The 55,848-nt window shown below is 66.6% G+C and carries 57 protein-coding genes (2 of these 57 only partly in view); 32 read left to right on the top strand and 25 right to left on the bottom strand.

Translation table 11 applies throughout. The features are described from left to right. The 7 genes in view from L0U84_RS32360 to L0U84_RS32335 are tightly spaced (at most 45 nt apart) and all read left to right on the top strand, a layout consistent with a single transcriptional unit that may run on beyond the window. Positions 1 to 917 carry the 3' portion of a DUF3141 domain-containing protein gene (locus tag L0U84_RS32360; protein WP_233856124.1) on the top strand. The gene continues 1,420 nt to the left of window position 1, outside the view, so the window shows 917 of its 2,337 coding nt (coding positions 1,421-2,337); the start codon falls outside the window, past its left edge; it ends in the stop codon at positions 915 to 917. 45 nt (positions 918 to 962) lie between these two features. Then, complete coding sequence (locus tag L0U84_RS44275; protein ID WP_442794066.1) at positions 963 to 1,097, top strand: pentapeptide repeat-containing protein; 135 nt, start codon at positions 963 to 965, stop codon at positions 1,095 to 1,097. 14 nt (positions 1,098 to 1,111) lie between these two features. Next, positions 1,112 to 2,089 (top strand): phosphate acetyltransferase, encoded by a 978-nt coding sequence (locus L0U84_RS32355; protein WP_326491213.1) that lies wholly within the window; start codon positions 1,112 to 1,114, stop codon positions 2,087 to 2,089. 4 nt (positions 2,090 to 2,093) lie between these two features. Then, positions 2,094 to 3,269 (top strand): acetate/propionate family kinase, encoded by a 1,176-nt coding sequence (locus L0U84_RS32350; protein WP_233856122.1) that lies wholly within the window; start codon positions 2,094 to 2,096, stop codon positions 3,267 to 3,269. Positions 3,270 to 3,281: 12 nt separating this feature from the next. Then, complete coding sequence (gene fabI, locus L0U84_RS32345) at positions 3,282 to 4,064, top strand: enoyl-ACP reductase FabI (RefSeq protein WP_233856121.1); 783 nt, start codon at positions 3,282 to 3,284, stop codon at positions 4,062 to 4,064. Positions 4,065 to 4,075: 11 nt separating this feature from the next. After that, positions 4,076 to 4,333, top strand: a complete 258-nt coding sequence (locus L0U84_RS32340) for an RNA-binding protein (protein WP_233856120.1) — start codon at positions 4,076 to 4,078, stop codon at positions 4,331 to 4,333. Positions 4,334 to 4,352: 19 nt separating this feature from the next. After that, on the top strand, positions 4,353 to 5,375 hold the full coding sequence (locus tag L0U84_RS32335) for a hypothetical protein (RefSeq protein ID WP_233856119.1): 1,023 nt from the start codon (positions 4,353 to 4,355) through the stop codon (positions 5,373 to 5,375). 15 nt (positions 5,376 to 5,390) lie between these two features. Here L0U84_RS32335 and L0U84_RS32330 read toward each other — a convergent pair whose 3' ends face one another. Next, positions 5,391 to 5,978, bottom strand: coding sequence for a hypothetical protein (locus L0U84_RS32330; RefSeq protein WP_233856118.1), 588 nt, complete (start codon positions 5,976 to 5,978; stop codon positions 5,391 to 5,393). An 18-nt stretch (positions 5,979 to 5,996) separates the two neighbouring features. Next, on the bottom strand, positions 5,997 to 6,470 hold the full coding sequence (locus L0U84_RS32325) for a glycine zipper family protein (protein WP_233856117.1): 474 nt from the start codon (positions 6,468 to 6,470) through the stop codon (positions 5,997 to 5,999). 347 nt (positions 6,471 to 6,817) lie between these two features. Between L0U84_RS32325 and L0U84_RS32320 the strand changes: the two genes are divergently transcribed. The 5 genes from L0U84_RS32320 to L0U84_RS32300 all read left to right on the top strand — a co-directional run bounded on the left by L0U84_RS32320 (position 6,818) and on the right by L0U84_RS32300 (position 12,578). After that, the gene (locus tag L0U84_RS32320) at positions 6,818 to 8,314 is read left to right on the top strand and encodes a DUF3300 domain-containing protein (protein ID WP_233856116.1); all 1,497 of its coding nucleotides are present in this window, start codon (positions 6,818 to 6,820) and stop codon (positions 8,312 to 8,314) included. A 9-nt stretch (positions 8,315 to 8,323) separates the two neighbouring features. Beyond that, on the top strand, positions 8,324 to 9,283 hold the full coding sequence (locus L0U84_RS32315; RefSeq protein WP_233856115.1) for a DUF2950 domain-containing protein: 960 nt from the start codon (positions 8,324 to 8,326) through the stop codon (positions 9,281 to 9,283). An 82-nt stretch (positions 9,284 to 9,365) separates the two neighbouring features. Next, positions 9,366 to 11,117, top strand: a complete 1,752-nt coding sequence (locus L0U84_RS32310; RefSeq protein WP_233856114.1) for a SulP family inorganic anion transporter — start codon at positions 9,366 to 9,368, stop codon at positions 11,115 to 11,117. Positions 11,118 to 11,133: 16 nt separating this feature from the next. Continuing rightward, positions 11,134 to 11,562, top strand: coding sequence for an RT0821/Lpp0805 family surface protein (locus tag L0U84_RS32305; protein WP_233856113.1), 429 nt, complete (start codon positions 11,134 to 11,136; stop codon positions 11,560 to 11,562). A gap of 143 nt (positions 11,563 to 11,705) precedes the next feature. Beyond that, positions 11,706 to 12,578 carry a glyoxalase/bleomycin resistance/dioxygenase family protein gene (locus L0U84_RS32300; RefSeq protein ID WP_233856112.1) on the top strand — a complete coding sequence of 291 codons (873 nt, stop codon included), beginning with the start codon at positions 11,706 to 11,708 and terminating at the stop codon, positions 12,576 to 12,578. Between the two features lie 34 nt (positions 12,579 to 12,612). Here L0U84_RS32300 and L0U84_RS32295 read toward each other — a convergent pair whose 3' ends face one another. Next, on the bottom strand, positions 12,613 to 13,530 hold the full coding sequence (locus L0U84_RS32295) for a LysR family transcriptional regulator (protein ID WP_233856111.1): 918 nt from the start codon (positions 13,528 to 13,530) through the stop codon (positions 12,613 to 12,615). A 171-nt stretch (positions 13,531 to 13,701) separates the two neighbouring features. Between L0U84_RS32295 and L0U84_RS32290 the strand changes: the two genes are divergently transcribed. The 7 genes from L0U84_RS32290 to L0U84_RS32260 all read left to right on the top strand — a co-directional run bounded on the left by L0U84_RS32290 (position 13,702) and on the right by L0U84_RS32260 (position 20,893). Further along, on the top strand, positions 13,702 to 15,060 hold the full coding sequence (locus tag L0U84_RS32290) for an MFS transporter (protein ID WP_233856110.1): 1,359 nt from the start codon (positions 13,702 to 13,704) through the stop codon (positions 15,058 to 15,060). A gap of 37 nt (positions 15,061 to 15,097) precedes the next feature. Next, positions 15,098 to 15,838: an SDR family NAD(P)-dependent oxidoreductase gene (locus L0U84_RS32285; RefSeq protein WP_233856109.1), complete on the top strand. Its 741-nt coding sequence runs from the start codon at positions 15,098 to 15,100 to the stop codon at positions 15,836 to 15,838. Continuing rightward, the gene (locus tag L0U84_RS32280) at positions 15,835 to 16,680 is read left to right on the top strand and encodes a sugar phosphate isomerase/epimerase family protein (protein WP_233856108.1); all 846 of its coding nucleotides are present in this window, start codon (positions 15,835 to 15,837) and stop codon (positions 16,678 to 16,680) included. The genes L0U84_RS32285 and L0U84_RS32280 overlap by 4 nt, the downstream gene beginning before the upstream one ends. A 12-nt stretch (positions 16,681 to 16,692) precedes the next feature. Beyond that, positions 16,693 to 17,523 (top strand): amidohydrolase family protein, encoded by an 831-nt coding sequence (locus tag L0U84_RS32275; RefSeq protein WP_233856107.1) that lies wholly within the window; start codon positions 16,693 to 16,695, stop codon positions 17,521 to 17,523. A gap of 341 nt (positions 17,524 to 17,864) precedes the next feature. Then, the gene (locus L0U84_RS32270; protein WP_233856106.1) at positions 17,865 to 19,598 is read left to right on the top strand and encodes a pyrroloquinoline quinone-dependent dehydrogenase; all 1,734 of its coding nucleotides are present in this window, start codon (positions 17,865 to 17,867) and stop codon (positions 19,596 to 19,598) included. Beyond that, a complete protein-coding gene (locus tag L0U84_RS32265) occupies positions 19,595 to 20,215 on the top strand; it encodes a c-type cytochrome (RefSeq protein ID WP_233856105.1) in 621 nt (206 codons plus the stop codon). Before L0U84_RS32270 ends, L0U84_RS32265 begins: the two co-directional genes overlap by 4 nt. Positions 20,216 to 20,230: 15 nt before the next feature. Next, positions 20,231 to 20,893: an ankyrin repeat domain-containing protein gene (locus L0U84_RS32260; protein WP_233856104.1), complete on the top strand. Its 663-nt coding sequence runs from the start codon at positions 20,231 to 20,233 to the stop codon at positions 20,891 to 20,893. Between the two features lie 22 nt (positions 20,894 to 20,915). On the opposite strand, the gene gph is transcribed toward L0U84_RS32260, so the two are convergent. The 5 genes from gph to L0U84_RS32235 form a co-directional block, all read right to left on the bottom strand. Then, positions 20,916 to 21,635: a phosphoglycolate phosphatase gene (gph, locus tag L0U84_RS32255; protein WP_442794065.1), complete on the bottom strand. Its 720-nt coding sequence runs from the start codon at positions 21,633 to 21,635 to the stop codon at positions 20,916 to 20,918. After that, entirely contained in the window at positions 21,626 to 22,453 is an 828-nt protein-coding gene (locus L0U84_RS32250; RefSeq protein WP_233856103.1) for an HAD-IA family hydrolase, read from the bottom strand. Before L0U84_RS32250 ends, gph begins: the two co-directional genes overlap by 10 nt. 134 nt (positions 22,454 to 22,587) lie before the next feature. After that, complete coding sequence (locus tag L0U84_RS32245; protein ID WP_129960047.1) at positions 22,588 to 23,010, bottom strand: ExbD/TolR family protein; 423 nt, start codon at positions 23,008 to 23,010, stop codon at positions 22,588 to 22,590. Next, positions 23,001 to 23,780 (bottom strand): MotA/TolQ/ExbB proton channel family protein, encoded by a 780-nt coding sequence (locus L0U84_RS32240; RefSeq protein ID WP_129960046.1) that lies wholly within the window; start codon positions 23,778 to 23,780, stop codon positions 23,001 to 23,003. Before L0U84_RS32240 ends, L0U84_RS32245 begins: the two co-directional genes overlap by 10 nt. A 45-nt stretch (positions 23,781 to 23,825) precedes the next feature. Beyond that, the gene (locus tag L0U84_RS32235; RefSeq protein ID WP_233856102.1) at positions 23,826 to 24,590 is read right to left on the bottom strand and encodes an energy transducer TonB; all 765 of its coding nucleotides are present in this window, start codon (positions 24,588 to 24,590) and stop codon (positions 23,826 to 23,828) included. Between the two features lie 179 nt (positions 24,591 to 24,769). Between L0U84_RS32235 and L0U84_RS32230 the strand changes: the two genes are divergently transcribed. Next, a complete protein-coding gene (locus tag L0U84_RS32230) occupies positions 24,770 to 25,909 on the top strand; it encodes a YVTN family beta-propeller repeat protein (RefSeq protein WP_233856101.1) in 1,140 nt (379 codons plus the stop codon). 76 nt (positions 25,910 to 25,985) lie between these two features. On the opposite strand, the gene L0U84_RS32225 is transcribed toward L0U84_RS32230, so the two are convergent. Further along, on the bottom strand, positions 25,986 to 28,361 hold the full coding sequence (locus tag L0U84_RS32225; RefSeq protein ID WP_233856100.1) for a TonB-dependent receptor: 2,376 nt from the start codon (positions 28,359 to 28,361) through the stop codon (positions 25,986 to 25,988). Positions 28,362 to 28,542: 181 nt separating this feature from the next. Between L0U84_RS32225 and L0U84_RS32220 the strand changes: the two genes are divergently transcribed. Then, positions 28,543 to 29,544 (top strand): histidine kinase, encoded by a 1,002-nt coding sequence (locus L0U84_RS32220; protein WP_233856099.1) that lies wholly within the window; start codon positions 28,543 to 28,545, stop codon positions 29,542 to 29,544. Here L0U84_RS32220 and L0U84_RS32215 read toward each other — a convergent pair. The 12 genes from L0U84_RS32215 to L0U84_RS32160 form a co-directional block, all read right to left on the bottom strand. Then, the gene (locus L0U84_RS32215) at positions 29,514 to 30,176 is read right to left on the bottom strand and encodes a response regulator (protein ID WP_129960041.1); all 663 of its coding nucleotides are present in this window, start codon (positions 30,174 to 30,176) and stop codon (positions 29,514 to 29,516) included. The two genes, L0U84_RS32220 and L0U84_RS32215, sit on opposite strands and share 31 nt — an antisense overlap. Next, positions 30,173 to 31,411 (bottom strand): pyrroloquinoline quinone biosynthesis protein PqqE, encoded by a 1,239-nt coding sequence (gene pqqE / locus L0U84_RS32210; RefSeq protein WP_233856098.1) that lies wholly within the window; start codon positions 31,409 to 31,411, stop codon positions 30,173 to 30,175. Before pqqE ends, L0U84_RS32215 begins: the two co-directional genes overlap by 4 nt. Before the next feature lie 4 nt (positions 31,412 to 31,415). Beyond that, entirely contained in the window at positions 31,416 to 31,694 is a 279-nt protein-coding gene (pqqD, locus tag L0U84_RS32205; RefSeq protein ID WP_233856097.1) for a pyrroloquinoline quinone biosynthesis peptide chaperone PqqD, read from the bottom strand. Beyond that, the gene (gene pqqC, locus L0U84_RS32200) at positions 31,691 to 32,449 is read right to left on the bottom strand and encodes a pyrroloquinoline-quinone synthase PqqC (RefSeq protein ID WP_233856096.1); all 759 of its coding nucleotides are present in this window, start codon (positions 32,447 to 32,449) and stop codon (positions 31,691 to 31,693) included. The genes pqqD and pqqC overlap by 4 nt, the downstream gene beginning before the upstream one ends. Positions 32,450 to 32,521: 72 nt before the next feature. Continuing rightward, positions 32,522 to 33,436: a pyrroloquinoline quinone biosynthesis protein PqqB gene (gene pqqB, locus L0U84_RS32195; RefSeq protein ID WP_233856095.1), complete on the bottom strand. Its 915-nt coding sequence runs from the start codon at positions 33,434 to 33,436 to the stop codon at positions 32,522 to 32,524. Next, the gene (locus L0U84_RS32190; RefSeq protein WP_233856094.1) at positions 33,433 to 34,473 is read right to left on the bottom strand and encodes an alpha/beta fold hydrolase; all 1,041 of its coding nucleotides are present in this window, start codon (positions 34,471 to 34,473) and stop codon (positions 33,433 to 33,435) included. The genes pqqB and L0U84_RS32190 overlap by 4 nt, the downstream gene beginning before the upstream one ends. Continuing rightward, positions 34,470 to 35,054, bottom strand: coding sequence for a cytochrome b (locus L0U84_RS32185; protein ID WP_442794064.1), 585 nt, complete (start codon positions 35,052 to 35,054; stop codon positions 34,470 to 34,472). Before L0U84_RS32185 ends, L0U84_RS32190 begins: the two co-directional genes overlap by 4 nt. Positions 35,055 to 35,133: 79 nt before the next feature. Continuing rightward, entirely contained in the window at positions 35,134 to 35,970 is an 837-nt protein-coding gene (locus tag L0U84_RS32180) for a formylmethanofuran dehydrogenase subunit C (protein WP_233856092.1), read from the bottom strand. Next, complete coding sequence (gene fhcD, locus L0U84_RS32175; protein ID WP_233856091.1) at positions 35,967 to 36,938, bottom strand: formylmethanofuran--tetrahydromethanopterin N-formyltransferase; 972 nt, start codon at positions 36,936 to 36,938, stop codon at positions 35,967 to 35,969. The genes L0U84_RS32180 and fhcD overlap by 4 nt, the downstream gene beginning before the upstream one ends. A 10-nt stretch (positions 36,939 to 36,948) precedes the next feature. After that, positions 36,949 to 38,658 (bottom strand): formylmethanofuran dehydrogenase subunit A, encoded by a 1,710-nt coding sequence (locus tag L0U84_RS32170; protein WP_233856090.1) that lies wholly within the window; start codon positions 38,656 to 38,658, stop codon positions 36,949 to 36,951. Then, positions 38,655 to 40,034, bottom strand: coding sequence for a formylmethanofuran dehydrogenase (locus L0U84_RS32165; protein ID WP_233856089.1), 1,380 nt, complete (start codon positions 40,032 to 40,034; stop codon positions 38,655 to 38,657). Before L0U84_RS32165 ends, L0U84_RS32170 begins: the two co-directional genes overlap by 4 nt. A gap of 295 nt (positions 40,035 to 40,329) precedes the next feature. Next, on the bottom strand, positions 40,330 to 41,079 hold the full coding sequence (locus L0U84_RS32160; protein WP_233856088.1) for a HisA/HisF-related TIM barrel protein: 750 nt from the start codon (positions 41,077 to 41,079) through the stop codon (positions 40,330 to 40,332). A gap of 14 nt (positions 41,080 to 41,093) precedes the next feature. On the opposite strand from L0U84_RS32160, the gene L0U84_RS32155 reads away from it, so the two are divergent. The 3 genes from L0U84_RS32155 to L0U84_RS32145 all read left to right on the top strand — a co-directional run bounded on the left by L0U84_RS32155 (position 41,094) and on the right by L0U84_RS32145 (position 44,020). Then, positions 41,094 to 42,161 (top strand): ATP-grasp domain-containing protein, encoded by a 1,068-nt coding sequence (locus L0U84_RS32155; RefSeq protein ID WP_233856087.1) that lies wholly within the window; start codon positions 41,094 to 41,096, stop codon positions 42,159 to 42,161. Further along, positions 42,158 to 43,267 carry a hydantoinase/oxoprolinase family protein gene (locus tag L0U84_RS32150; RefSeq protein WP_233856086.1) on the top strand — a complete coding sequence of 370 codons (1,110 nt, stop codon included), beginning with the start codon at positions 42,158 to 42,160 and terminating at the stop codon, positions 43,265 to 43,267. The genes L0U84_RS32155 and L0U84_RS32150 overlap by 4 nt, the downstream gene beginning before the upstream one ends. A 162-nt stretch (positions 43,268 to 43,429) precedes the next feature. After that, a complete protein-coding gene (locus L0U84_RS32145) occupies positions 43,430 to 44,020 on the top strand; it encodes an amino acid kinase family protein (protein ID WP_233856085.1) in 591 nt (196 codons plus the stop codon). A 7-nt stretch (positions 44,021 to 44,027) separates the two neighbouring features. On the opposite strand, the gene L0U84_RS32140 is transcribed toward L0U84_RS32145, so the two are convergent. The 3 genes from L0U84_RS32140 to pqqA all read right to left on the bottom strand — a co-directional run bounded on the left by L0U84_RS32140 (position 44,028) and on the right by pqqA (position 45,575). Beyond that, positions 44,028 to 44,771, bottom strand: a complete 744-nt coding sequence (locus tag L0U84_RS32140) for a (5-formylfuran-3-yl)methyl phosphate synthase (protein WP_233856084.1) — start codon at positions 44,769 to 44,771, stop codon at positions 44,028 to 44,030. 24 nt (positions 44,772 to 44,795) lie between these two features. Continuing rightward, positions 44,796 to 45,395, bottom strand: a complete 600-nt coding sequence (locus L0U84_RS32135; protein WP_233856083.1) for a DUF447 domain-containing protein — start codon at positions 45,393 to 45,395, stop codon at positions 44,796 to 44,798. Positions 45,396 to 45,500: 105 nt separating this feature from the next. Continuing rightward, on the bottom strand, positions 45,501 to 45,575 hold the full coding sequence (gene pqqA, locus L0U84_RS32130) for a pyrroloquinoline quinone precursor peptide PqqA (protein ID WP_113062024.1): 75 nt from the start codon (positions 45,573 to 45,575) through the stop codon (positions 45,501 to 45,503). 502 nt (positions 45,576 to 46,077) lie between these two features. Here pqqA and L0U84_RS32125 point away from each other — a divergent pair. The 8 genes from L0U84_RS32125 to rpe all read left to right on the top strand — a co-directional run bounded on the left by L0U84_RS32125 (position 46,078) and on the right by rpe (position 55,202). After that, positions 46,078 to 47,577 (top strand): form I ribulose bisphosphate carboxylase large subunit, encoded by a 1,500-nt coding sequence (locus L0U84_RS32125; protein ID WP_233856082.1) that lies wholly within the window; start codon positions 46,078 to 46,080, stop codon positions 47,575 to 47,577. Between the two features lie 124 nt (positions 47,578 to 47,701). Continuing rightward, positions 47,702 to 48,130 carry a ribulose bisphosphate carboxylase small subunit gene (locus tag L0U84_RS32120; RefSeq protein WP_233856081.1) on the top strand — a complete coding sequence of 143 codons (429 nt, stop codon included), beginning with the start codon at positions 47,702 to 47,704 and terminating at the stop codon, positions 48,128 to 48,130. A 50-nt stretch (positions 48,131 to 48,180) separates the two neighbouring features. Continuing rightward, positions 48,181 to 49,173, top strand: a complete 993-nt coding sequence (gene cbbX / locus L0U84_RS32115) for a CbbX protein (protein WP_233856080.1) — start codon at positions 48,181 to 48,183, stop codon at positions 49,171 to 49,173. A 27-nt stretch (positions 49,174 to 49,200) separates the two neighbouring features. Further along, complete coding sequence (locus L0U84_RS32110) at positions 49,201 to 50,304, top strand: class 1 fructose-bisphosphatase (RefSeq protein ID WP_233856079.1); 1,104 nt, start codon at positions 49,201 to 49,203, stop codon at positions 50,302 to 50,304. A gap of 97 nt (positions 50,305 to 50,401) precedes the next feature. Continuing rightward, positions 50,402 to 51,274, top strand: a complete 873-nt coding sequence (locus L0U84_RS32105; RefSeq protein ID WP_233856078.1) for a phosphoribulokinase — start codon at positions 50,402 to 50,404, stop codon at positions 51,272 to 51,274. Positions 51,275 to 51,331: 57 nt separating this feature from the next. Next, entirely contained in the window at positions 51,332 to 53,383 is a 2,052-nt protein-coding gene (tkt, locus tag L0U84_RS32100) for a transketolase (RefSeq protein ID WP_233856077.1), read from the top strand. A 51-nt stretch (positions 53,384 to 53,434) separates the two neighbouring features. After that, positions 53,435 to 54,472, top strand: a complete 1,038-nt coding sequence (fba, locus tag L0U84_RS32095; RefSeq protein WP_233856076.1) for a class II fructose-bisphosphate aldolase — start codon at positions 53,435 to 53,437, stop codon at positions 54,470 to 54,472. Between the two features lie 22 nt (positions 54,473 to 54,494). Then, on the top strand, positions 54,495 to 55,202 hold the full coding sequence (rpe, locus tag L0U84_RS32090; protein ID WP_233856075.1) for a ribulose-phosphate 3-epimerase: 708 nt from the start codon (positions 54,495 to 54,497) through the stop codon (positions 55,200 to 55,202). Positions 55,203 to 55,215: 13 nt separating this feature from the next. Here rpe and L0U84_RS32085 read toward each other — a convergent pair whose 3' ends face one another. Next, positions 55,216 to 55,848 carry the 3' end of a DUF6513 domain-containing protein gene (locus L0U84_RS32085; protein ID WP_233856074.1) on the bottom strand. 750 nt of this gene lie beyond the right edge of the window, so only the last 633 of its 1,383 coding nucleotides appear in the window; the start codon falls outside the window, past its right edge; the stop codon is at positions 55,216 to 55,218.

Here is a 55,848-nt window from a genome sequence, read left to right as displayed (position 1 = left end):
GGCTCGAAGAGATTTCCGCGCACTTCAACCGCTTCGCCCGCATCGACGAAAAGCCGTTTGAAGCGGTCGCGGCGTTGTCCAACGTGAATCAGCGCATGTATGAACTGCTCGCGCAGCCGTTCGTGCAGGCGATGTCGAACGAAACGAGCGCCCGCCTGCTGCGGCAGTTTCACCCGCTGCGCTGGCAGCGCTGGGCCGTGTCCGGGATGAACCCGTGGCTTGGCTGGTTGCCGGCGGCCGCGCAGTCGGTTCGCGAGAATCGCCAGCGGGCCGGCGCGGATAACCCGTGGAGCAAGCTCGAACACAATGGCTCGCAAATGATCAGCGCGTCGCTCGACTATTACCGCGCGATGCGCGACGCGGCGACCGAGGCCAGTTTCTTCAGCGTGTACGCGAATCTGTATGCGACCTATCTGAGCAAGCCCGCCGCCGACGGCGCGCCCGCGCAAGCCGGCGCGATCGATCCGCGCGAGCTGCCGTTCGTGCGCACGGCGTTACAGGCGATCGGCGACGGCGGCTACACGGAGGCGCTGGCTCGCGCGGCTTTTCTGTTGTCGCAAAGAGGTACTTCGTTGCCGCTCGCGCGCTACGAGCTGCGCAAGGAGATCGCCGAAAGCTACGCGGAGTATCTGCCCGACATCAGCACCGATCACTGGCGGCGCATCCGGGGCGAACAGGAAATCATCGTCAGCTTCGAACCGGACGAGGCGATTGCCACGCTGCCGAAGCTGCTTTCCCACAGCGAGGACCGCGAGCGCTTTCTGCAACTGCTCGACAAGCTGATGGTCGACGAGCGCGTGTTGAACTCGGCGCCCGACGCCGCGCAGAAGGAGGCGTTCGCACGCATTCGCGAGGTGCTGGGTGCGCGCACTGGCCGCAAGCGCAACGCGCGTTTGCCTGACCCCACTCGCACGTGAGCGACCGGCGCGAGGCGCGGCCGGGCGCAAGCGTGACGCAACCGGTTGCACGGCGCCCGTATGCACGGCGCCCGTATGCACGGCGCCCGTATGCACGGCGCCCGTATGCACGGCGCCCGCATGCACGGCGCCCGTATGCACGGCGCCCGCATGCACGGCGTCGATAAGCACCGTAAGTAAGCACGGCGCGCCACGTGTCACGAACCCAACGCGTCGTACACACGAGGAATATGCCCATGGAAAAGCACGCGAAGTATCAGCGTCTGATCGAATACTGTCAGACGCTGCCGGCGATGCCGACAGCGGTCGCGCACCCGTGCGACCAGAGTTCGCTCAAGGGCGCGGTCGAAGCAGCCGGGATGGGACTGATCGCGCCGGTGCTGGTCGGGCCGCGCGAGCGCATCGAAGCGATTGCCGCGGAACACGGCATCGATATCTCGGACTTCACGATCGTCGATGCACCGCATAGCCATGCCGCCGCCGCGGCAGCCGTGCAACTGGTGCGCGAAGGCAAGGCGGAAGCGGTGATGAAAGGCAGCTTGCACACGGACGAGCTGATGGCCGAGGTGATTCGCCGTGACACCGGCCTGCGCACCGAGCGGCGCATCAGCCATTGCTTCGTGATGGACGTGCCCGCGTACGAGAACGCGCTGATCATCACCGACGCCGCGATCAACATCGCGCCGACGCTCGAAGAGAAGGTCGACATTCTGCAGAACGCGATCAATCTCGGGCACGCGCTGAAATTCGACGAAGTCCGCGTGGCGATCCTGTCCGCGACCGAGAGCGTCAATCCGAAGATTCCATCGACGGTGGAAGCGGCGGCGCTATGCAAGATGGTGGATCGCGGGCAGATCACCGGCGCGCTCGTCGACGGTCCGCTTGCACTCGACAACGCGATCAGCATCGAAGCCATGCGCATCAAACAGATCGAGTCGCGGGTCGCCGGCCGCGCCAACGTATTGATGGTGCCGGACCTCGAAGCGGGCAACATGCTCGCGAAAAGCCTGTCGTTTCTGGCCGGCGCGGACGCGGCGGGCATCGTGCTCGGCGCGCGCGTGCCGATCATTCTCACGAGCCGCGCGGATTCGCTGTCGTCGCGTCTCGCGTCGTGCGCGGTCGCCGCGCTGGTGGCAAAGGCGCGGCGTGAGGCCGGCAAGGTGAGCGGGTGACGTCATGGCGGATGTGATCCTCGTATTGAACGCAGGTTCGTCGAGCCTCAAGTTCAGAGCCTTCGACGCGCAACACGCGCAACTCGAGCTCGTTCTGCGCGGCCAGATCGAAGCGCTTTACACGAATCCGCGTTTTCGGGCGACAGATCGCGACGGCAATGTCAGCTCGCACGAATGGGGCGACGGCCATCGCCTCGGCCATCAGGGCGCAATCGAATATCTGGGCGGTTTTTTGCGTGACCACGGCAGCGGCAATCAACTGAAGGCGGTCGGGCATCGCGTCGTGCACGGCGGGCAGCGCTTTACCGGCCCCGTGCTTGTTAACTCCGAGGTGCTCGATCAGCTGGACAGCCTGAGCCCGCTCGCGCCGCTGCATCAGCCGCATAACCTGGCCCCGATCCGGATCCTCGCGCAGCTGCGTCCCGATCTGCCGCAGGTCGCGTGCTTCGACACCACCTTTCATCGTACGCAGACCGAGACCGCGCAGGCCTATGCGCTGCCCGCGTCGATTACCGACCACGGCGTGCGGCGCTACGGTTTTCACGGGCTCTCGTACGAGTACATCGCGAGCGTGCTGCCGGAGATCGCGCCGGCCGCGGCGGCGGGACGCACCGTGGTCGCGCATCTGGGCAACGGCGCGAGCATGTGCGCGATGGTCGCGGGCAAGAGCGTGGCCAGCACGATGGGCTTCACGGCGGTGGAAGGTCTGCCGATGGGCACGCGTTGCGGCAGCCTCGACCCCGGCGTGATTCTCTATCTGCTCGACGAGTTGAAGATGGACACGCAGTCGATCGCGGACCTCGTCTACAAGGGCTCGGGGCTGCTCGGCATGTCGGGCATCTCGGGCGACATGCGCGTGCTGCTCGACAGCGACGACCCGCGCGCCCGCTTTGCCATCGACGTCTACACCTACCGCATCGGGCGCGAACTCGGCAGTCTCGCCGCGGCGATGCAAGGGATCGACGCGCTGGTGCTGACGGCCGGCATCGGCGAGCACGCCGTCGAGATCCGCGAGCGCATCGTGCGCGACGCGGCCTGGCTCGGGGCCGAACTCGACGAGGCGGCCAATCGGGCGGATGGCCCGCTGATCACCCGCGCTTCGAGCAAGCTGCCGGTCTGGGTCGTGCCCACCGACGAGGAACTGATGATCGCCCGCCATACGCGCGCTGTCGCGCCATAGAGGAGTTTCACCATGACGATCGAGCCACCGCGTTTGATTCTGGAAGGAGCGAAGGCCCTCGTGACCGGCGTCGCCAACGAGCATTCGATTGCCTACGGATGCGCGAAGGCGTTTCACGAACTCGGCGCGAGCGTCGCGCTCACCTATGCGAACGACAACGCGATGCCTTACGTGGAACCGCTCGCCAAAGCGCTCGACGCCGAGATCTTCATGCCGCTCGACGTAACGGGCGAGGACGAGATGGAGGCCGTGTTCGATCGGATCGAGAAGACGTGGGGGCGCCTCGATATTCTCGTTCACGCCGTTGCATGGGCGCCGAAAGCGGATCTGCAGGGCGGCTTGCTGCGATCGTCGCGCGAAGGTTTCCTGAGCGCGATGGACATCTCCTGCCATTCATTCGTGCGGATGGCGCGCCTTGCCGCGCCGCTGATGAAAGACGGCGGCACCATGCTGACGATGAGCTACTACGGCGCGAACAAGGTCGTGCCGAACTACAACCTGATGGGTCCCGTCAAGGCGGCGCTCGAAGCCTGCGCGCGCTATCTGGCGTTCGAGCTGGGACCGCAGGGCATTCGCGTGCACGCGATTTCGCCCGGGCCGCTGAAAACCCGCGCCGCTTCGGGCCTGAAGGATTTCGAGCTGTTGCTCAACGAGGCCGTGCAGCGCGCGCCGCTCGGCGAACTCGTCGACATCATGGACGTCGGCTATACCTGTGCGTTTCTGGCCACGCCGTATGCACGGCGGGTGTCCGGTTCCACCTTGTATATCGACGGCGGATTGAACATCGTGGGATAGGAGTAAGCATCATGGCTGAACTATTTCTTGGAAACGTCGAGGAAAGCGTCTCCGACGAAGAGATCGGCGAGTTCCTGATTCGCTACGGGTTTCCGCGCTACAGCTCGATCCAGCGCGTGCATGGCACGGGCTCGCGGCCCGGCGCGGTGGTCGCTTTCGACGACGTCAGCCCGGACGGATTGCGCGTACTGCAAAACCGCGTCCATAACCTGTTCTGGAAGAACCACACGATCGTCGCGCAGTTGCTGCCGGAGCGCGACGAAACGTGACGGGCGACAGGAGCCGGAGATGGGTCTGCTGTCGCGCTGGCTGACCAGGCGCACCGCTGCCGAAGAGAGCGACGATCAGCAGACGAAGGAAATCGTCGAGCGCATCGCCGGACTCTGTCCGTCGTTGCGGCTCGCGCGCGACTATGAGTCGCGCCTGCGGCCCGCCGTGCAACACACGACCGCCTATCTGGACCGGCTCGCCGATGAAGTGCCGCCCGCGCGCGAAGCGAGCGCGGCCGTATGGGCGACCGACCCGTATATTCATGCCTTCTTCGCCACCGCTGATGACGTGTGCGGGCCCTTTAACCGCTCGCAGGCGCTGAACGCTTTCTTCGGTGACCATGCGCTGGCCGATGAAGTGTTCGCGGTGCTCGGTATGGCCATCGACGAGCGGCATGTGTTCGGCGTCGGGCAACAGGGCGAGACGACGCATACCGACCTCGCGCAGACGACCATCAACTTCAGCGATCACCAGGTGCGCGTATGCGGCGAATCGGAAGCCGCGTTGCGGCGCGAAATCGCGTTGCGGATCGTCGATCAGCTGGTGCTCGAAGGCCTCGGCAAGATCGAGGCCGACACCTCGCGGCAGGACGAGCTGCAACGCGAAAAGGCGCTGCTGAAAACGCGCCTGACGATTCTCGAACGGCAAGGGGCGGGGGTGCGCTCGCTGCTCGGTAGCGACGCATCGTCGAATTACGCGGAAGTGGCGAAGCTGCAGGCGCAGATCGAAGAGAACGATCAGGCTCTGGCGAAGCTGGGTTTGAGGACCGAGGCGCTGGAGCGCCATCTCGACGTGATGTGCGGGGTCCTGCAGGCGCCGGAGGCGCATTTCTACGTGCGCAGAAACACGTACCGGCTCGACCGGATGAACGTCGTCGTGGAACCGGGAGAGACGCGGCCCGCGCACGAAATCGAGTTTCGCCTTGCGCATCTGCCGGCGAGTCCCAATGCGATGCTGCGGGTCTTCTCGACGGTGCGGTTTCGACGCGCGGACTTTAGGCCTGCGCTCAGCGACCTCGCGCAAGCGCATCGCCTGATCTGACGCGAGCCATGCCCGCTACTTGGCGGCGACCGGCTCCACGGAGATGGCCACGGCCTCGGTATAGACCGCTTGTATCTGGTCGCCTTTTTTGATCCGCTTCAGCTGTTCGGGGTCCTGCACGACCAGATCCACCGTATTGCCTTGCGGGCCTTTCAGCGTGACCACGCCGCTCTGGTGATTGACCGCGATGACGTTAGCCATGATCGTGACCTGGCGCGAGGCCGAGCCGCCGGGTTTCGCACCCTCCGGCGCGCGTTCGAGCGTCTGCGTTTCGTTGGCGGTCAGCGGAGCGTTGGTTTTTTTCAGCATCATGGTCAGAGCCTGCGAATACTCGACATTGACCACGTCGCCGACCTTGAGTTGATCGAAGTTGCGCGCCTCCTCGCCGACCACGAGCTCAACGACCTTGCCCTTCGAATCCTTGAGCATGACGGTGCGCGTTGCGGGCTCGATGCTGACGATCGTCGCGGTCTTTTTGACGGTGCTCGATGCGGTGACTTTGCCGGGCTCACTCTTGACCGTGACCGGTGCGTCCGTCTGGGCGAATCCCGTATTCGCGAGACACACGAGCGCCGCCGCGATGATCAGTTTGCGGTTAGTCATGCTGCTCTCCTTGTGCGATCAATTGACCGTGTAGCCGCGGCCTGACATGCAGGCGGCGAAAGCGCGATTGAACGTGTCCATCGCGCCCTGGGTTTGCGCCTGCGAATTTGCCGCGGCCGCGCGCCGGTTCTGCCGCGCGCGCGATCCGCCGACCATCGTGCCGGTCGCGGCGCCGATCGCCGCGCCCTTGCCCGCGTCGCCCGCGATCGCGCCGATGACCGCGCCGCCGGCCGCGCCGCGCGCGGCGCCCTGCACGCGCTCGCCGCCTCCCACCGCGGGTCCGGAAGGCGGGGGCGGGGCATTGGCGACCTGGGTCGGATCGATGCCGGTATTGTTCTTCGCCCACGCATAGCAGGCGCCTTCGTCCTGCTGCTGTTGCTGCGGGCTTTGCCCTTTGGCCGGATAGGCGATCGGCCGCGATTGCGCCATGCCTTCCAGCGATAGCGACATGGTCAACGCGGCGATAACGGCATATTTCGTCGACTTATTCACGACAGCTCCTTGCGTGACTACACGCGGGTGAGAGTCGCCGGCTGCCTGTTCGCTCAGGCGGAATGGCGCAACCGGCACCCGTGAATGGAAATTCTGGTGGGACCGGTTGCCGCGCGGTGATCGCGCAGCAATGGCAGGTTCGCTTTCATCATGGTGTCGCGGACCTGTCGCGCGCAATGGGACCAAGGTCGTATTTGCAATCTCGTCCGCGATTTCCAAAATTGTATTCATGCACCAGGTGTAGCTCGTTTCCATTGCTTCGGATCACTGTCTGTCAAAGATAGGGCTCTCGAGCGCTGCGTCGCCACGCAGCCCGGGGTCGCTGACGAAGCGCAAGGGGACCATCGATGGACCGCGAATCGCGTGCTCGGGCACGCATCATCCCGTTTGCAACGGCGGTCGACAGGCGCAAGCACACGCTCACGTTCTGCGACCAACCGAGGCGCGCGCGACGCGTCAGCCATGTGCTGGGCGCCGCCCTTCTGGCGTGCTGCGGCGCGTTTTCCACTGCGGTAACGCTGGCGCAGGCGCCGGCCGCGAACGCCCCGGCGAACGCCGCTGCGAGCGGCGCCCCGATCCCTGCAGCGACGCTCGACCAGCTCGTCGGACCGATCGCGCTGTATCCGGACGACCTGATCGCGATCATCCTTCCTTCCGCAACCTATCCCGTGGAGATCGTGCAGGCCGACCGTTTTCTCGATCAGTACAAGAACGACAAGTCGCTGAAGCTCAACGACTCCTGGCACGACCCGGTGAAGGCGCTGCTGAATTACCCCGTGATCGTCAAGAAGATGAGTACCGATCTCGACTGGACGATCGCTCTCGGCGAAGCCGTTGTGACCGATCAGGGCGCGGTGCTCGAAGCGATTCAGCGCTTCAGGCGGCAAACCCAGTCGGCGGGACATCTGAAATCCGATGACAAGCAGGTCGTGGTCGTCGAGAAAGAAGTGATCAAGATCCAGCCGGCCGACCCGCAGGTGATCTATGTCCCGCAGTACAACCCGCAGACCGTCGTCGTGGCCAGTGCGCCCGTGACCTATGCCTACGCGCCCGCGCCGTATCCGGCCTACTACTATCCGTACGCGCCCGGCGCCGCGCTCGCGACGGGGCTGATCTGGGGCGCGGCGATTACCGCTGCCTGGAGCGGCGGGCACTATGTCGCGCATTACGGGGGCGGCGGCAACAACAATATCAACATCAACCGCGAAAGAAACGTCGAGCGCGGCGATAGAACCGTTAACCGGGGCGATAGAAACGTCGAGCGCGGCAACATCAACACCGGCGACATCAACCGCGGCGGCGGCCGCGGGCAGGGCGGAGGCACGTCCGCGTGGACCCCGGACAAGAAGCCGGGCCAGGTCAGCGGCGTCGCGGACCGCTCGGCGCGCACGCAACGGGTCGGCGATCCGCCGTCGCGAGGCGGCGGTGCGGGTGCCGGCGGTGGCGCAGGCGCTGGCGGCGGCAACTTCGGAGGTCGAGGCGGGGGCGGCGCGGGCGGTGGCGGCGCAAACTTCGCCGGTGGTGGCGCGGGAGGCGGTGGCGGCGCCAACTTCGGCGGTGGCGGCGGTGGCGCGCAAGGGCGGCCGCAGCCGTCCCAGCGTCCGACGGCGTCGGCAGGCACCCGCGACGTCAACCAGCGCGCGGCGCCTTCGCGCGGCGGCGATGCGTTCAGCGGCTACGGCTCGGCGCGCACCACGCAAGCCAACAGCGCGCGCGGTGCGGCGAGCCGCCAATCGGCGGGTAGCAGTGGGTTCTCCGGCGGCGGCGGGCGTGGCGGCGGTGGTGGTGGTGGATTCTCGCCGCGGGCCGGCGGCGGTGGCGGCCGCGGCGGCGGACGGCGATAAGGAGCAGCCATGAGCGGGCAGAGCATCCCCGGAAAGCGCGCACGCGACGATTCGCGGCGACGTGTGGCCACAGCGCGCCGGCTTTGCGCGTTGGTGTTCGCGCTGTCGGTTCCGTTGGCCGCGCTCGCCGATGCGCAGCGCACCTTCGCCACCCCGGAAGACGCGGTCGCCGCGCTGTCCAGCGCACTGAAGACCGACGACGAAGCGTCGCTCGTCGCCATCTTCGGCGAAAAACACAAGAGCCTCGTGGTATCGCCGGACCAGGCGGAGAACGAGGCGAACTGGGCCAAGGCGAGCAGCGAGCTCGAGGCCTATCACGTGCTCGACGACAGGGGACCGAACCGGCGGATTCTGCTGGTCGGCGACGAGGCGTGGCCAATGCCGATACCGATCGTGAAAGAGGGCGGCAGCTGGCGATTCGCCACCGAAGAGGGCGAAGAAGAACTGATCAATCGACGGATCGGCTCCAACGAACTCGAAGCGATCAAGGTGCTGAGTGCTTACATCGACGCGCAGCGCGAATACGCGTCGCGCGACCGCAACCACGACGGCCTGCACGAGTACGCGCAGAAGCTGGCCAGCACGCCGGGCAAGCAGGACGGCCTCTATTGGCACACCGACGAAGACAGCGGCGAAGAAGAAAGTCCGTTCGGCCCGCTCGTCGCCGCCAGCTCCGAATATCTGAAAGGCCACGCGGTGGGTGATCCCTACCGGGGCTACCAGTTCCACATTCTGACGCGGCAGGGCAAGAGCGCGCCGGGCGGCGCGTTCAGCTACGTGATCAACGGCCACATGATCGCGGGCTTCGCGATGGTCGCTTACCCGGCGCAGTACGGCAAGAGCGGCGTGATGACGTTCGTGGTCAGCAACAACGGCGTGATCTATCAGAAGGACCGTGGCCCGCATGCGCCGCTTGTGACCGAGTTCGATCCGGATCGCACGTGGCAGCGCGTCAAGGATTCGCCCTAAGCCGCTCCGGGTTGGCTGAGGCCATCGCCGCACGGCACGCCCGCGCTTCCGTCAGGTCCGCTTTCGTACTCGAGGCGCTACGTTGAACAATCCACCCAGCGTCACCGGCCTCGAGTCGTCCGCGGCGCCCGCGCGCGGGTGGCGCGCCGCGTTTCCTCCCGCGCAGTGGCTGCGAAGCTATCAGCCCCGATGGCTCGCGAAGGACGCGGTCGCCGGCGTGACGCTGGCGGCCTATGGCATTCCGGTATCGCTCGCGTATGCGTCGCTCGCCGGCTTGCCGCCGCAATACGGCATCTACGGCTATCTGGTCGGCGGGCTCTGTTACGCGTTGTTCGGCTCGTCGCGCCAGCTCGCGATCGGCCCGACCTCGGCGATCTCGATGCTGGTCGGCGTCACGGTCGCGACGATGGCCGGCGGCGACCCGGCGCGCTGGGCTTCGATCGCGGCGCTCACGTCCGTGCTGATCGCCTGCATGTGTGTGATCGGCTGGCTGCTGCGCCTGAGTTCGCTCGTCAGCTTCATCAGCGAGACGATCCTGCTCGGCTTCAAGGCGGGCGCCGCGCTGACGATCGCGATGACGCAGTTGCCGAAGCTGTTCGGCGTGAAAGGCGGCGGCGAATTTTTCTTCGAACGGATCGCCGTGCTGTGGGGGCAGCTTCCGCTCACCAACGTCAGCGTGCTCGCTTTCGGCCTCGTTTGCATCGCGTTGCTGCTGCTCGGCGAAAAGTTTCTGCCGGGGCGTCCGGTGGCGCTCGGCGTCGTCGCTGCGTCGATCGTCGTGTTGTCCGTCACGCCGCTGGCGAGCCGCGGCTTCACGCTGGTGGGCGCGCTGCCTCAGGGCTTGCCTGAATTGCGTCTGCCGGGGCTGCGGCTGCGCGATGTCGACGGCATCGTTCCGCTCGCGTTCGCGTGCCTGTTGCTGGCCTATGTCGAGAGCGTGTCGGCCGCGCGCGCGCTCGCGCAGGCGCATGGCTACGAGATCGACGCCCGCCAGGAATTGCTGGGCCTCGGCGCGGCCAATCTGGCTGCCGGATTGTTCCAGGCCTTTCCGGTCGCGGGCGGGCTGTCGCAATCGTCGGTGAACGACAAGGCCGGCGCGAAAAGCGCGCTTGCGCTGGTATTCGCGTCGCTCGCGATCGGCTTCTGCCTGCTGTTCCTCACCGGACTACTGGCGAATCTGCCCAACGTCGTGCTGGCGGCGATCGTGCTCGTGGCCGTGAAGGGCCTCGTCGATGTCGGCGAATTGCGTCATGTGTGGCGCGTGAGCCGCTTCGAATTCGCGATTTCGATGGTGGCGTTCGCGGCGGTGCTGTTGTTGGGCATCCTGAAGGGCGTCATCGTCGCCGTGCTGGTGTCGATGCTGCTGATCATCCGCCGCGCCGCGCATCCGCATGTCGCGATGCTCGGGCGAATTCCCGGCACGCGCAATTTCTCCGATCTCGAACGTCATGCCGAGAACGAGACGATTGCGCATGTGCTGGCGGTACGTGTCGAGGCATCGCTGCTCTACTTCAACGTCGAGCACGTGCGCGAGACGATCTGGCGCATGATCCACGCGGCACCCGAGCCGGTCCAACTGGTGATCTGCGATCTGTCCGCGTCGCCGCTCGTCGATCTGGCGGGGGCGCGCATGCTCGAAGCGATGCACGGCGCGCTCGAGGCCGCGGGCACCGCGATGAAGGTCGTCGGCGCGCACGCGGACGTGCGTGACATGCTGCGCGCCGAGGGGCTCGAAACGCGTGTCGGCCACATCGGCCGGCGCGGCTCGGTGGCCGACGTCGTCGACGCATTCCAGCAAAACCGCGATCTCACGGACGACGCGGACCGCGGATGATATCGAGGAGAAACTCATGCCACGTCAACCTCGTCCCGACGCGTGCGCGCTCACACCCGACGCCGCGCATACGCTCGCGATCACGCAGTGGTTTGCAGCGGTGGCGCTGCTCGCCAGCCCCGTTTTATGCCATGCAACGAACCTGAACTTTGTGAAAGACACGCCCGTCAAGTACATGCACGACGCCGACCGTCAAGCGCTCAACGACGCGGCGCAAAAGGCGCTCGATACAAAAGGGGATGGCGAATCGTACGAGTGGAGCAACGCGGGTACCGGCAATTCTGTTTCGATCAGAGGCACGGTGACGCCGCAGGATACGACGAAGGACGGCGATCGCACCTGCCGGACCGCGACGCTGACCGCGGTCGCCAAAGGACGGACCCAAACCTGGACGCCGATCGTCTGCAAAACCGGCGATGGGCCGTGGGAGGTTCTCGAGACGTGAGCACGTGCGCGACGCTTGATACGCCTCTCGACATCGAGACGCCGCGACACCGCGACACCGCCCAAGTTGCACGAGTACGTACCATTTGCCCTGTTGATGCATAATTTGCCGAGCGTTTCGCGGCTCATGCACAAGGCAAACACATGGAACATTCATACGCTAACGACGACACCGGCAATCTGATCCTGCTCGAACACGTCAACCTGAAAATCCCCAACCAGATTCTCGCGACCGCTTTCTACGTCACCGGCCTTGGGCTCACGCGCGATCCGTTCGTGATGACCGGTGTCGAGAATATGTGGATCAACATCGGCCGCTCGCAGATTCACTTGCCGCATGGTGCGGCGCAACGTCTACGCGGCAGTGTCGGTCTCGTGGTGGGCCAGCGCGAAGCGCTCGTCAAGCGTCTGCGCTCGGTCGAGCCGTTGCTCGCCGGCACCGCGTTCGGCTGGACGGAGCGCGAAGGCAGTGTCGAAGTGACGTGTCCTTGGGGCAACCGCTACGAGTGTCTCGATCCGCCCGGTCGATCCGCGTCGGCTCCGTGGTCGGAAATCGATCTGGGCATCGCGTTCGTGAAAATGGATGTGCCGGTCGGCAGCGCGTTGCCTATCGCGCGCTTTTACCGCGACATGTTCGACGCGACCGTCGACATCGAAGAGAAGCATGGACTGCACCGCGCGATCATCGACATCGGCACGCATCAGCAACTGCTCTACGCGGAAACGACCGAGCCCATTCCTGAATACGACGGACACCACATCGCCATTTACACCGCCGCTTTTTCGGGGCCGTTCGCGCGGCTCTCGGAAAAAGGCCTCGTATATGGCGAGGAGCCGCACCAGTACCGGTTTGCGGACCTGGTCGATCTGTCGTCCGGAGAGCGTTGCTTCAGGCTCGAACACGAAGTGCGCAGCCTGCATCATCCGCTGTACGCGCGAGCGCTGGTGAACCGGAATCCGGAACAGACCAACCGGAACTATCTGCAGGGTGCCGATTCGCGCGGCGGCCGGTTCTGATCGGCTCGATGAGCGGCCGCAACCCGAAGCGAGCTCACGCGATGTCGCCCGGCACACTGCCGATCTGCCGTTCCAACTGTTCGGCGCGCCGGTAGACGGCCCGCATCAGCAGCATCGCGTTGCGCGTCGGCGGCGAGAACTTCGAGTAGACGAAAGTCGACGTCATCTCGAGGTTCTCCGCCAGCGGACGCATGACGCAATCTTCCCCGGCCGCTGCGAATTCATCGACGATCGCGAGTCCGAGTCCACCGCGTACTAGCGCAAGCGCCTGATCGGCGCGCGTCACGTCGACGACCGAAGTCAGTTCGACGTCGGCTTGCTGGCAGGCGCGCACGACCATCGTGCCGAACGGAATGTCGCGCCTGAAAAGAATCATCGGCTCGGCGGTCAGATCGGCGAGCGCAATGCTCGTGCGTTCGGCGAGCGGGTGATCGGGCGGCAGGACGCAGACCATCCGTCCGCGCATGAACGGCACCACTTCGAGATGCTCGTGCTCGATCGGCATCGAGGTGATCGCGACGTCCACCGTTTTGCTCAGAACTTCCAACGGCATTTCGGCCATCAGCGTCGTATGCCAGTCGACCCGCAGCCCCGGCAGCTTGCGCTTCAGCTCGACGATGGCCGGCGCGACGATCGCCGTCGCGAGCGACGGACTGCACGCGACGCGCAAAAGGCTCGCCGGGCCGAGCGCGAGCGCGCGTGCGAATTCATCGACCCGCAACGCCGATTGATAGACCTGCTCGACCTCGCGAAACAGCGCCTGCGCTTCGGCCGTCGGAATCAGGCGGCCTTTGGCGCGCTCGAACAGCCGCAAACCCAAGGTGGTTTCCGTGTGCGACACGAGCTTGCTGACGGCCGGCTGCGACACGTACAGCATTCTGGCGGCCGCGTTGATCGAGCCCGTCAGCATCACCGCGCGAAAAACTTCCATTTGCCGCAGCTTGAAACGCATCCTTGCCTCCGACTCCTGATCGCACCGAGTGATTAACCAAAAGTTATAGGATAGCTCAACCTCGGCATACGACAGCGGGACGGTTACTCCCTAGTATTTCCATCGAAGACCGCACGCCGGCCGCCAAGCCCGAAGGCCGGCGGCGCGGACGAAATCAACGATGGAGACGCGATGAACTCAACCCAGACCCCGCGGACCTTTTCCGCGCAAGCCGGCGCGCCCGCCAACGCCGCCGCGCCCGCCGCCGCACGCACACGGGCGCGCTTCGGCATCCTCGCGCTGCTCGCGATCGGCACGATGATCAACTATCTCGATCGCAGCGTGGCGGGCATTGCCGCGCCGGGCATGAGCCACGATCTGGGCCTGACGCCGGCACTGATGGGCGTGATCTTTTCCGCTTTTTCTTGGACCTACACCGCTTCGCAGATTCCGGGCGGCGTGCTGCTCGATCGCGTCGGCACCCGCTGGACTTATTTCTTCGCGTTGACGCTGTGGTCGATGTTCACGGGGCTGCAAGGACTCGCGACCGGCTTCGTGTCGCTACTGATCATGCGGCTTCTGATCGGCGCGGCCGAAGCGCCGTGTTTTCCGACCAACAGCCGCGTCGTCGCGGTGTGGTTCCCGCAAAGCGAGCGGGCTCGGGCGACCGGCATCTACACGTTCGCCGAGTACGTGGGCCTCGCTTTCCTGAGCCCGCTGCTGTTCTGGCTCGAACAGCGCTACGGTTGGCGCGCGCTGTTCGGCATGGTCGGCGCGGTGGGCGTCGCGTTCGGCGCGGTCTGGCTGCTGCGCTTTCGCGAGCCGCATGAATCGAAAGCGGCGAACCCCGCTGAGCTCGATTACATCGCGAGCGGCGGCGGGGTGGTCGATGGCAAGCGGGATTCGACGCGCTTTCGTTGGGCCGATATCGGCGCGCTGCTGCGTCGCCGCAGCATGCTCGGCATCTGCATCGGCCAGTTCGCCTGCAATTCGACCAATGTGTTTTTCCTTACGTGGTTTCCCACCTATCTCGTCACCGAGCGGCACATGCCGTGGCTGAAGGTCGGCATGGTCGCGGTGCTGCCGTTCATTGCCGCCTCGGTCGGCACGCTGAGCGGCGGCTGGATTTCCGATGCGATGCTCCGCCGCGGCATCTCGCTGAACTGGTCGCGCAAGCTGCCGGTGATCAGCGGCCTGCTCGCCGCCTCGAGCATCGCGCTCGCGAACTACGTCGATTCGACCGCGGCCGTGATCGCGATCCTGTGTGTCGCGTACTTCGCGCAGGGCATGTCGGCACTGGCGTGGATGATCGTGTCCGATATCGCGCCGAAGGGTCTGCTTGGGCTTAGCGGCGGCATCTTCAATCTGTTCGCGAACGCGGCCGGCATCGTCACGCCGCTCGTGATCGGGTTGATCGTCGGCGCGACCGGTTCATTCGTCTATGCGCTCGCGTTCATTTCGGCGGTCACGCTGGTCGGTGCGCTGTCCTATGTGTTCGTGGTCGGCGACATCAAGCGGATCGTGCTGACCAACGCCGAATCGTCCCTCTGAACTTCTCTGTCTGAAACCTCACAAGGAAATGTTTGCCATGAGTCACTCTTTCGACGGCCAGGTCGCGATCGTCACCGGCGCGGCGCGCGGCATCGGGCTCGCCATCGCCCGTCAACTGAAGGCGGACGGCGCCCGCGTCGCGCTGTGGGACCTCGATGTCGGCGGCTGCGATGCGAAGCGTCTGGGCTTCGAGCCGGATCATCTGCAGTCGGTCGATGTTTCGTCATACGAGGCGGTCGAGCGCGCATTCGGAGCGACCGTCGCGGCGCTCGGGCAGGTCGATATTCTCGTCAACAACGCGGGCATCAACGGGCCGGTGGTGCCGAGCTGGGAGTATCCGGTGGAGGCTTGGCAGCGTGTGCTCGAAGTCGATCTGAACAGCGTGTTCTACAGCTGCCGCGTCGCGGTTCCGCACATGCGCGCGCGTGGCGGCGGCCGGATTCTGAATGTCGCGTCGATTGCGGGCAAGGAAGGCGTGCAGTTCATTTCCGCGTACTCGGCGGCGAAAGCAGGCGTCATTGCTTTCACCAAATCGGCCGCGAAGGAACTCGCGCGCGACAACGTGCTGATCAACTGCGTGGCGCCCGCGATGGTGGAGACGGAGTTGTTCCGCGAAATGTCGTCCGAGCATATCGAGGCGAGCAAGGCGAAGATTCCGCTCGGCCGCTTCCTGCAGGTCGAGGAAGTCGGCAGGATGGCGAGCTGGATCGTCAGTCCCGCATGCAGCTTCACGACGGGCTTCACGTTCGACCTGACGGGCGGGAGGGCCACGTATTGAAACCCGCTCAACAGATGCCGCGCCCGCTTGCCGTCGCGCACCTGACTGCGCTCGACATCGCGCCGGTGCAGTGGGTGCGGCTCGCCGCGCGCGCAGGCTTCAACGGCGTCGGCTTGCGCATGCATCCGGCCACGCCCGGCGGTGTAGCCTATCCGTTGATGGCGGGCAGCGCGGCGCACCGCGAACTGCGCGATGCGATGGCGGGCGAGGGCATTGCCGTGTGCGACGTCGAGTTCATCCCGGTCGTGCCGACGCTCGATGCCGCATCGTTCGTGCCGTTGTTCGAGGCAGCGGCCGCGCTCGGCGCGCGCTGCGTGAGCGTGTCCGGCGACGACCCCGACGCAGTGCGTCTGGCCACCAACCTCGCCGCGCTCGCCGAGCTGGCGGAACCGTTCGGATTGCGCATCGATCTGGAATTCATGCGCTGGCGTCATGTGGGCACGCTCGCGCAGGCGCGAGCCGCGCTCGAACGCGCCGCGCATCCTAATCTCGCGCTGCTGGTCGATGCGCTGCATCTGTCGCGCGCGGGCGGCACGCCGAAAGAGGTAGCCGCGCTGCCGTCCGAATCGATCGGCTTCGTTCAGCTGTGCGACGCGCTAGCCACGCTGCCCACGGACGACGATGAAGCGATCCTCGAAGCGCGCACCGCGCGGCTCGCGCCCGGCGACGGCGTATTGCCGCTCGAAGCACTGCTGCGCGCCGTGGCGCCCGAGGTCGTGCTCAGCGTCGAAATGCCGATGCCGTCGCTGCCTGCACAGGCGCGGCTCGAGCTGGCTTATCAGGGCGCGCGGCGCGTCGTCGATCGTGCGGCTGTCGCGGGCAGTGCAGCGCCCGTCTATTAAGTGGAAAAACTCATGAGCGTATTCGACGAAGACAAGATCGACTGCCATTGCCACGTGTTCGATCCGGTCCGCTTTCCGTATCGCGACGACACCGCTTATCGGCCGGCGCAGCAGGAGATCGGCACCGCCGCGCAGTTCGTGCGCGTGATGGATGCGTATGGCGTGCGCCACGCGCTGCTGGTCGGCCCGACGAGCGGCTATCGCAGCGACAACCGCTGCCTGCTCGATGCGCTCGAAACCTACGCGGCGCGTTTTCGCGGCATTGCGGTGGTCGATAACGACATCGGCCGTGGCGAACTGGTCGCGTTACAGCGGGCGGGGGTGATAGGCGTCGCGTTCAATCCGGCGATGGAGGGCGTCGAACTCGTGCTCGAAGCGGGCGAGTTGTTCGGTATCCTGGCCGATCTCGGCATGGTCGCGCAGATCCAGGTCGCCGGCGACCAGATGACGGCGCTCGGTCCCTGGCTCGCACGGCAGCCGGCCGCGATCGTCGTCGATCACTGCGGCCGCCCCAATCTCGCGGACGGCGTCGCGCAGGCCGGCTTCGACTCGCTGCTGCGGCTCGCGGATAGCGGCCGGGCCAGCGTCAAGCTGTCGGGCTGGCAGAAGTATTCGCGTGCCCCGCATCCGTACGAGGACACCTGGCCGTACGCGCAGGCGCTGTTGCGCGCGTTCGGGCCCGAGCACTGCGTATGGGGTTCCGACTGGCCGTTTCTGCGCGCGCCGGAGCGGCTCGACTACGGTCCGCTGCTGACGATGTTCGAGACGATCGTTCCCGACGCGACACTGCGTCGGCAGATCCAGTGGGAAACGCCGCGCCGGCTATTCGGTTTCGACGCGTAGCCCGCTCGCCGCGACCTGGGTGAAAGCGATGACCGGCGCGGCGATGAGCGGCCACAATGGTGCAGACTCATCAATTCCCACTCCTTAACGATTTGCTCTAGAAAATCCGGAACACATCGCCTACCCTTAATCGAGCCGGCTTTCCGCGAGCCCGTGCATCACTTCTCCCCACTGCGCGAAGCCGACCCGTCCTGACAAAGCTAACAACGATTCGAAGTCGTACGCTTGCGTTGTCTGCGAGGGTTGCGCCACCGTGTTCTTTCACGCTGTCGTCCGCGTGGATCCCATGTCGCACTCCTGCGCTGCAATTCATCGGAACAATAAAAAGCTAGGAGACGCTCATGCCATTCAATCGTGTTCAAGGAATTATCGGCCTGCCGCTGCTCGCCATTGCTTTCGGCTTGCCCGCGGCTCATGCCGCCGACGAAGTCCAGAACAGCTCGACCACCACCGCTGCGCCGATGCCCTCGACGCTTCAGCCCGTAAGCCAGGATCAGCTCGATCGCGCCGGCAGTACGACGGCGGCCTGGCTGCATCCGAACGGGTCGTACGCGCAGACGCGCTATTACCCCGGCTCGCAGATCAACAAGACGAACGTCGCGAAGCTCAGACCGGTGTTCATCTTTCAGACGGCCGTCCACGAGTCAATGGAAACGGCGCCGATCGTGAAGGACGGTGTGATGTTCCTGACCACGTCGTTCAATCACGTGTACGCGATCGATGCGACGACCGGCAAGGAGTACTGGCATTACAAGCACAAGATGGGTCCGGTCACGACGTTCTGTTGCGGGCCCAACAACCGTGGCGTAGCGATCTCCGGTGACCGGCTCTATATGGGCACACTAGATTCCAAACTCGTCGCGCTCGACGCCAAAACCGGCAACGTGCTGTGGCAAACCAAGATCGCCGATCCCGACGAGGGCTACTCGGAAACGATGGCGCCGACGGTCGTCGACGGCAAGGTGCTGATCGGCACGAACGGCGGAGAGTACGGCATTCGCGGCTTCGTGAAGGCGTTCGACGCGAATTCCGGCCAGTTGCTGTGGACCTTCTACACGATTCCTGACAGCGGCCAGGAAGGCGTATGGGCCACCAAGGACGCGACCGGCCGCGACGAGAAGCGCGACATCGCCGCGGAGAAGAAGCAACTGGCCGACAAGGGCGGCGACTTCTACAAGACGCTCGGCGGCGGCGTCTGGATGACGCCGGCGGTCGACCGGAAAACGCACACGGTGTTCTTCGTGGTCGGCAATCCGTCGCCGGACCTGTATGGCGCGATCCGGCCGGGAGACAACCTGTATACGGATTCGCTCGTCGCGATCGATCTCGACACCGGCAAGTACAAATGGCATTACCAGTATGTGCCGCACGATGTCTGGGACCTCGACGCGGTGAGCCCGCCGATCCTGATCGACGTGCGCGACAACGACGGCAAGATGATCCCCGGCGTCGTGCATGCGGGCAAGACCGGTCACGTGTACGTGCATGATCGCGCCACCGGCCGTCTGATCCGCTTCTCGCAGGCGATGATTCCGCAGGAGGACATGTGGACCCTGCCGACCGCGGCCGGCGCGCGCATGCTGCCGGGCGCGAACGGCGGCGTCGAGTGGTCGCCGATCGCGTTCGATCCGCAAACGCGCCTCGTCTACGCGGCCAACCTGCATCAACCGATGACGTACCAGGTCGAGGACGCCGCCTATCCGGGCGGCAGCAAGCTGTGGCTCGGCGGCGCGTTCAAGGTGATTGCGTCAGAGCAGCAATGGGGCAAGCTGTCGGCCGTCAACGTCGACACCGGCAAGGTCGCGTGGGACTACAAGACCGACCAGCCGCTGATCGGCGGCGTACTCGCGACGGCGGGCGGCCTCGTGTTCAACGGCGAAGGCAACGGCCTGTTCCGCGCGTTCGATGCCGCCAGCGGCAAGAAGCTGTGGGAGTTCCAGTGCGGCGCGGGCGTCAACGCGCCGGCCGTGTCGTACACGGTGAACGGCAAGCAATACGTGGCGGTCGCGGCGGGCGGCAATACGCAGCTCGACTTCAAGCGCGGCGATAGCGTCGTCGTGTTCGCGGTGCCATGAGGGGGCCGGTGCTGCGGGGAGCGCGGGGGGTGGCCCGTGCTGCGTGGGTGGCGCTGCTGTGCGGCGGGTTGATCGCCGCACGGCTGCCGACGGGCGCGCACGCCGATGCCGAGGCGGGCAAGCCGAAAGCGCAGGCGTGCATGACCTGTCATGGGCCGATGGGCAATTCGACCAATCCGGACTATCCGATTCTGGCCGGGCAAAATGCGCGCTATCTGTATCTGGAACTGAAGGACTTCAAGCTGGGACGGCGCAGCCATCCGCCCATGTCGCCGATGGCGTCGGATTTATCGAGCGAGGACATGCAGGACATCGCCGACTACTTCGCCGCGCAGGATCTCGTGCCGGTGCGGTTCAACGCCGATGGCGCGAGCATCGAAGCGGGCAGCAAGAAGGCTGCCGAGGTGCTGTGCACGATGTGCCATCAAGGCGGCTTTTCCGGGCAGAACGAGATTCCGCGCGTCGCGGGTCAGCAGTATCAGTACATCGTCAAGCAATTGCAGGACTTTCGCTCGCACACGCGCACCAACGATGCGGGCAACATGGCCAGCGTGACGCGCAATCTGACCGACGACGACATTCATCATCTGGCCGCCTACATCAACAATCTGCAGTAGCACGGGGAACCCACCATGACAGACATGTTCACTCGGCCGTTGGCGGCCGCCGTTCTGCTCGCCACCGCATTCGGCGCCTGCGTGCCGGCGCTCGCGCAGGACCAGGGCGAAATCAACCGCCAACTGCTCGCGGCCGCGAAGGACGACGATCAGCAGTCGGTCGCCGCGGCGCTGCAGCGCGGCGCGTCGGTCGACGCGATGAACCGGATCGGCGACACCGCGCTCGTCACCGCGTGCAAGAAGGGCGACACGGCGATGGCGCGCACGCTGATCGAGCGCGGCGCGAACGTGCAGCATGCGAACGCGCCGGGCGACACGCCGTTGATGGCCGCTGCCTTCGGCGGCTTCGACGAAATCGTTGCGCTGCTGCTCGCGCATGGCGCCGATCCGCTCGCGACCGATCGCGTCGGCAAGACCGCGATGGAATACGCGGCGGGCCAGGGGCAAACGAAGGTCGTCGGTCAATTGCTCGACGCCGGCGTCGACGTGAACCGGGCCTACAAGAACGATCTGACCGCGCTGATGTGGGCGGCCGGCTACGATCGCGCGGACACCGCCCAGCTGTTGCTCGCACGCGGCGCGAGCCGGTCGCTGAAGGACAACCGGGGGATGACGGCGAGAGATATCGCGGTGCAGACGAAGTCGGATCGGGTGGCGGGGTTGCTGTCGGCGAGTTAGGCGCTCGACGCGGGCGCGGGCACTACTTCGCGCTCGCGTCGACGCTCTCGTTTGCATCGAGGTCCGGCCGCGCTTGCGCGAGAATCGCCGGCAATGCCTCGAACGAATCGATCAGCGTATCTCCGCGCGGCAGGTCGGCGCCGCTCGCGCAGCCATAGCCATAGCTGACGATAAAAACCGGCAGACCGGCCGCACGCGCGGCCGCGACATCGACCGATGAATCGCCGACCAGCACGCAACGTTCGGGCTCGACGTCGAGCAACCGGCACGCGTGCCAAAGCGGCTCGGGCGACGGCTTCATGCTCGCCACGGTGTCGCCCGCGACCAGCACGTCCAGATGAGCGGCAAGCCCGGTCTTTTCGAGCAGCGCTGCCGCCAGTGCCTGCGGCTTGTTGGTCACGCACGCGCAGCGGTAGCCGTGCTGCCGCAACGCGCGCAACCCGGCCATCACGCCAGGAAATACCCGACCCAGCGTCGCGTTGGTCACCTCATAGTGCCGCTCGAACACGGCCTGCGCGTGCTCCAGTTCGACGTGCTCGCCCGTGCCCGCCGCGTCCAGCGAGCGTCGCACGAGCCTGCGCACGCCATTGCCGATGAAGCCGGTCACCGTGTCCAACGGTAGTGGCGCGGCGCCGATGTCCTTCAGCATCAGGGCGACGGCCGCGACGATGTCCGGCGCGGTATCGACCATCGTGCCATCGAGATCGATCAGGACTGCGTGGTAGTCGCGGTTCATCGCCACGACGCGCTCGCATTCGCGCTCGCCTGGTCCGCGTTCAGTGCGCCGCGCGTAGCCGTATCGGGACGCCGCGCGGCGTCTTCATGCCAGCGGCGCAGTGTCGCCAGATCGACCCAGCGATGCCATTCGCCGCGCACCATCGCAACGATCGGCGTGTGCGGATCGCCCAGATGAGGCAACACGGCCAGCGCGCCGTCGAAGTCCTCGTGAGCGGTAAAAGCGCTCGGCGTGACGACGACCGGCACGCGCGCGGCGTGCGCCGCCAGCAGGCCGTTGCGCGAGTCCTCGAAGGCGAGACAGGCGGTGGGCTGCAAGCCGAGCTGTTGGAGCACGTGGCGATAGACGTCGGGGGCTGGTTTTTTCGCCACCGTGGTGCCGGCGTCGCCGATCGCCGCGAAGCGATGGCGCCAGCTCGCGCCGAAATGCGTCTGCAGCAACGCATCGAGGTTGGCGGGTGTCGTGGTCGTCGCGATCGCCACGCGCAGACCAGCCTCGTTCGCTTCGTCGATCAGACGCGCGATGCCGGGCCGCAGCGGCACGCCGCGCTCGCGCATGCGCTCGGTGTAGTGGCGGGTTTTCAGCGCATGCAGCGCATCGACGATTTCCCGTGCGCGCGGGCCCCCGGCTTCTTCGCACTCGACCGTGCGCCAGTAATGCAGCAGACGCTCCTTGCCGCCCGCCACCTTCAGCAGACTCGAATAGAGCGCTTCGTCCCAGCACCAGTCGAGGCCCGCTTCCGCAAACGCGGCGTTGAATGCGTGCAGATGAGCGGTCTCGGTGTCGGCGAGCGTGCCGTCGACGTCGAAGATAAGGGCTTGCATCGTGCGGTCCTCGCGAGGGTGGGTGCCGTTCAGACACGCACCACGATAGCCGAGCCGTCCGCCGATTCAAATTCAGAGATTCTTTCGCCGCCGATAAGCCTTGCTTTATGTGGCGGCAAGCACGCCGGGCCACGTCATTTGCCCAACTGCGGGTCGGTCACGAAGCCCATCTTCGTCAGCCCGCCGCGCTGCGCCGCCGACATCACCATCGCCACCCGCTCATACGGCACCTTGCGATCGGCGCGCAGATGCAACTCCGGCTGCGGGGTCGCGAGGGCGGCCTGGGCGATGCGCGCGCGCAAGCCGTCGTCGCTCACGGGCTGACCGTCCCACAGCAGCGTGCCGTCCGCCTGCACCGCGACGTCCACGTGCGCGGGCTTGACCGCTTCGGGCTGGCTGCTCGCGTGCGGCAGATCGATCCTGACCGCGTGTTGCAGCGCCGGAATGGTGACGAGAAAAATGATCAGCAGGACCAGCATCACGTCGACGAGCGGCGTCATGTTGATCTCGTTCATCAGACCTTGATCGTCGTCGTCGGAGAAAGGGCTCATTGCCATTCGAGGTCTCCGTCGCGGCTGGCGTTCGTCGCGTTCGTCGCATTCGTGCCGCGTGGGACCACGCGCATCTGCGGCCCGGCGCTCGACGGCAACTGCGAGCCGGTCACGAAGTATGCGTGCAAGCCGTGCGCGAAGCGCTTCAGGCGCGCGACGATCGAGCGGTTCGCGCGCGTCAGTCCGTTGTAGCCGAGCACGGCGGGAATCGCGACGAACAGGCCGAACGCCGTCATGATCAGCGACTCGCCGACCGGGCCAGCGACATGATCGATCGAAGTCTGACCGGTCTCGCCGATCACGATCAGCGCATGGTAGATGCCCCATACCGTGCCGAACAGCCCGACGAAAGGCGCGGTGCTGCCGATCGACGCGAGGATCGCGAGGCCGCTTTGCAGACGCGCGATCGTTTCGTCCATCGTGTCCTGCAGACGCCGGGTGATCCAGTCGGACACGTCGATGCGGTCGTGCAGATGCTGCTGCGTCTGCCGATGATGCGTCGCGGCTTCATGGCCCGCCAGCGCGAGCGCGAGCAGCGGGTTGTCGTGCGCGCTCGATGCCGGGTGGCCGAGGCTGCGCAGTCCGTCGTCGAAACGGTCCGCGCTCCAGAAGCGCGCGTCGCTCTGGCTGGTCACGCGCCTGAGGCGCATCAGCTGCCACAGCTTCACGATGATCACCGTCCACGACAGCACCGACATGATCACGAGCACGCACAGAATGCCGCGCGTGACGATATCGCCCGAGTCCCAGACGTTTGCGAGTCCGTAATGTTGCATAGCGAGTTCCTTCGTTTGGTGTCCGTGGTCTGTTGCGTGGTTCGGTTACTCGGTCAGGCCGAACACGAACGATTGCGAGTACGCGGCGCGCACCGGCGTGCCGTTTTCGGTGTACGGCTGACAGGCGCCCGCATGCACGGCGGCGAGCGCGGCTTCGTCGAGGCGCGAGGAGCCGCTGCTGGTTTGCAGGTGAGCCGTTTCGATATGCCCGCTCAGCCCGACGACGAAACGCACGACGGCCGTGCCATGCTCGCCGCGCCGCTTCGCGACGTCGGGATAGTCGGGCTTCGGAATCGAGCAGTCGACATGCGACACATTGCGCGGCTCGGTCGACGCCGGCACGGCCGGCTGGGCGGCGGCCGCTGCCGTCTCGGGCACGGCGAGCTGCGGTGCGGGCGCTGGCACGGCCGCTTGCGTGACCGGCTGCGCGGTGCTTTCGCGGGTCGCGGACGGCGTCGGCACAGGCTTTTCCACGCTGCGCGGCACCTGTACGCGCGGCTGAGGCACCGGTTTGACGCGCGCGACGGGGCGCGCGACGGGCGGCGTCGGCGCTGGCGGAACGACGGCGGCGGGCGGGGGCGGCGCGGGCGGTGAAACGATCGGTGCGGGCGGCTCGGGGCTCAGCAGCAACGCGGTGATCGTGCGCGGCTCGAGCGGACGCTCGACCGTCCTGTTGCGCGCGTTCAACGCGATGGCGAGCAGCACCAGATGCGCGACGATCACGGCGCCCAGCACGATCGCCGCGCGACGGTAACCGGCCGCGGGATGCAGCGCACTTGCAGGGTTCAACATGGCAACTTGCAGCATCATCGCCACCTCCGAAGTCATTGTCCCCCGCCGACCCTGCTTTTCAAACCCGCGACGGCCGGCGCGGCGCAATTCGGGAAAATCTCCCGCCTGATCCGCGTTGTCAAACAAGCGCCCGGTGGGCTACCTTGAAACGATGACGCGAACCATCGCGGCGCGCGATATCAACCCGGAGTACAACGATGCTGGAGACACGGATTTCCCCCCGACCGCCACGCCGTTCCCTCGCGCTGGCCTGCGCGTTCGTGCTGGCCGCGAGCGCCGCGCATGCGGCGGCCGCGCCGCTCGCCTACGTGACGAGCGAGAAGGCCGGCGTCGGCGTGATCGATCTCGACCAGATGACGCTCGCGCAGACCTTTCCGGTCGGCGCGGACGGCCCGCGCGGCCTGAGCCTCAATGCCGACGGCACGCGTCTGCTGGTCGCCAACAAGAACACAAACGATCTCGCGGTGATCGACACCGCCACGGGCAAGGTCGTCAAACGCGTGAAGATCGGCAAAAACCCTGAATACGTGCGGGTGCGCAACGGCTACGCGTACGTGACCTACGAGCCCGGCGAGGACGGCGGACCGCCGGGAGGCAAACCGGAAGCGAAGGGGGACGATAAGCCCGACGCGAAGGCAGACAACAAGCCCGCGGCGACCGCGGGCGGCAAGCCCGGCGCGGACGACGACGACGCGAACAAGCCGCCCGCCGAAATCGCGATCATCGATATGAAGAACTGGCACGTGATCCGCTCGGTTACGAGCGGCCACGAAACCGAAGGCATCGAATTCTCGCGCGACGGACAGATGATGCTCGTCACCAACGAGGGCGACGATACGGTATCGGTCTACCACGCGCGCACCGGCGCGCCGATCCGGACCGTGAAGCTCGCGCCGGGTGGCCGGCCGCGCGGCATCCGGCTGTCGCCCGACGGCAAGCACTACGTGGTCACGCTGGAGTCGCTCAGCAAGTTCGTCGTGATCGACGCGCACACGTTCGAGGTGCTCAAGACCGTCGACACCAAACTTGGGCCCTATGGTGTCGCGTTCGGTCCGAACGGTCAGCGGCTGTTCGTGGCCGCCGCGCGCGATAAGGTGGTGCAGGTATTCGACGGCCACACCTATGAACATGTCGCCGATGTGCCGGTCGGCCAGCGCTGCTGGCATTTCAGCTTCACGCCGGACGGCTCGAAGCTGATGGTTGCGTGCGGGCGCTCCGACGCGGTCTACGTGCTCGACGCGAAGAGCTATCAGCCGCTCAAGCAGATCGGCGATCTGCCGCTCGCGTGGGGCATCGTCACGTATCCGCATAGCGACGGCTCGATCGAATCGCATTGAGCGAAGCTGGCGAATTCGCGCAGCGCGGCGCCTCCCCGGCGCCGCGCCTCGATGACGTGCGCCCCGCTAATCGCCATTACTTCCACGCATACCTCATCCCCACCCAGAACCCCCTCGGCGCACCCGGTCCGACGAACTGCTCGTTGACCGGGGCCGCACCGTTGAACGTGTTGCCGGGTCCGGTAAAGAAGTTTTCCCCGAGCGCGCCGAAGCTCGCATAGCGTTTGTCGAGCAGGTTCGACACCGAGGCGAACACCTGCAGCTGTTTCGTCACCTGGTAGCTGGTGTCCATATCGATCAGCAGATAGCCGGAGATCTTGCCGTTCACGTCCTGGTTGTTTTCGTCGCCCTGCGCGTAGATGCTGCCGCGCCATGTCAGGTTCGTGCTGATCCGCCATTTCGGGGTGGCCGCGTAATCGAGCCGCAGCTTGACGGTGGTCGCCGGAATGCTCGGGATGTGGTCGCCGGGGTGAATGGTGATGTTGCCGTTCGCGTCGGCGCTCGAGTTGCTCGGGCTGCTTTCGACCCACGTCGACTGATAGGTCGCGTTGACGTAGCTATAGCTGCCGGTCACGGTGAACGGACCATATTTCGTCTGCCCGGCCAGTTCGACGCCTTGCCGGCGCGTGCGCCCGACGTTCTGGAAAAAGCCCTGCGAACTGCCCGCGCCGTTGCTGCTGATGAACTGGATGTCGTTGTCGAGCGTCGTGCTGTAGGCAGCCGCGCTCCACGTCGTGTTGCCGCCGATCCTGCCGCGCGCGCCGACTTCATAGGTCTTCGAAATGACCGGCTGCAACGACGGATCGGAGATGAAGTCGTTCGGCAGCGAACACGGCGCGTTCGGGTCGGCGCAGGCGAGCTCGATCGCGGTCGGCGAGCGCATGCCCTCGTTGTAGGTCGCATAGGCGGTGAACGTCGGCGTCGGATTCCAGTTGATGCCAATGGCCGGATTGAAGCGCGAGAACGTATGGTGGCCGTCGAGCTGCGGCTGCGTGCCGGTTTCGTCGCCGATCGTCGCATCGGCCCAGTTGTAGCGGCCCGACAGCGTCAGCGCCCACTGCGGCGTCAGCGACAGCGTGTCCGTCAGGTAGAGGCCGTAGTTGGTGTTGTGCGTGTTCGCGTCGGTCTGCTGCACGAAATTGCCGATGCCGACCGTCGCGCGCGAATCGGTGAACATCGCGTCCTGCGACGACTGCGTGAAGCGCGAATCGGCCGCATCGACAGCCATACCCGCGATGAACTGGTTCTTCATGCCGCCGAGCTTGCCGAGCAGTGTTAGCTGCAGACTCGCGCCGTAGCTGTCGGTTGACACGGTCGACTGCACGTTGGTCGCCTGCAACGTGTCGACGCTGCCGTCGGGGTTGATCGTGCCGAAGTCGTTGTTGACGTTGCTGCTGGTGTTGGTGTTGCGAAAGTGCCGGTAGTACGCGTTGCCGCTCAGCTCGACGTTGTCGTTGAAGTAATGATCGCCCGACAGCGTCAGGTAGCCGACGCTGTTCTGATTCTGATCGGGATACGTGTACGGTTGCTTGGGGTTATTGAACCACGACTTCGGAATGGTTTGCGTGCCGTGCAGATCGTTGTCCGCGCCGCCGGCCGACAACGACAGTGTCGTGTCGGCGTCGGTATAGCGCAGCTTGCCGAACACCTGGCGGATGCGGCTCTCGTTCTGCTCGGCCCAGCCGTTGTCGTTCGCGGCGTTGGCGGTGAAGTAGTAGTCGAGATTCTGGCCGATCGTGCTGCCCTGTTCGATCTGCGCGGCCTTGCGTCCCCACGAGCCGCCCTGTATTTCGGCCTCGCCGACCGGGTTGTCCTTGCCGTTTTTCGTCGTGACCGCGATCGCGCCGCCCAGCGTGTTGAAGCCGAAGGTCGGATTGGAGCCGGGGATCAGCTGGATCGTGTCGATCGCCTGTTGCGGCAGCAGGTCCCAGTTGACGACGTCGCCGAACGGTTCGTTCACCCGCACGCCGTCGACGAACACCGACAAACCCTGCGGCGTGCCCAGCAGCGGCGACGCGGTAAAGCCGCGATAGAACAGGTTCATCTGATACGGGTTGCCCTGCGCGTCGGAGATCGTGACGCTCGGCAGATTCGCCGCGAGATAGTCGCTGAGCGTCTGGCGGTTCTGCTGTTCGAGATCCGTCGCGTGCACCGTCTGCACGTTGGCCGGCACCAGGTTGAGCGGCGTGCCGATGCCGAGCAGCGGCGTGGTGCCGACGATGACGATCGGCGCAAGCGTCGTGGTGGGTGTCGTGACGCTGTTGGCGTTGTCGTCGGCTGCCTTGGAAGCGGCAGCGGAAGACGCCGGCGCCGGCGCCGACGCCGCAGCCGGCGGCTCGGCCTGCGCCCACACGCTGGTGGACAGACCGGCGAGCGCGCCGCCGACGCAGAAGGTAATACCGGCGCGCCGCTGAAGCCGGCGTTTGCGGCGTGCTGGTGATCGCATGCTCATCGTTGTTGTCTCCTGCCGGCTCGATGCGTGCGCGTGGCGCGCGTTGTTTGACGTTGGTGTAAAGCTTCGCATACGCGTCTGTAAGCCGCGCGGGAGCTTTTCCCGATCTGCCAGGGAAGCGTTCCCAAAACCCGTGCGAAAAGCCGCTGCGCGCGTCGGCGCTGAGTAGAATGCAAACGTCATGTCAAGCGAACCGATCCATTCCTCTTCCGCTGGCCGAGCGCCGCCGCCGTCGTCGTTGATATGGCGCGACCTCGGCTGGGTCGTCGCCGCGACCGTGCTCGCGGCGGTGCTCGGCGCGACCTTCGATCTCAGCGAGAAGATCTACCGGTTCACGCGCGGCATGGAGCGCTTCCAGCTCGACGAGTTGCCGGGCGCGCTGTTCGTGCTGTCGATCGCGTTGGCGTGGTTCGCGTGGCGCCGCTATCGCGAAGCGCGCCGCGAAGCGCGTCATCGCCGCATGCTCGAAGAGGAAGCCGAACGGCTGCTCGCCGACAACCGGCGCCTCGCCAGTCAGGCGCTGCAGGCGCAGGAACAGGAGCGCCGCCATATGGCGCGCGAACTGCACGACGAGCTGGGTCAATACCTGAACGCGATCTCGCTGGACGCCGCGCGCATCCGCGATCTATCGGGCGAGCGCGAGCCGGAGATTCATCGCATCGCGCTTGGGCTGATACAGAGCGCGACCCATGTGTACCGCGAGATCGGCGGCATGATCCGCCGCCTGCGGCCGATCGGTCTCGACGAATTCGGCTTGCCGAGCGCGCTCGAACATTGCGTCGAAGGCTGGCGCGAGCGCTTGCCCGAAGCGTCTTTCTCGATGACGATTGAAGGCGATTTCAGCGGCCTCAGCGATGCGTTGACGATCACGCTGTACCGGCTCGTGCAGGAAGGGCTGACGAATGTGTCGAAGTTCGCGCGCCGCTCGCGCGTCGAACTGTTCATGGTGCGCGCGCCGCGTGAAGACCACGGCACGCAGATCGACGAGATCGTCGTCACGATGGCCGACGACGGCCCCGGCACCGATCTGACCAAGCCACGCAGCGGGCTCGGACTGATCGGCATGCGCGAGCGCGTCGAGGCGCTCGGCGGCGAATTTCACGTCGCGAGCGAGCCGCAAGGTGGTTTTCTGTTCTGCGCGCGCGTGCCCGCTCACGCGGGACTGGCCGAGCCCGTGAACTGAAGTCCGAGGCGGCTCGCCATCTGCGCGAGCTGCACGCCGTTGTCGGCGCCGAACTTCTGCCGGATCACCGATTGATGGTTGGCCACCGTCTTCTGACTCAGGCCCAGCTTTTCGGCGATGCTCGGCAGCGTATAGCCCTGCACGAGCAGCCGCAGCACCTCGAACTCGCGCGCCGACAACTGCCGCCCCGGCGGCCCTTCGTTGAACGCGGTGCGCAGCGCGAGCGCCTGCGAGATGTCCGGGCTCAGATAGCCGGCGCGCCGCGCAATCGAGCGCACCGCTTCGACCAGCACGTCGGGCGCGCTCGCCTTGGTCACGTAGCCGAGCGCGCCCGCGTCGAGCGCGCGCCGCACGAAGATCGATTCCTCATGCACGCTGAAGATCAGCACCCGCGCATCCGGCTCGCGCGCCAGCATGCGCCGCATCGCTTCGATGCCGCTCGCGCCCGGCAGCGACACGTCCATCACGACCACGTCGGGCCGCAGCGCGCAAAAACGCTGGTAGGCCTGCGCGGCGTCGCCCGCTTCGCCGCACACCGCGACGTCGGCGTTCAGTTCGAGCAGACGCCGGTAGCCTTCGCGCACGACCGCATGGTCGTCGACGAGCAGAACCGAGATGGTGTCGGCACTCATGATTGGGCTCCGGGCGATGCTCGGTTATCGCCACCGGCGTCGGGCTCGCGGGCAGCCGCCGCGAGCTTGCGCGAGTTGGCGTCGTTGCGGAACAGGATCGGCTGTTCGCGTGCTGCTGCTGTCGCCTCGTGTTCCGATGCGGCGTTCCGCACGATCTTGACCACGGTTTCGTGAAACGGCGATTTGTCGCACACGGGGTCGGCGTTGGCGGGGTCGCCGGTCAGCAGAAAGGCCTGGCAGCGGCAGCCGCCGAGGTCGCGTTCCTTTTCGTCGCAACTGCGGCATGGCTCCTTCATCCACTGCAAGCCGCGAAAGCGGTTGAACGCGTCGCTGTCGTACCAGATCTCGCGTAACGCCATGTCCTTCACGTTCGGCAGCGTGAGGCCGGGCAGACCGCGCGCCGCGTGACACGGCAGCGCGGCGCCGTCGGGCGCGATGCCGAGGAACACCGCCCCCCAGCCGTTCATGCAGCGCTTCGGGCGACGCTCGAAGTAGTCCGGTACGACGAAGAAGATCTTGCAGCGCTCGCCATGCGTGCGGCGATAGCGCGCGACCACCGCTTCGGCTTCTTCGAGCTGCTCGCGCGTCGGCATCAATTGAGCCTGGTTCTCACGTGCCCAGCCGTAGTACTGCGTGTTCGCGAGCTCCAGATACTCGGCGCCCAACGCGAGCGCCATGTCGATGATCTTGTCGACGTGCGGCAGGTTGTAGCGATGCAGCACGCAGTTCATCACCATTGGAAAGCCGTGCCGTTTGAGCGCGGCGGCGACGCGTTGCTTCAGCTCGAACGTGCGCGTGCTGCTCAGGAAGTCGTTCAACTGCTGCGTCGAATCCTGGAACGACAGCTGGATGTGATCGAGCCCGGCGGCTTTCAGATCGCCGAGGCGCTGATCGGTCAGACCGACGCCCGAGGTGATCAGGTTCGTGTAAAAGCCGAGCCGGTGCGCTTCTTCGACGAGGATTTCGACATCGTCGCGCACCAGCGGCTCGCCGCCAGAAAAGCCCAGCTGCACCGCGCCGAGCGCGCGCGCCTCGCGCAGCACGTCGAGCCATTGCGCGGTGGTCAGTTCGCGGTTGTGATCGGTGTAGTCGAGCGGGTTGTAGCAGAACGCGCAATGCAGCGGACAACGATAGGTCAGCTCCGCGAGCAGCCACAGCGGCGGCGGCACCGCGGCGGCCGCGCTGTCCTGCGGCTGCGCGCCGGCTTCAGAGCCTGGTTGGGAAAGATCGGTCATCACGCTACTCCAGCCAGCCGCGCCCACGCGCGTCGACGATGAAGGCCCGCACCTCGCTGCCGATGCCGGTCGTATTGAACGCCTGTTCCAGCTCGGCGATCAGCGTGTCGATGTCGCGCGTGCCGTCGCAGCGCTTGAGGATTTCTCCGGCGCTTTGATTGAGCTTCACCATGCCCTCCGGATACAGCAGCACATGCGCGTTCTGCGCGGGCTCCCATTGCAGGCGGAATGGCTTCGCGATCGCGAGCGGCGTGGCGGGTTCTGCACGTGTCGAGTCGTTCATTGCGCAAACGCCTTCTCGATCGCGTCGAGCATGGTCCACAGAATGTCGAGCTTGAACTGCAGGATGTCGAGCGCTCGCTCCTGCTGATCGCGTCGCGTGAAATGCGCGAGCGTGACTTCGAGCCCGTGCTGCACGTCGCGCTGCGCGAGCGAGATGCGCGAACGGAAATACGCGAGACCCTCGGGTTCGATCCACGGATAGTGCTCGGGCCAGCTCGCGAGCCGGTCGCGGTGCACTTGCGGCGCGAACATCTCGGTCAGCGACGAGCACACCGCTTCCTGCCACGGCGCGCGGCGCGCGAAATTCACATAGGCATCGACGGCGAAGCGAACGCCCGGCGTCACGTGTTCGAGCGACCACAGTTCGTCTCGCGTGAGGCCGACCGCGTCCGCGAGACGCGCCCAGGTTTCGATGCCGCCTTCCGCGCCGCCGTAGCCGTCGTGATCGAGAATGCGCTGCACCCAACGGCGGCGCGTGTCGCGGTCCGGACAGTTCGACAGCACGGCCGCATCCTTCAGCGGAATGTTGATCTGATAGTAGAAGCGGTTGGCGACCCAGCCGCGAATCTGCTCGCGCGAGCAGCCCCCGCTATTCATCTTCACGTTGAACGGATGGTGGATGTGATAGGCGGTGCCCTTCGCGCGCAACTGCGCCTCGAATTCCTCACGGCTCCAGGCGGGTCGGTCGATGCCCCTGGTTCCCGTGGTACTTGCGTCGCGTGTTGGTGTCGTGTCCTGAATGTCTTTCGCGTTCATGCCGTCTCCGTTTTATCGTCGTTCACAGCCGCGCCTTGCTACCGCATCTGTCCGTACTCTTCACTGCGCACTTCAAAGCTCGAAGCTCATTCCGTCGTATGCGACCTCGATCCCATGCTCGCCCAGCATGCGCCGCTCGGGGCCGTCTTCGATCAGGATCGGATTCGTATTGTTGATATGGATCAGCACTTTGCGCTTCGCGCCGAGCGAATCGAGCGTTTCGATCATGCCGCCCGCGCCGCTCTGCGGCAGATGGCCCATATCCGCCGAGGTCTTCTTCGACAGGCCGAGGCGGATCATTTCGTCGCCGGTCCACAGCGTGCCGTCGACCAGCAGCAGATCGGCCTCGCGCATCGCCGCGAGCACGTGCGGCTCGATCGCGCCGAGCCCCGGCGCGTAGAACACCCGCCGGCCCGATTGCAGGTTCGTCAGCACGAGCCCGATGTTGTCGCCCCGCTCCGGCGCGTTGCGATGCGGCGAGTACGGCGGTGCTTTGCTCGACAGCGGCAGCGCGTCGATGCGGATGCCGGGCAGCGCGTCGACCGCGAGCGGCGCACCGTCGAGCGCGATGCGGCGATGCTCGACACCGCAGTAGTGCGACAGGATCGGCGCGACCGGAAAGCCGGAGCGCAGGTCTTGCCAGACCGCATCGGTCGCGTACAGCGGCAGCGGCGTGTCGCGTTCGCGCAGCATCAGCAGGCCGGTCACGTGGTCGATCTGCGCGTCGATCACGAGCACCGCGGCGATGCCGCTGTCGCGCGCGCGCCGTGCCGGCTGAAGCTCGGGGTGCGCGGCGATCTGCGCGAGCAGATCGGGCGAGGCATTGACGAGCAGCCAGTCCTCGCCGTTCGCGCTGACCGCGATCGACGACTGCGTGCGGCGCGTCGCCTTCACCGTGCCGCGACGCACGCCGTCGCAATTGCGGCAATTGCAGTTCCATTGCGGGAAGCCGCCGCCCGCGGACGAGCCGAGTACCTTGATCTTCATGCCGCGCGACGCATGTTGGAGCGCCCCTCGTCGTCAGTGGGAATAAACATCGCGGCGAGCGCGTGCGCGACGCGTGCGTGCAGCGCGGGGTCGCTCGCCAGATGACCCGCCGCGCTCACGCACTCGACGCGCGCCGAAGGCGCCGCGCGCGACAGCCGCCGCAGATTGCCGCGCGGACACACCGGATCGCGCGCGCCGTGCACGGCCGTGATCGGCACACCGGCCGCGGCCGCGCGGCGCGCGAGCGACAGCAAACGCGTTTCGCCGAGCCAGCAGCGATGCGCGAGGTAGTGCGCCTGAATCCGGTATTTGCCGATCAGCTTGCGGGTGTGGCGTTGGGAGTCGTGTGCGTTGCGCGGTTCTCCGCGTCGTCGGGCGGCACCTCGCGGTGATGTGCTCGCGAGTACCGCGTTTTCATAGCCGCGCCACGCCAGCGCGACAGCACGTTGCCGTGCTTCGTTCGCGCCGTATTGCAATGTGTCGCCACAACGCGCGGCCAGCGTCGCGGGTCGCTTGCAGTGTGCAGCGGAGTGCAGTGTCGACCACGCACGCGGCGCACGCTTGCGCGACGAAATGAACAAACCGCGCACTTCGCGTGCGGAAGTCAGGAACAGGCCGCGCAGCACGACGCCCGTCACCGACTGCGGAAATTGCCCCGCGTACGCGAGCGCGAGCGCCGCGCCCCACGAGCCGCCGAGCACGCCCCAACGCGCGAAGCCGAGCCGCGCGCGAATCGCTTCGAGATCGGCGATCAGATAGTCGGTGCGGTTGTGGCGCACGCTGCAGTGCGGCGTCGAGGCACCGGTGCCGCGCTGATCGATCAGCACGACGCGAAAGCGCCGCAGATCGAAGAGCCGCAGCGCGCCGGGCTGACTGCCGCTGCCGGGGCCGCCATGCAGCACCGCGACCGGCACGCCGTCGCGCGCGCCGGCTAGCGCGTACCACACGCGATGGCCATCGCGCGTGCGCAGCGTATGGACTTCGAGCGCGGCGGCCGCGGCTGTTTGCGAGTGTTGCGGTGTGCTGCGTGTCGTCATGGCAGCATCCTCGCGAGCAGGTTGTCGCGATCGATCCACTGATGCTTGAACGCGCCCGCCACGTGCAGCACGATCAGCGCGATCAACGCGTAGCCGATCGCCTGGTGAAGGCCGAAGAACAACCCGCGCAGATGCGCGTCGTCCCAACCCCACTTCGGCAGCAGGATGCCCCAGAAGCGCGTGCCGTAGCTGTTGAACGACGAGCCGAGATATCCGGCAAGCGGCATCGCCACCATGCCGACATATAAAAGACCCTGCGTAGTGCGCGCGGCGGCGCGTTGCCACGGTGGCATCGGCGGCGGCGGAGGCCGGTAAAGGACCCGCCGCGCGACGATGCGCAAAAGCACCAGCAGGAAAACCGTCAGTCCGAGCGACTTGTGCAGGTTGATCAGCGTCGCTTTGACAGGCAAGCCCTTCGGCAGTCCGACCATATAGAGGCCAAGCGCGAGCAGTCCGACGATGCCGAGCGCGATCAGCCAGTGCAGCGCGATCAGCAGCCCCGCATAGCGCGGTCCGCCGGCGCTGGCGTGCGCGTTGACGTCGATATCAGGCTTCGCGTTTGGAGAATCCGCTGTCGTCATGCCCTGTCTCCATGCAACATCGTTGCGGGACGTTTCTTCTTTTCCGAACACCGTTTCAGTCCTGGCTGACATAGCTGCCTCAGCCGGCGATCAGTATTTCGCCGCGACCGTCGACCGCGAGGTCGCCCGTAAAGCGGACCGGCAGACGGTCCGCGCGCCACTGCGAAAACGGCGCGATTTCGGTCGCGAGATTGCGTATGAGCAATGACCAGAATACGTCGAATCCGTGGCCGCCGCCCGTGAATGTCAAGGGCGGCAGGGGCTCGGGCCGTTGCGCGAGCAGTAGCGTTCCGCGCCTCATTGCATAGGCATAATGCGCGCCCAATTGCCCCGCCACCCCGACGGTCCCCGCCACCAGCCGCGACGCCGCGAAGTCGCCCGCGTTGCCGCCGACCAGCACGAGGCCGCGGCGCATCCGGTCGGCGAGCCGCGCGCCCGCGTTGCCGTGGATCGTCAGCGTGCCGCCGCTCATGCCTTCCATGTCGCCCGTCAGCGCGCCGGCGGCGAAGTCACCGCTGTCGCCGCGCACCGCCACGCGTCCGCCGCGCAGTTCGCAAGCGGTGAAGTGCCCCGCGTCGCCGTCGATTTGAAGCAAGCCGCCGCTCATCCTGAAGCCGCTGTAGTCGCCGACCGAGCCGCGCGCGACGAGCCGCCCGCCGTCCATCTGCGCGCCGAGCCGGTCGAGCCACCGCCCGGCACCGTCGATCAGCAGCGTGGCCAGCTCGTCACCGGACTCAGGCGCGTCATCGCGCGAAACCTCGAACACGTCGCCGACCGCGCAGCGCTCATTGCCGCCCGGCAGCATGATGCGCGCGATCTCGGCCACGCTCATGCCGGCCAGCGCCGCCGGCGACAGCGCGGTCGCATCGACGCGAAAACCGGGCGGCGTCTTCACGCGCAACGTGGTCGTGCTCATGCGTGACTCCCGTCGAGTCCCGCCGCCAGCTCGCGCAAATGAAAGTGGTACGGCCCGAGCTTGCCGCCGTAGTTGCCCGCCGAAATGCGCAGCACGCCGGCCGCGCGGCCGAGTCCGGCGGCCGCGCCGATACCCGCGGTCATCGCCGCGCCGACGTCGGCGTCGGTCAGGCCGTCGATGACGATCTCCAGCACGCAGCCCACCTCGGCGCTCAACTCGCTGCGCGCCGCGAGACCGATCAGGCTGGGGCAGAACGCGTCGTTGGTGGACGCGGTCGCGCCCGCATACTTCGAGCCGATCTTCGAGCCCGAGCGCACGATGCCGCCGGGAAACGGCATGATCACGTTCGGCAGCCGGCGCATCGCGGCGACGGCTGCTTCGGCGGCGGCGAGCGCGGCGTCGAGATCGCGCGCGAGCAGCAGCAGGTTGCCGCCGCCGACGGCCTTGACCGTCGCCGCCGTGTCTTCGCAGACGAACTCGCCGTCCATCACCGGCACGCGCCAGTAACGCGTGGGTCCGTTGCCCGTGTCGATCATCTTCGCGATCTGCCAGCCGTCGCCGAAAAAGCGCAGTCCGCTGCCGAGCGGCGCCCGGTCCGACAGCGGCGCGCGGCTCGTGGCCGGATCGATGCCGCCGTAGACGGCCGTGCTCGGGCAGGTGAGCACGCACTGGCCGACGCGCCGCCCGATCTGCTTGGCGAGCTCCTTTGACGACACCGCGAACAGCAGCACCGCGACGCCGGGCCGGCCATCGGGCGTTGCATCGGGCGCGAGCGCGCGCTCGATGCCCGCCTCGCAGCCGCAGCCGATCACCGAGGTCGCGAAGCCGGTCAGCGAGTTCGCCGCGTGCATCGCCCATGTCGGCGTGTGCGCGGTGATCACGAGCCGGGTCGCCTTCATCGGAAAGGCTTCGGCGAAGGTCGCGTCGATCGCGGTGCCGTTGATTTCGAGCGGGGCGGGAGCGTTCATCGTGGCCGCGTCAGGTTCGACATTCGACGGGCAACAGCCGTCCGCCGCGGCAGCAGCGGCAGGCTTCGTCGTTGCTGATCGCGGCGTGCGCGAAGTTGCTCGCGAGATTCGCGTCGCTATACGCGCGCAGCGTTTTCTCGATACCGCGATCGAACTCCGGCGCGACGAAATGGATGCCGCCCGTCGGCGTCGCGACCAGCGTGCCGTCGCGCGCGACCAGCTCGCCGTCCTTGAACACATAGGCGGGTGACGTGAACATCCGCTCGCGGTCCGGCTCGTCGCGATAGACCGCGATGTCCGCCGCCGCGCCCGCGCCGAGGTGGCCGCGATCGCGCAGACCGAGCAGACGCGCGGGACCGGCGCGCGTGATGATCGCGATCTCGTACAGCGAGAATTCGCGCTTGAGCTCCGGCAGCGCGCTGGCGACCTGCGCTTCGGGATGCAGCTTCGCAAGCTGCTCATCGCGAAACGGCTTGTCCATCAGCAGGCGGATCAGATGCGGATAGCTCGTGAACGGGCCGCCGTTCGGATGATCGGTGGTCATCGCGACGCGCCACGGGTCGTCGACCAGCAGAAAAATTTCGAGGCCGATGATCCATTGCAGCGCGTTCACGTAGCTCTGCTCGCGATAGCGGAACGGCACGATGCCGCAACCCGCGTCGCACTCGATGTCGCCCACTATCCACTTGTGCGGCCGCGCGAGCGGCGCGTTGCGGAACTGCATCATCGTGTCACCCGAGGCCGTGACGGTCTGTCCGAAGATGATCTGGCCGACGTCGATCGATACGTTCGAGCGCGCGTTCACGGCTTCGGCAATCTGCCGCGCGCCCGACGAAAACTTGCGCGACCCTTCGGTGCCATAGCTGTGAAACTGGATATGCGTCAGATGGATCGGCAGGCCGTCGGCGGCGTCCATCGTCGCGATCGTCGACGCGAGGTTGCCGGGCACGCCGAGGTTGCTCGTGTGCACGTGCAGCGGATGCGGCACGCGCAGTTCGGTCAGCGCGCGCGTCAGCGTGCGCAGCACGTCGCGCGGCGTGATGCCGTAGTGCGCGTGCGCTTCGTCGACGTCGAGCGAGCGCTGGTTGAACTTGAACGCCGAGATGCCGCCGGGGTTCACCACCTTGACGCCGAGCGCCTTGCTCGCGTCGATGGTCCAGCCGACATAGTCGCGCAGACGTTCGAAATCGTCGCGCGCGGCCAGCATCCGCAGGAACAGCTCGTCGTTGCCGAGCATCACGTACGCGCCGTGATCGATGATCGGCGTGTCGCCCATTTCGAGGTGCGTGTGGCGCGCGTTCGACGGCATCATCGCCGGCTCGAATGCGGCCGTGTAGCCCATTTCGGCGTAGCGGTAGCCGGTCGCGAGCGTGCCCGGCGCGCAGACGCCGCACGAAGGCAGACGCAGGTAGCGGCCGTTGTCGTCGCGCGCCGCTTCGTAGGCGGGCTCGCGCGGCGCACCGGCGCCCGGTGCGTCGGCGCGATGGTCCTCGGGCAGCAGCAGCCGCGACAGATTGGTCTTGCCGCCGCCGATATGCGAATGCAGATCGATGCCGCCCGCCATCACGATCATGCCGGTCGCGTCGTATTCACGATCGGCGGGCGTGGTCGCCGGCACGTCGACGATGCGGCCGTCGCGGAACGTCAGATCGCGGCGCTCGCCGTTGACGTTGTTGGCAGGGTCGAACAGCGTGCCGCCCTTGAGCCGGACGAGGGTCATGGCTGGTCCTCGCGCGGATTCAGTTGGTCGCTGAGTCGCTCGTTCAGCTTCGCGGCAATCGACGCCACCGACTCCAGTGCAGCACTACGCGCAGCGGTGAGCGGCATCACGACCGTCCCGTCGACGCGAAACAGATGCCCGCCGCTGTCGATGCCCGGTGTCGCGACGGGCACGAACACGGTATTCGCGCCGCGGGCCTTCGCGGCATCCGCGAGCGCCGGATGGCTGAGCACGATCAGCGGAAGGGCGGGATCCAGTGATGCGGGCCATGCGTGCGGCGCAAAGCTCGCGATCCACAGCAGCGCATCGACTTCGCGTTCGGCGAGCAGCCGCGCCGTGCGGTAGCGGTACGGATCGTGATCGAGCGGCGCGCTGCCGGTGACGCGCGCCGGCATCGACACACGCGTGCGCAGCGGCAAGCCGGACAGCCAGGTGACGGTCTGATTGACCGTCAACGCGCCGTCGTCGCCGCCGAGCGGGAGGCACGCCGCGCGCGTCTTGCGATTCACGGCCTTGACGATCCGGTTCAGCGCTTCGATCAGCAGCGCCGCGTGCGGAGCGGGCAGTGCGGCCGGTTCGTAGACGACCACCGTGTAGCCCGCTTTGGCGATGCGGGCTTGCAAGGACGCTAGCGCGGTTGCCGCGTCCGCACCGCTGCCGTTGCCGTGGCTCAGCACGGCCGCGTCACGTCCTTCGGCGAGCGCCGACCACAGCGCGAGCGTGTCGTACGGATCGGCATCCGCCAGCAGCGTGTCGATGCGCGTTTGCGCAAAGCCCGCCGCGGCCGGGTCCGCTTCGCAGCCGACGAAGACCAGCTCGCGCGCGAGTTCGGTGCCCGCCAGCGCCCGCGTGAAAAAACGCGGGTAGCGCCGCGAGGGCTGACAGCCGAAAAACACCAGCAGGTCGGCGCGCGCACGCACTTCGGAAAGCGTCGTGAAGAACGAGCCGCGGTCCTGCAACGCGAGCGTCGCGGGTGTCAGCGCATCGCCGTGCAGATGATCGAGGATCGCACCGCAGGCTGCGGCGAGCGGATACAGCGCGCGGGCGCCCGCGACGTCGGTGGCGAGGCCGCCGAATAGCGGGCGACGCGCGTTCGCAAGCAACTGCGCGGCGCTCGTGAGCGCGGCATCGAGGTCCACTTCGTTGCCGTCGACCACGCATCCGCAGCGCGCGTCCGTCGCGCCGTAATGGGCGAGCGCGCGAGCGAGCCGCGAACATTCGGTGTCCGGTACATCGAGCGTGCCGTCGTCGTGGCTAGCCGCGACCAGGTCGTCACACAGCAGGGGGCAGAACGGACAGATCCAGTCGCGTGTCAGCGCCGCGGCGCGCGCGGCGCTCGGGCTGGAGGGCGACGGATCGATGGAGGGGCTATGCATGGGGCAGGTTTTAGCAAGCTCCATGCCGATTTTGGACCCCGCGTCGGCGAGCGGGCACCGCGCTGAAGCGAGCCGCGCGTACGGTCGTGCTGCTTTGCGTTCAGCGGATGAATCCGCGTGACGCGCATGCGGCAAGCGTGCCTGATCGTGCGTCGGCGCGCGCGTTCAAAGCCCCGCTGCGCCATACAAAATGTGTGCCGTTCTGGAGCAGAGTGTCACACGCAAACTGTCCGGCTTGTGTTCCGTTTACTGACAGCGCTGTCACGGAGCGTGGCATGGAAATTGTATGGAAGGCCTACGCGGAATCGGAATGCGCGCAGTCGAGCTGTCGATCGTGCAGCGCGGACGCCACCAGCCATGCGCTTGCGCCAGTGGCGGCCGCGGCGGCCAGATCGTCGCGATTGCGGATGCCGCCCGCGCCGATCAGCGTGGTGTGCGCGGCGGCTTGCGCGCGCAGGCGTTCGAACGTCGCGAGATCGGGGCCGGCGTAGCTGCCGACCTGATCGAGCGTCATCGCGATCACGCGCGACGGCCACCACGCCGACGAGCGATCGAGCGTGGTCGCGGCGAGCAGTTCGCCCGCGCGATGATCGAGCGACAGGATCGGCGCGAGGCCGGCGCGCTGAGCCGTGTCCAGTGCGTGGAGGTCGCACAGCGTCTCCGAGCCGAAGACCGGCACGAGGCTCGCATGGTGGGAACCGCCAGCAGGGTGGTCGTGCTGGGCAATTGCAGCGTCGATGCGCTCGAACAGCGCGCGCATCGACGCATAGTCCGCGAAGCCCGCGTCGAGCCATAGCTCGATGCCGGGCAGCGCGACGCGCAACGCGGCGAGCGTGGACGCATGCGCGTCGCGTTGCAGGATGGCGCCGAGATCGGCGATATAGAGCGTGCGTGCGCCGCTGGTTTCGAGCAGCGCACGGGCGGTGGCAAGTGGGTCGCTCGTCGCGACGAGGCGGGACTGGATGGGCCGATAGGCGCTCCGCTCGCCGCGCACCGCGCGCACGACCTGACCGTCGAGCAGATCGAGAACAGGTATCACCTGCATAGGGGCGCTTTCCTTTGACCAAGATCTTTGTCTACGAGTATCTCACCGGCGGGGGCATCGACCCCGAGCTCGCCGCCGCGGGCAGTCTCGCCGATTTGAGCGCGCTGATCGTCGAAGGACGCGTGATGCGCGACGCGCTGGTCGCCGCGCTGCGTGAACTGGACGGCGTGCACGTTAGCTTCGCGACCTCGCGCTTCGAAACGCCGGGCGCGGGCGCCGCCCATTGTATGGCGGCGCCCGGCGAATCGATGACGGCCTTCGTCGCGCGCGCGGCGCGCCAGCACGATTACGCGTGGATCGTCGCGCCGGAATGCGACGGCCTGCTGCTGCGCTTTCACGATGCGGTCGGCACCGCGCGCTGGCTCGGCTGCGCGAAGGAAGCGATCCGCGTCGCGTCGAGCAAGAGCGCGACCGCGGCGTGTCTCGCCGCGCATGGGATTGCGACGACACCGGCGCTGGAGCCGGGCGACACGACGGCGCAAAACACGGCGCAACATGCGGCGCAGCATGCGGGCCGCTGGGTCGTCAAACCGGACGACGGCGCGGGCGGCCTCGACACGATCGTGTACGAGCGCTTCGCCGATGCCTGTGCCGAATACGACGCGCGCGCGGCCGCCGGGCGCAATCCGGTGCTGCAGGCGTGGGTGGACGGCGAGCCGTTGAGCCTGTCGCTGATCTGCCGCGGCGACGCCACCAAGCTCCTCAGCATCAACCGTCAGCAGATCGGGCTGAGTGGCGGCGACGCGTCGGGTGAGGTTGCGCGGATCGTCGAGTTCGACGGCGTGCTGGTCGATCAGATCGACCAGCACAGCGACATGGGCCGCGCGCTCGACACGCTCGCGCATCGCGTCGCGCGCGCGATCCCGGGTTTGCGCGGCTTCGTCGGCATCGACGTCGTATGGCATCCGCACCGCGGCCCGGTCGTGATCGAAGTCAATCCACGGTTGACGGTCGCTTATGCGGGGCTGTCGGCGGCGCGCGGCAGCGGCCTGACGCGCGCGCTGCTGGCCGCGCATGGCGTGCGCATCGAGCGCTGCGGCGCGCCGCGCGCCAATTCGCCGACGCTCGAGGTGCGCCCTTGAGCCCCGCCCGCTCGAGGCCGGCGGCGCGGTTCGGCTGGGATGTCGGCGGCGCGCATGTGAAGGTGTCGCTCGTGGACGGCGGTGGCGCCGTGCTCGACGTCGTGCAATGGGCGTGTCCGCTGTGGCAGGGCTTCGACCATCTGCATCGCACGATCGACCTCGTTTTCGAGCGCTGGCCGCAGGCCCGCACGGACGCCGCGCAGCATGCGGTGACGATGACCGGTGAAATGGTCGACCTGTTCGCGGATCGCGCTGAAGGCGTGCGCGCGATCGTAGCCGCGCTCGCGCAGCGGCTCGGTTCATCACTGCGTTTCTATGCCGGCGACGCGGGCTGGCTCGCCGCCGACGACTGCGCGGCCGGCTGGCGTCACGTCGCATCGGCGAACTGGCTCGCGACCGCGAACTGGGTCGCTACCTGCATGACGAATGCGTTGCTCGTCGACATCGGCAGCACCACCACCGACATCATTCCGATCGTCGACGGCCGCGTCGTCGCGCGTGCCGCGACCGACGCGGGCCGGCTTGCGAGCGGCGAGCTCGTGTATCACGGCGTCGTGCGCACGCCGTTGTGCGGCGTCGCGCATCGGATCGAATTCGGCGGCGCCACCCTCAACGTGATGAACGAATGGTTTGCGACGACCGCCGACGTCTACCGGCTGACGGGCGAACTCGACCCGCTGCACGACGTGCAGCCGAGCGCCGACCAGGGGCCGAAGACGAAGGTGGCGAGCCGCGCGCGGCTCGCGCGGATGATCGGGCACGACGCGCGCGACGCGTCGGACCTCGAATGGCTGCACTTTGCGCAGCGCTGGCGCGCGCTGCAGCTGCGCGAAATCGGCGCGAATCTGATGCGGGTGGTTGCCGCGCAGCCGGCGCTCGTTGCCGCGCCGCTGGTGGGCGCCGGCTGCGGCCGGTTCCTCGTCGCCGCTTTGGCGCGCGATGAGGCGCGCGGCTATATCGACTTCGGCGCGTTGGCGGGCGTGCCCGATGCCTGTGCGGCATGGGCGGCGACCTGCGCGCCGAGCGTGGCGGTCGCGCTGCTGGCGGCGCGCGAACCGGCAGCCGAGCGGCGAGGCGCGCGTGGCGTCGCCGCGCGCGCGGCATGAATTGATACGCGCACCTGCGCGAACACGTGGCGCGCCAGCGCACGAGCAGCGCAAAGAAGCAGAGTGTTGACGATTGGACGAGCGGGACAAGTTCGGTGATGAACATGGTTGCGCAACGACGCGACCCGGCCGGGCACTCAACTGGACGCGAGGGCAACAGTCATGTGGGTGGTCAAGATCGGAGGCAGCCTGAGTCACGACCCGGCACTGCGCCACTGGCTCAGCGAGCTATGCGAAGTCGGCGGCGGACGCGTCGTGATCGTGCCCGGCGGCGGCGATTTCGCGGACAAGGTGCGGCAGTACCAGGGCGAATGGAATTTCGACGATCTGGCCGCGCACAACATGTGTCTGCTCGCGATGACGCAATACGCGCTGCTGATGCAGGGCGTCTCGCCCGAACTGGTGATCGCGTCGAGCGAGGCGAAGATTCGCCGCACGTTGCGCGACGGCCATGTCGCCGTATGGGTGCCGACCGCGCTGATGCGCGACACGCCCGACGCGATGAGCAACTGGGACACGACCTCGGACAGCCTCGCCGCCTGGCTATCGACGATGCTCAACGCGGAGCGGCTGGTGGTCGTCAAATCCTGTCCGATCGCCGTCGACGATCCGCTCGAAACGCTGGCCGCGTCGGGGGTGGTCGACCGCAAGTTCGTCGACTACGTGAACGATGCGAACTATGTGGTCGAACTGCTCGACAAGAGCAATGTCGCGCTGATGCGCGACCGTTTGCTGAATATTCCGGTGATGTGAGCGCCGGCTAGAGCCGCGTCGCGCTCGTCGAACCCGGCAACGGCGCGCCGCCATCGACGCGGCTGTCTCCAGCCGGCCGATGCAACGCGGCCGCCCATTGCGCGACGCGCTCGGGATCGAGCCGCGAGCGGCGCCCGTCGGCGCATAGCGCGGTGCGAAAACCGGCCACGTCGGGCGCCAGCGCGCGGATCTGCGGCAGCTGCGCCCAGCCGAGCGAGCCCGCGATGCCCACCATCGCGCCGCGCTGGCGCGCGAGCCGCAACCAGCGCGCGAGCGAGTCGGCGTCGACGTGGTCGAACAGCGTGCCGCCGTCCTTGCTCGCGGTATCGAACATCAGGCCCGCAAAGCCGAGCGTCGCGGTATGGCTGACCAGCTCGTCGTCCATGCCGCCGTCGCACAGCAGCACCGGCACGACGGTGGCCGGCAGACTCGCGAGCTGCTCGATGCAGCGGCGCGCGGCCGGTCCGCGCGCGACGCCGACCTTCACGTAGTCGACGCCGGCGTCGCTGACGTCGATCACGCGCGCGGCGATCTCGTCGAACGCATCGGCCGGCACGTCGCCGATCGCCGCGCTGATCGGCTTGACCGGGTAGCGCGCGCGCAGCTGTCGCGCGATGTTCGTGATGGCGCCGATCGGCAGGCTGCCGAGCGCGCCGTCGTTCGGTTCCTTCAGGTCGATCAGCTCGGCGCCGGCGCGTGCGGCGTCGAATGCTTCGTCATCCGAGCGGACGCTCGCGAGCAATGCGGTCATCGGGGTTCTCCGCGGCAAACGGGTTTATTGATGGACGGACGTGGCGGCGTGATCGGCCGCTCCTTCCAGACTCGCGCGGTAGCGCGCGATCGCGGCGACGAGCCAGTCCCATGCGGTGCGCTCGTTGTCGCCGGCGGTTTTGTCGATCGCGATCTGCAAATACGCCATTTCACGATCGACCTTGTCGGCCGGCAGCATGAAGAGCCGGCTCACCAGAATCGCGCCTTCCACGACCGCCGACTGGGCGCGGTTGAAGCCCAGGAACGGCGCGTGGTTTTCGCGGTGCACGCATTTCATCACCAGCACGGGGCGCTCGGCGTGGTCGCGCAGCTCGTCGAGTTCGAGCTCGGCATGGGCCAGCGATTCGGTCAGACGCACGCTCGCGACGCGGCACGCGGCCACGGTCGGCCAATCGGTCGCGCAGTGGGTGACACAGCCCGCGAAGATGCGCACGTCGGTGGTGAAATTCAGCACGGCCGCGCGCGTCGCCACGATGTTATCGAGCGTGACCGACGGACGGAAAGGCGAAAGGATGATGCGCTCGCCCTCGTAGCGCGCACCCATCGGCGCGATATGAGGACGGCCATCGCACGCTGCCGTGGTGACGATCGTTTCGTGGATCATGGTTGGGAACGTGTGTCCCGACAGCGCCGGAAGGCCGGCCGTCAGCAGAGGTCAAACACAAACGGGAACCGCAAAGGGGCCGCGGCGTGCGGCCCGATTGCGGGCTTAACGCGTAGCGACATACATCACGATTTCAAAACCGAGGCGTACGTCGGTGTAGCTCGGAGTCGTCCATTGCATACGTGCTTCCTCCTTCGGTTGAAACTGCGGTTGGAACTGCGGTTCGAACTGCTCTGAGCCGCCGGCCCGGCGAAATTTCATGCCCGGTGTCGACGGCAGCCCGCATCACGCAATCTCCATGCCTGTGCGTGTGCCGGCCGGCCAGGCGGGCGTGCATTCGAGAGCTAATACAGCGCTCAGCGAATTGCGCCACGCCATGGCGCTCGCGCGGGTTGCCAGACGCAAGCGGCCGCGCGGTGTGGCGAAAACGAAGCAAAGTGTTCCATCGCGTTTTCGCTGATCCGATTGCGCTGTCACGCCGTGCCCGCCTCACTCACCGACCCATTCTGCTCCCATTGCCGTTTCATGGCGTGAAAAAGAAACTAACGATGTGATAGCGATAATCGATCCGTTAAGTCTGCCAAATAAAATCGTGAATTCACCTTGGGCGTGTCCGTGCCTACAGTGCAACTCAAGCGCTTCGTTCTTCCGGCAGTGCGCTTGCCACCTTCGAGGACACGTCATGAACGATTTCAGTCAACCGCCGATCCAGCCCGAACGTCAAGCGCGCGATCCGCACAATCCGCGCGAGCGGTACGCGGCAGGCGTGATGAAATACCGCGAGATGGGTTACTGGCAACCGGATTACGAACCGAAAGAGACCGACGTGATCGCGCTCTTTCGCATCACGCCGCAACCCGGTGTCGAACCCGAGGAAGCGGCGGCCGCGGTAGCTGGCGAATCGTCGACCGCGACGTGGACGGTGGTGTGGACCGACCGCTTGACCGCCTGCGACATGTATCGCGCGAAGGCGTACCGCGTCGAGCCGGTGCCGGTGTCGCGCGCCGACGAGCCGCAGTACTTCGCGTATATCGCTTACGAGCTCGATCTGTTCGAAGAGGGCTCGGTCGCGAACCTGACCGCGTCGATCATCGGCAACGTGTTCGGCTTCAAGCCGCTAAAAGCACTGCGGCTCGAAGACATGCGCATTCCCGTCGCCTATCTGAAGACCTTCCAGGGGCCGCCGACCGGCATCGTCGTCGAGCGCGAACGGCTCGACAAATATGGGCGGCCGCTGCTCGGCGCGACCGTGAAGCCGAAGCTCGGTCTGTCGGGCAAGAACTATGGACGGGTGGTCTACGAAGGCCTGCGCGGCGGCCTCGATTTCCTGAAGGACGACGAGAACATCAACTCGCAGGCGTTCATGCATTGGCGCGACCGCTTCCTGTTCGCGATGGAAGCGGTGAGCCGCGCGCAGGCCGAAACCGGCGAGGTGAAAGGTCACTACATGAACGTGACGGCCGGCACGATGGAGGACATGTACGAGCGCGCCGAATTCGCGAAGGAGCTCGGCTCGTGCATCGTGATGATCGACCTCGTGATCGGCTGGACCGCGATCCAGTCGATGTCGCGCTGGGCCCGCAAGCACGACATGATCCTGCACCTGCATCGCGCGGGGCACGGCACGTACACGCGGCAACGCAATCACGGCATCTCATTTCGCGTGATCGCCAAATGGCTGCGCATGGCGGGCGTCGATCATGCGCATGCGGGCACCGCGGTCGGCAAGCTCGAAGGCGATCCGCTGTCGGTGCAGGGCTACTACAACGTGTGCCGCGACGCGCACAACGCGGTCGACCTGTCGCGCGGCCTGTTCTTCGATCAACCGTGGGCCGGCTTGCGCAAGGTGATGCCGGTCGCCTCGGGCGGGATTCACGCGGGACAGATGCATCAGCTGCTCGACCTGTTCGGCGACGACGCGATCCTGCAGTTCGGCGGCGGCACGATCGGCCATCCGGCCGGCATCCAGGCCGGCGCCACCGCGAACCGCGTCGCGCTCGAAGCGATGGTCAAAGCGCGCAACGAGGGCCGCGACATTCTGCAGGAAGGGCCCGACGTGCTCGAAGCCGCCGCGCGCTGGTGCACGCCGCTCAAGCAGGCGCTCGACACGTGGCGCGACGTGACCTTCAACTACGCGTCGACCGATACGCCCGATTTCGCCGCCACGCCGACGGCGGCCTAGCCGTCAACTGAACCGGGCTTTTCCCGCGAGCGCTTCACGAGCGCATCCGCAACGCGGTGCCACGGCACCGCGCGGGGCATCGTTGACGCCGTTCTGAACGCGACATCAATCAACGAGGTTCGTCATGCGTATCACTCAAGGAACGTTTTCATTTCTGCCCGAGCTGACCGACGAGGAAATCGGCCTGCAGATCGACTACGCGCTGCGCCAGGGCTGGGCCTGTTCGGTCGAATTCACCGACGACCCGCATCCGCGCAACACGTACTGGGAAATGTGGGGCCTGCCGATGTTCGACCTGCACGACGCCGCTGGCGTATTGCAGGAGGTCAGGGCTTGCCGCGAGGCGCGGCCGCAGCACTACATCAAGGTCAATGCGTTCGATTCGGTGCGCACCTTCGAGACGATGCGCCTGTCGTTCATCGTCAACCGGCCGGACGTGGAGCCGGGCTTCCGGCTGCTGCGCCAGGACGCGCGGGGGCGCACGCAGCGCTACAGCATGACGGGCTATGCGAGCGAGCAGCCGGCGGGCGAGCGTTATGGCGCGTCGGGCTGACCCGCCGATCACGCAATCAGGCACACGACAACCGGCAGCAAGGAGGAACAATGACAGACGCCGCCATCGTGGACGCACTCCCCGCGTCCATCGCGCACAGCGAGGCCGCCGCGCCCCACATCGACCTCGCGGCGCTGTACCGCGACTCGGGCATCGGCGACGTGCTCGGCGAACTCGATCGCGACCTGGTCGGGCTCGCGCCCGTTAAGACGCGCATTCGCGAGGTCGCCGCGCATCTGCTGGTTGAACGTGCGCGGGCTTCGCTGGGTATCGCGGGCGGCGCGCCGACCTTGCACATGTGTTTTTCCGGCAACCCCGGCACCGGCAAGACGACGGTCGCGCTGCGCATGGCCGAGGTGCTGCACCGGCTCGGCTACATCCGCCGCAATCATCTGGTGTCGGTCACGCGCGACGATCTGGTCGGCCAGTACATCGGTCACACCGCGCCGAAAACGCGCGACGTGCTCAAGCGCGCGATGGGCGGCGTGCTGTTCATCGACGAAGCGTACTACCTGTATCGCCCGGAGAACGAGCGCGACTACGGGCAGGAAGCGATCGAGATCCTGCTGCAGACGATGGAGAACCAGCGCAGCGACCTGGTCGTGATTCTGGCCGGTTACGCGTCGCGGATGGAAGTGTTCTTCGAGAGCAATCCGGGTTTCCGCTCGCGCATCGCGCATCACATCACGTTTCCCGATTACGAGGAAACCGAACTGCTCGAAATCGCCGAGCGCATGCTCGGCACCATGCACTACCGCTTCGATGCCGCGTCGCGCCGCGCGTTCGCCGACTATCTCGCGCGCCGCATCCGTCAACCGAATTTCGCCAACGCGCGCTCGGTGCGCAATGCGCTCGATCGCGCGCGGCTACGCCAGGCGAATCGCCTGTTCGCGAGCGCCTTGCAAGGCGGCGAGCCGATCGACGCCGCCACGCTGACGCTGATCGACGCCGCCGACGTGCGCGCGAGCCGCGTGTTCGACGAGCCGCCGCCGTCCTCGTCATTGCCTTCCACCGCGCGCGCCGTCACGGCGCCGCCGGGCTGAATCACGACACCATCCAGGGAGAACGCCATGCAGGACGGACGCACGACACTTTCGAAGTTCCTGATCGACACGCTCGATCGCCCGCCGTGTACGGAAAGCACGCGGGACACGGCAGGACTCTCCGCGCTGCTGATCGACGTGGCGGCCGCCATCAAATCGATCTCGGCGATGCTGACCAAGGGTGCGCTCGGCGGCAACTACGGCTCCGCGCAAACCGTCAACACGCATGGCGAGGAGCAGAAGAAGCTCGACGTCTCGACCAACGACATCTTCCTGCAGCAATGCGAGTGGGATGGCTTGCTGGCCGCGATGGTGTCCGAGGAAATGGAGCACGTGTACGCGATTCCGCCGGACTATCCGCGCGGCGAGTATCTGCTTGCGTTCGATCCGCTCGACGGCTCGTCGAATATCGACATCAACGGCGTGGTCGGCTCGATCTTCTCGGTGCTGCGCACGCGCGATCCGAAGGAGGATGCGACGAGCGAAGCCGCGTTCCTGCGGCCCGGCTGCGAACAGCTCGCGGCCGGCTACGCCGTGTATGGACCGTCGACGATGCTGGTGCTGTCGGTCGGCAACGGCACGCACGGTTTCACGCTCGAGCGCGATATCGGCAACTTCGTGCTCACGCACTCGAACATCCGGATTCCGGAGGAAACCGGCGAGTTCGCGATCAACGCATCGAACGAACGCTTCTGGGAGCCGCCCGTGCGCCGCTACGTGCAGGAATGCAAGGACGGCCGCAGCGGTTGCCGCGCGCGCGACTTCAACATGCGCTGGATCGCGTCGATGGTCGCGGAAGTGCATCGCATCCTGATGCGCGGCGGCGTTTTCATGTACCCGCGCGATTCGAAAACGCCGGCGATGGAAGGGCGCTTACGCCTGCTCTACGAAGCGAACCCGATGAGCTTTCTGGTCGAGCAGGCGGGTGGCCTCGCGATCACCGGCCGCGAGCGCATTCTCGACGTCGCGCCGCGCGCGCTGCATGGCCGCGTGCCGGTGATTCTCGGCTCGAAGAACGAGGTCGAGCGCATTGCGCGCTATCACGGCGAATACGATCGCGGCGAGGACAAACCGTTCACGTCGCCGCTGTTCGGCACGCGCTCGCTGTTCCTGCCGGATTTCACGGCGTGATGAGCGACTGACCGCAGGTGCGTACGGCGCAAGGCGTGCGACGCCCGGCGTGTGCGACGCCCGGCACGAAGAACACAGTCATCCGGAGACAAACGCAATGTCAGTCAAACATCCGATCATCGCGGTGACCGGCTCGAGCGGCGCGGGCACCACCACCGTCATGAAGAGCTTCATGCATATCTTCAGACGCGAGCACATCAATGCGCAGATCGTCGAAGGCGACGCGTTCCATCGCTACGACCGCAACGGCATGCGCGCGGCGATGCAGGAGCGCGAACGCGACGGCGTGCCGAATTTCAGCCACTTCGGGCCGGAAGCGAACCTGCTCGAAGAACTCGAAACGCTGTTCACGCGTTACGGCGAAAACGGCAGCGGGCAGTTTCGCCACTACGTGCACGACGCGGCCGAAGAGCTGCTCTACAAGCAGGACGGTGGCACCTTCACGCCGTGGGAGGAGGTCGAGTCCGGCACCGACCTGATGTTCTACGAAGGGCTGCACGGCGCGGCGGTGACCGACAAGGTCGATATCGCGCGGCATGCGGATCTGCTGATTGGTGTCGTGCCGATCATCAACCTCGAGTGGATCCAGAAGCTGCACCGCGATCAGACGATGCGCGGCTATACGCACGAAGCGGTGGTCGACACGATCCTGCGGCGCATGCCCGACTACGTGAACTACATCTGCCCGCAGTTCTCGCGCACGCATGTGAATTTCCAGCGCGTGCCGACCGTGGACACGTCGAATCCGTTCACCGCCCGCGAGATTCCGCAGCCCGACGAAAGCTTCGTCGTGATCCGCTTCGCGCGGCCGAAGGGCATCGACTTCCAGTATCTGCTGACGATGCTGCACGACTCGTTCATGTCGCGCCCGAACGTGATCGTCGTGCCGGGCGGCAAAATGGGACTCGCGATGCAGTTGATCTTCACGCCGATGATCCTGCAACTGATCGACCGCCGCTCGCGCGCCTGACGTTTTTACGAAGCGCACCCGGCGCATGCCGGGGCTTATTTCGCAAGGAGAGATTCGATGAGTGCAGTCGCGCAACCGCTTGACGCACCCGCCACGCGCTCGATGGCCGACGCGCTGCGCATGCTCGCGATCGATGCGGTGGAAGCCGCGAAGTCGGGACATCCGGGCATGCCGCTCGGCATGGCCGAGATCGCGGTCGCGTTGTGGGACCGGCATCTGAAGCACAACCCGCGCAATCCCGCGTGGCCCGACCGCGACCGTTTCGTGCTGTCGAACGGACATGGTTCGATGCTGCTGTACGGACTGTTGCATCTGACGGGCTACGACTTGGCCGTCGACGAATTGAAGCGCTTTCGCCAGTTGCACAGCAAAACGCCGGGGCATCCTGAAGTGGGCGTCACACCAGGTGTTGAAACGACCACCGGGCCGCTCGGCCAGGGGCTGGCGAACGGCGTCGGCATGGCGCTCGCCGAGGCATTGCTCGCGCGCGAGTTCAATCGGCCCGGGCATCGGATCGTCGATCACCGCACCTACGTGTTCGTCGGCGACGGCTGCCTGATGGAGGGCATCTCGCACGAAGCGGCGTCGCTCGCGGGCACGCTGAAGCTCGACAAGCTGACGGTGCTGTACGACGACAACGGCATCTCGATCGACGGCCACGTCGCGCAATGGTTCGCCGACGACACGCCCGCGCGCTTCGTGGCCTACGGCTGGCATGTGGTGCGCGAGGTGGACGGCCACGACGTCGACGCGGTCGATCGTGCGTTGCACGCGGCGCGCGCCACCGGCCGGCCGACGCTGATCTGCTGCCGCACGGTGATCGGCCAGGGCGCGCCGTCGAAGGCAGGCACGCACGACGTGCATGGCGCACCGCTCGGCGCCGATGAGGTGGAACGCACACGCCGCGCTCTCGGCTGGCCGCATCCGCCGTTCGAGATTCCCGACGAAATCCGCGCGAGCTTCGACGCGAGCGAGCGCGGTGCCGCCGCCGAAGCCGAGTGGCGCGAGCGTTTCGATGTGTATCGTCAGCACTATCCGATGGAGGCCGCCGAATTCGAACGCCGCGTGCAGGGCAGCCTGCCCGGGCATTGGCACGACACGGTTCGCGCGCTGCTGCGTGCGGCCGACTGCGCGGCCGAATCGATCGCGACGCGCAAGGCTTCGCAAAAGGCGATCGCCGCGCTCGCGCGCAGTCTGCCGGAACTGCTCGGCGGCTCGGCCGACCTGACCGGTTCGAACCTGACGGACTGGCCGGGCGCGCTCGACGTGCGCAGCGATGAAAACTCACTACGCGGCGGCAACTACGTGCACTACGGCGTGCGCGAGTTCGGCATGAGCGCGGTGATGAACGGCATCGCGCTGCATCGCGGCTACCTGCCGTTCGGCGGCACGTTCCTGACGTTCTCCGACTATGCGCGCAACGCGCTGCGCATGGCCGCGCTGATGAAGACGCGCTCGATCTTCGTGTTCACGCACGACTCGATCGGCCTCGGCGAAGACGGACCCACGCATCAGGCGGTCGAGCACGCGGCGAGCCTCAGGCTGATTCCGGGGCTCGACGTCTGGCGTCCGTGCGACACCGTCGAGACCGCGCAGGCGTGGGTCGGCGCGGTCGAACGGGATGGGCCGTCGTGTCTGTTGCTGAGCCGGCAGAACCTGCGCTTCGTCACGCGAACCGCGGAGCAGATCGCCGCGATCGCGCGTGGCGCGTATGTGTTGCGCGACTGGCCAGAGGAAGACGGGCAGCTGCAACCGGCGCGTGTCGTTCTGATCGCCACCGGCTCGGAAGTTTCTCTTGCTCTCGATGCAATCGCGCCGCTCGCAGCCGTCGGCATCGCCGCGCGCGTCGTGTCGATGCCATCCACCACGACGTTCGACCAGCAACCGCGCGCGTGGCGCGACGCCGTGCTGCCGCCGGGTGTGCCGCGCGTCGCGATCGAGGCGGGCGTGCGCGCGTTCTGGCGGCAATACGTCGGGCTCGACGGCGGCGTCGTCGGCATCGATACGTTCGGCGAATCGGCCCCGGCCGCCGCGTTGTTCGAGCATTTCAGGCTGAACGCGCAGGCGGTGATCGACGAAGCGCGCCGTGTGCTCGACCGGGCGCGTTGAGCGCGGCCGCCCGAGCCTGAGGAGATTTCATTTCATATCGAGGAGCACGCAATGGCCTTCATCACCCTGCGGCAACTGCTGGATCACGCGGCCGAACACGACTACGGCGTGCCCGCGTTCAACGTCAACAACATGGAGCAGATTCACGCGATCATGCGCGCGGCCGAGGCCACGGATAGCCCGGTAATCCTGCAGGCGTCGGCCGGTGCGCGCAAGTACGCGGGCGAGCCGTACCTGCGTCATCTGGTGCTCGCCGCGCTCGAAGCGCACCCGGACATTCCGCTCGTGCTGCATCAGGACCACGGCGCGAGCCCCGCGGTGTGTCAGCAGGCGATCCGCTCGGGCTTCACGTCGGTGATGATGGACGGCTCGCTGCTGCCCGACCAGAAAACCCCCGCCGCCTACGACTACAACGTCGACGTGAGCCGGCGCGTGGTGGACGCCGCGCATGCGGTCGGCGTGTCGGTGGAGGGCGAACTGGGCTGTCTCGGCTCGCTCGAAACCGGCACCGCGGGTGAAGAGGACGGCGTCGGCGCAGCAGGCAAGCTGACGCGCGAGCACCTGCTGACCGACCCGGACGAAGCGCGGCGCTTCGTCGACGCGACTGGCGTCGATGCGCTCGCGATCGCGATCGGCACTTCGCACGGCGCGTACAAGTTCAGCCGCGAGCCGACCGGCGACATCCTCGCGATCGACCGGATCGCCGACATCCATGCGCGGATTCCGAATACGCATCTGGTGATGCACGGCTCGTCGTCGGTGCCGCAGGAATGGCTCGCGGTGATCCGCGAGTACGGCGGCGAGATTCCGACCACCTACGGCGTGCCCGTCGACGAAATCCGCCGCGGCATCGCGCACGGCGTGCGCAAGGTCAATATCGACACCGACATCCGTCTCGCGATGAGCGGTGCGATGCGCAGGTCGCTCGCCAACGCGCGCTCGGAGTTCGATCCGCGCGCGGCACTGAAGGCCGCCACGGCGGCGGCGAGCGCGATCTGCGTCGAGCGCTTCGAGGCGTTCGGTTGCGCGGGGCAGGCGGCGCGCATAAAGCCGCTGCCGCTCGACACGATGGCGACCCGCTACCACTAACGCCACTGGCACGGAGAACGCAATGCGCGAATTCCTGATTGCTCCGTCGCTGCTGTCGGCGGATTTTGCCCGGCTCGCCGACGAGATTCGCGACGTGACGGCGGCCGGCGCGGACTGGATTCATCTCGATGTGATGGACAACCACTACGTGCCGAACCTGACGGTCGGCCCGCTCGTGTGCTCGGCGATCCGGCCGTACACGTCGCTGCCGTTCGACGTGCATCTGATGACCACGCCGGTCGATCCGCTGGTGTCGGGGTTTGCCGAGGCCGGCGCGAACCTGATCAGTTTTCATCCGGAGGCGACGCTGCACGTGCATCGGACCATCGAGCTGATCCGCTCGCACGGCGCGCGCGCGGGGCTCGCGCTGAATCCGGCCACGCCGCTCGCGGTGCTCGATCACGTGCTGGAGATGCTCGATGTCGTGCTGGTGATGTCGGTGAATCCGGGCTTCGGCGGCCAGGCGTTCATCGGCGAAACGCTCGACAAGCTGCGGCTCTTGCGCGAGCGCGTCGACACGACGATGCAGCGCACCGGGCGGCCGTTGCTGATCGAAGTGGACGGCGGCGTGAAGGCGTCGAACATCGCGCGGATCGCGGAGGCGGGCGCGGACGTGTTCGTTGCCGGGTCGGCCGTATTCGGCGCGAGCGATCGCGCGCAGGCGATTCGCGGCATGCGTGACCAACTGGCTACGGTCGACGAGCACGCACAGGTAGCCGCCATGCACTGACGGCGCTGCGCTTTCAGCGCTTCTTCATCGTCTCGCCCGGCGCACACCACGCGCTCAAATCTTCTTCCGGCCGGTCGACCGCGCAGCCCCAGTCGAGCGGCTGGTCCTGATCGAAGCGCTTGCCGAGCCGCCATGCGATCTCGGCGCGTGCAAGTTGCACGCCCATATAGAACGCGTGGCCGCCGTCGGTTTCGAGATTCAACTGCGGGTACAGCGCGAACGGATCGTCGCCGCGTCGATGGCCGTCGCGGTTGTACACGTGAATGCCGTCGGCGCTGATCTGCACGCGGAAATTCGGATCGCGCACGCCGCGCGCGAATTCGTCGATTTCCTCGGCGCTGTACGGAAACGGGCGTTTCGCGTGGACCGTCGCGAGTTCGCTGCTGATGCCCTTCGGCAGCACCTGCGCATCGCGCGCGGCATGCATCACGCGGCGCGCGACATCGGCTTCGCGCAGCGCGCGCCGCGCATGCAGACTCACCGACGTCGTCAGCACCGCGCTTACGCGCAATTCGGCCGCCATGCCGAGCAGCACCGCGTTGATGCCGCTCGTGTCGGCCTCGGTCAATTCGGTTACGTTGCCGATGCCCATCATGATCGCGATGTCCGGATAGCGCTCGCGCAAACGCACATAGCGCGCAATCGA

The sequence above is a fragment of the Paraburkholderia sp. HD33-4 genome (genome assembly GCF_021390635.1).
GTDB lineage: Bacteria > Pseudomonadota > Gammaproteobacteria > Burkholderiales > Burkholderiaceae > Paraburkholderia.
Note: the sequence above shows the minus strand (reverse complement) of the source record. Positions and strands in the feature narration are given on the sequence as shown.

Bases quoted from the DNA above. Each gene is read 5' to 3' on its own strand.
- L0U84_RS32295 (WP_233856111.1), bottom strand. From the start codon at position 13,530: ATGCGTTTCAAGCTGCGGCAAATGGAAGTTTTTCGCGCGGTGATGCTG.
- L0U84_RS32260 (WP_233856104.1), top strand. From the start codon at position 20,231: ATGACAGACATGTTCACTCGGCCGTTGGCGGCCGCCGTTCTGCTCGCC.
- L0U84_RS32240 (WP_129960046.1), bottom strand. From the start codon at position 23,780: ATGCAACATTACGGACTCGCAAACGTCTGGGACTCGGGCGATATCGTC.
- L0U84_RS32290 (WP_233856110.1), top strand. From the start codon at position 13,702: ATGAACTCAACCCAGACCCCGCGGACCTTTTCCGCGCAAGCCGGCGCG.
- L0U84_RS32125 (WP_233856082.1), top strand. From the start codon at position 46,078: ATGAACGATTTCAGTCAACCGCCGATCCAGCCCGAACGTCAAGCGCGC.
- L0U84_RS32220 (WP_233856099.1), top strand. From the start codon at position 28,543: ATGTCAAGCGAACCGATCCATTCCTCTTCCGCTGGCCGAGCGCCGCCG.
- pqqD (WP_233856097.1), bottom strand. From the start codon at position 31,694: ATGAACGACTCGACACGTGCAGAACCCGCCACGCCGCTCGCGATCGCG.
- fabI (WP_233856121.1), top strand. From the start codon at position 3,282: ATGACGATCGAGCCACCGCGTTTGATTCTGGAAGGAGCGAAGGCCCTC.
- L0U84_RS32245 (WP_129960047.1), bottom strand. From the start codon at position 23,010: ATGGCAATGAGCCCTTTCTCCGACGACGACGATCAAGGTCTGATGAAC.
- L0U84_RS32270 (WP_233856106.1), top strand. From the start codon at position 17,865: ATGCCATTCAATCGTGTTCAAGGAATTATCGGCCTGCCGCTGCTCGCC.
- L0U84_RS32140 (WP_233856084.1), bottom strand. From the start codon at position 44,771: ATGACCGCATTGCTCGCGAGCGTCCGCTCGGATGACGAAGCATTCGAC.
- L0U84_RS32330 (WP_233856118.1), bottom strand. From the start codon at position 5,978: ATGACTAACCGCAAACTGATCATCGCGGCGGCGCTCGTGTGTCTCGCG.
- L0U84_RS32335 (WP_233856119.1), top strand. From the start codon at position 4,353: ATGGGTCTGCTGTCGCGCTGGCTGACCAGGCGCACCGCTGCCGAAGAG.
- cbbX (WP_233856080.1), top strand. From the start codon at position 48,181: ATGACAGACGCCGCCATCGTGGACGCACTCCCCGCGTCCATCGCGCAC.
- L0U84_RS32285 (WP_233856109.1), top strand. From the start codon at position 15,098: ATGAGTCACTCTTTCGACGGCCAGGTCGCGATCGTCACCGGCGCGGCG.
- L0U84_RS32235 (WP_233856102.1), bottom strand. From the start codon at position 24,590: ATGATGCTGCAAGTTGCCATGTTGAACCCTGCAAGTGCGCTGCATCCC.
- L0U84_RS32135 (WP_233856083.1), bottom strand. From the start codon at position 45,395: ATGATCCACGAAACGATCGTCACCACGGCAGCGTGCGATGGCCGTCCT.
- L0U84_RS32170 (WP_233856090.1), bottom strand. From the start codon at position 38,658: ATGACCCTCGTCCGGCTCAAGGGCGGCACGCTGTTCGACCCTGCCAAC.
- L0U84_RS32190 (WP_233856094.1), bottom strand. From the start codon at position 34,473: ATGACGACACGCAGCACACCGCAACACTCGCAAACAGCCGCGGCCGCC.
- L0U84_RS32265 (WP_233856105.1), top strand. From the start codon at position 19,595: ATGAGGGGGCCGGTGCTGCGGGGAGCGCGGGGGGTGGCCCGTGCTGCG.
- pqqB (WP_233856095.1), bottom strand. From the start codon at position 33,436: ATGAAGATCAAGGTACTCGGCTCGTCCGCGGGCGGCGGCTTCCCGCAA.
- L0U84_RS32160 (WP_233856088.1), bottom strand. From the start codon at position 41,079: ATGCAGGTGATACCTGTTCTCGATCTGCTCGACGGTCAGGTCGTGCGC.
- pqqE (WP_233856098.1), bottom strand. From the start codon at position 31,411: ATGACCGATCTTTCCCAACCAGGCTCTGAAGCCGGCGCGCAGCCGCAG.
- L0U84_RS32105 (WP_233856078.1), top strand. From the start codon at position 50,402: ATGTCAGTCAAACATCCGATCATCGCGGTGACCGGCTCGAGCGGCGCG.
- L0U84_RS32225 (WP_233856100.1), bottom strand. From the start codon at position 28,361: ATGAGCATGCGATCACCAGCACGCCGCAAACGCCGGCTTCAGCGGCGC.
- fhcD (WP_233856091.1), bottom strand. From the start codon at position 36,938: ATGAACGCTCCCGCCCCGCTCGAAATCAACGGCACCGCGATCGACGCG.
- L0U84_RS32180 (WP_233856092.1), bottom strand. From the start codon at position 35,970: ATGAGCACGACCACGTTGCGCGTGAAGACGCCGCCCGGTTTTCGCGTC.
- L0U84_RS32320 (WP_233856116.1), top strand. From the start codon at position 6,818: ATGGACCGCGAATCGCGTGCTCGGGCACGCATCATCCCGTTTGCAACG.
- L0U84_RS32250 (WP_233856103.1), bottom strand. From the start codon at position 22,453: ATGCAAGCCCTTATCTTCGACGTCGACGGCACGCTCGCCGACACCGAG.
- L0U84_RS32165 (WP_233856089.1), bottom strand. From the start codon at position 40,034: ATGCATAGCCCCTCCATCGATCCGTCGCCCTCCAGCCCGAGCGCCGCG.
- L0U84_RS32185 (WP_442794064.1), bottom strand. From the start codon at position 35,054: ATGACGACAGCGGATTCTCCAAACGCGAAGCCTGATATCGACGTCAAC.
- L0U84_RS32120 (WP_233856081.1), top strand. From the start codon at position 47,702: ATGCGTATCACTCAAGGAACGTTTTCATTTCTGCCCGAGCTGACCGAC.
- fba (WP_233856076.1), top strand. From the start codon at position 53,435: ATGGCCTTCATCACCCTGCGGCAACTGCTGGATCACGCGGCCGAACAC.
- tkt (WP_233856077.1), top strand. From the start codon at position 51,332: ATGAGTGCAGTCGCGCAACCGCTTGACGCACCCGCCACGCGCTCGATG.
- L0U84_RS32275 (WP_233856107.1), top strand. From the start codon at position 16,693: ATGAGCGTATTCGACGAAGACAAGATCGACTGCCATTGCCACGTGTTC.
- L0U84_RS32110 (WP_233856079.1), top strand. From the start codon at position 49,201: ATGCAGGACGGACGCACGACACTTTCGAAGTTCCTGATCGACACGCTC.
- L0U84_RS32350 (WP_233856122.1), top strand. From the start codon at position 2,094: ATGGCGGATGTGATCCTCGTATTGAACGCAGGTTCGTCGAGCCTCAAG.
- L0U84_RS32340 (WP_233856120.1), top strand. From the start codon at position 4,076: ATGGCTGAACTATTTCTTGGAAACGTCGAGGAAAGCGTCTCCGACGAA.
- L0U84_RS32230 (WP_233856101.1), top strand. From the start codon at position 24,770: ATGCTGGAGACACGGATTTCCCCCCGACCGCCACGCCGTTCCCTCGCG.
- L0U84_RS32215 (WP_129960041.1), bottom strand. From the start codon at position 30,176: ATGAGTGCCGACACCATCTCGGTTCTGCTCGTCGACGACCATGCGGTC.
- L0U84_RS32145 (WP_233856085.1), top strand. From the start codon at position 43,430: ATGTGGGTGGTCAAGATCGGAGGCAGCCTGAGTCACGACCCGGCACTG.
- L0U84_RS32315 (WP_233856115.1), top strand. From the start codon at position 8,324: ATGAGCGGGCAGAGCATCCCCGGAAAGCGCGCACGCGACGATTCGCGG.
- rpe (WP_233856075.1), top strand. From the start codon at position 54,495: ATGCGCGAATTCCTGATTGCTCCGTCGCTGCTGTCGGCGGATTTTGCC.
- pqqC (WP_233856096.1), bottom strand. From the start codon at position 32,449: ATGAACGCGAAAGACATTCAGGACACGACACCAACACGCGACGCAAGT.
- L0U84_RS32300 (WP_233856112.1), top strand. From the start codon at position 11,706: ATGGAACATTCATACGCTAACGACGACACCGGCAATCTGATCCTGCTC.
- L0U84_RS32305 (WP_233856113.1), top strand. From the start codon at position 11,134: ATGCCACGTCAACCTCGTCCCGACGCGTGCGCGCTCACACCCGACGCC.